The organism is Pseudomonas sp. NPDC089534 (genome assembly GCF_044749305.1).
GTDB lineage: Bacteria > Pseudomonadota > Gammaproteobacteria > Pseudomonadales > Pseudomonadaceae > Aquipseudomonas > Aquipseudomonas ekonensis.
Genome location: NZ_JBIVHR010000021.1, coordinates 1 through 57,424, shown reverse-complemented (window position 1 = coordinate 57,424; position 57,424 = coordinate 1). Strand labels below are relative to the sequence as shown.

Genomic DNA, 57,424 nt, shown 5'->3' with positions numbered 1-57,424 from the left:
AAATGCCGGGCAACAAAAAGGCCCCCATTCGGGAGCCTCGTTGTTCTGCGGTGCGGCTTACATGTTCGGGTAAGTCGGGCCGCCGGCGCCTTCCGGCGCCACCCAAGTGATGTTCTGCGCAGGATCCTTGATGTCGCAGGTCTTGCAGTGCACGCAGTTCTGGGCGTTGATCTGGAAGCGCTTCTCGCCGTCTTCCTTGGTGATCACTTCATACACGCCGGCCGGGCAGTAGCGCTGGGCCGGTTCGTCGTAGATCGGCAGGTTCTTGGTCAGCGGGATGCTCGGGTCGGTCAGCCGCAGGTGGCACGGCTGCTCTTCCTCATGGTTGGTGCCGGAGATGAACACCGAGCTGAGCTTGTCGAAGCTGATCTTGCCGTCGGGTTTCGGGTAGTCGATCTTCTTGCACTCGGCCGCCGGCTTGAGGCAGGCGTAGTCCGGCTTGGTGTCGTGCAGGGTGAACGGCAGCTTGCCGCCGAAGATGTTCTGGTCGAGCCAGTTGAAGCCGCCGCCGACGATGGCGCCGAACTTGTGGATCGCCGGGCCGAAGTTGCGGCTGGCGAACAGCTCTTCGTGCAGCCAGCTGTTCTTGAAGGCGTCGACGTAGGCGGTCAGCTCTTCGGTGCCGTCCTTGTCGGCGAACAGCGCATCGGCCACGGACTCGGCCGCGAGCATGCCGGACTTCATCGCGGTGTGGCTGCCCTTGATCTTGGCGAAGTTCAGGGTGCCCAGGTCGCAGCCGATCAGCGCGCCGCCCTTGAAGACCATCTTCGGCAGCGAGTTCAGGCCGCCCTTGCAGATGGCGCGGGCGCCGTAGCTGATGCGCTTGCCGCCTTCCAGGTATTGCTTGAGCACCGGGTGGTGCTTGAGGCGCTGGAACTCGTCGAACGGCGACAGGTAGGTGTTGCTGTAGGACAGATCGACGATCAGGCCGACCACCACCTGGTTGTTCTCCAGGTGATAGAGGAACGAGCCGCCGGTGTTCTCGGTGCCCATGATGTCCATCGGCCAACCGGCGGTGTGCACCACCAGGCCCGGCTGGTGCTTGGCCGGGTCGATTTCCCAGATTTCCTTCAGGCCGATGCCGTAGTGCTGGGCGTCGGCGTCGCTGTCGAGGTTGAAGCGCTTGATCAGTTGCTTGCCGATGTGGCCGCGGCAGCCTTCGGCGAACAAGGTGTACTTGCCGCGCAGTTCCATGCCGGGGGTGTACAGGCCGTCCTTCGGATGGCCTTCGCGGTCGACGCCCAGGTCACCGGTGATGATCCCGCGCACCACGCCGTTCTCGTCGAACAGCGCTTCCTGGGCGGCGAAGCCCGGGTAGATCTCCACGCCCAGGTTCTCGGCCTGCTGGGCCAGCCAGCGGCACAGGTTGCCGAGGGAGATAATGTAGTTGCCTTCGTTGTGCATGGTCTTGGGCACAAAGAAGTCCGGGATCTTCTGCGCGCTTTCGGCGTTTTTCAGCACGAAGATGTCGTCGCGGGTGACGGGGGTGTTCAGCGGAGCGCCGAGCGCTTTCCAGTCGGGGAACAGCTCGTTCAGGGCCCGTGGTTCGAATACCGCGCCGGACAGGATGTGCGCGCCGACTTCGGAGCCTTTTTCGACCACGCAGACGCTGATTTCCTTACCGGCTTCGGCGGCCTTCTGCTTCAGGCGGCAGGCGGCGGAAAGGCCAGCGGGGCCGGCACCGACGATGACCACGTCGAATTCCATGTATTCGCGTTCCACAGGCTATCTCCTACTCAAGGCTCAACAGTTTTTTTTCTAATTTGGAGGTTTGATGTCGCATTCGTTATTGCCTTTACGTTAACGTCAAAGGAAATAATGGATAAGCCACCTGTCTCTCTAGGGGGCGCATTATATCTACACCACTCCTAGCGTCCAATACAAACGTTTGTTTGAATCGGCCGCAGGCCAGAGAAATCAAAGAAGCGCGGCTTATGGACGACCATTTTGCCGTATTGACCGGAATAGGCGTTCCGGTCAAGATACGGGCGGTTTTGCGCTCGCCGTAGGCTGAATGGTGGTTTCAAGAGCACCTCTAAAGACAGGGCGTAGGCGGTACGGCGGTGATGCGCAGCGCAGGGCTGGCGCGCAGTTTACACACCGGAAAGATGAATGACCTGTCGGTCGCTCCTGACGAACGGTCATTCGTCCCATGAGAGACTCTCCGTGCTCGAGCCGGCGTTTTTAGAGGTGCCCTTGTGCCCGATGAGCAACAACCGCCAGGTTCGCCTAGGCGACTTTCTTTTCACCGGAGAGTAACGAGGAATCCATGAAGGTTCTTGTAGCTGTCAAACGCGTTGTGGATTACAACGTCAAGGTTCGCGTGAAGGCGGACAATTCCGGCGTAGACCTCGCCAACGTCAAGATGTCGATGAACCCGTTCTGCGAAATCGCAGTGGAAGAAGCCGTGCGCCTGAAAGAGAAGGGCGTCGCGAGCGAGATCGTCGTCGTCTCCATCGGCCCGTCCACCGCTCAGGAGCAACTGCGTACCGCACTGGCCCTGGGTGCCGACCGCGCCATCCTCGTCGAATCCGCTGAAGACCTGACCTCCCTGGCCGTGGCCAAGCTGCTCAAGGCTGTGGTCGACAAGGAACAGCCTCAGCTGGTGATCCTGGGCAAACAGGCCATCGACAGCGACAACAACCAGACCGGCCAGATGCTCGCCGCGCTGAGCGGCTACGGTCAGGGCACCTTCGCCTCGAAAGTCGAAGTCTCCGGCGACAGCGTTGCCGTGACCCGCGAAATCGACGGCGGCGCGCAGACCGTTTCCCTGAAGCTGCCGGCCATCGTCACCACCGACCTGCGTTTGAACGAGCCGCGCTACGCGTCCCTGCCGAACATCATGAAAGCCAAGAAGAAGCCTCTGGAGACCCTGACTCCGGACGCCTTGGGCGTTTCCACCGCCTCCACCAACAAGACCCTGAAGGTCGAAGCCCCGGCTGCGCGCAGCGCGGGCATCAAGGTCAAGTCGGTGGCTGAACTGGTCGAGAAACTGAAAAACGAAGCGAAGGTAATCTAAATGACTATCTTGGTTATTGCTGAACACGACAACAAAGTGCTGGCCCCGGCCACGCTGAACACCGTTGCTGCCGCTGCCAAGATCGGCGGCGACATCCACGTGCTGGTCGCAGGCCAGGGCGCCGGCGCCGTGGCCGAAGCCGCCGCGAAGATCGCAGGCGTGAGCAAGGTCCTGAACGCCGACAACGCCGCCTACGCCAACCAGCTGCCGGAAAACGTCGCGCCGCTGGTGGCCGAACTGGGCAAGGGCTACAGCCACATCCTGGCCGCCGCCACCTCCAACGGCAAGAACATCCTGCCGCGCGTCGCCGCCCAGCTGGACGTCGACCAGATCTCCGAGATCATCTCGGTTGAAAGCGCCGACACCTTCAAGCGTCCGATCTACGCCGGCAACGCCATCGCGACCGTGCAGTCGACCGCCGCGATCAAGGTGATCACCGTGCGCGCCACCGGTTTCGACCCGGTTGCCGCCGAGGGCGGTTCGGCCGCCGTCGAAGCGGTTGCCGCTGCCCACAACGCCGGCACGTCCAGCTTCGTCAGCGAAGAACTGGCCAAGTCCGACCGTCCGGAACTGACCGCTGCCAAGATCGTCGTTTCCGGCGGCCGCGGCATGCAGAACGGCGACAACTTCAAGCACCTGTACGCCCTGGCCGACAAGCTGGGCGCTGCCGTCGGCGCGTCCCGCGCAGCGGTCGACGCAGGTTTCGTGCCGAACGACATGCAGGTCGGCCAGACCGGCAAGATCGTCGCTCCGCAGCTGTACATCGCCGTCGGCATCTCCGGCGCGATCCAGCACCTGGCCGGCATGAAGGACTCCAAGGTGATCGTCGCGATCAACAAGGACGAAGAAGCGCCGATCTTCCAGGTGGCCGATTACGGCCTGGTGGCGGATCTGTTCGAAGCGGTGCCTGAGCTGGAGAAGCTGGTCTAATCCGGCGGCTTCACTTATAAAGAGCCCGGCCTGTTGGTCGGGCTTTTTTTTGTTCCGGATTTGAGCGGGAGCGTTTCGCCATGAATCTGCGTCGCCGGTTGGGTTTTTCATTGCTGCTGGGTCTGGCCACTTTGCCGGGGCTGTCGATGGCGGCGGGCAAGTGCGAGCGTCTGGTGGTCACCGGCAGTCCGGATGCGCCGCCGTACCTGTGGCAGGATCCGCAGAACCCCCAACGGCTGATCGGCGCCAGCGCTGACCTGTTGCAGCAGGTGGCGAAGGATCTGGGGATCAAGGTCGAGCTGCTGTACGCCGGCAAGCGTTCCCAGGCGCTGGACGAGGTGCGCAGCGGACGCATGGACATGCTGGCCGACGCGCCGCTGACCTTCAACGAGCTGGAGAACCTCGACTACATCCACCCGCCGTTGCTGGAGAACGACTATCTGGTGTGGACGAAGAAGGGGTCGACGCTGACCTACGGCGAAGCGCGGGATCTTCATGGACATTCTGGCGCTCTGTCGGAAAAGTCTCGGTTGACCCAGGCATTCAGCGCCTTCGCCGAGCAGCAATTGACCCTCACCCGCACGGCAAACCTCACCCAGGCCCTGCAGAAACTGCTGCTGGGCGAGGTGGAATATGTACTCGCCGGCCGCTACTCGGGCATGGCGGCCGCGCAGGCACTGGGGATGGCCGACGACCTGCTGGCCTTCGGGCAACCGGTCGACCGTCCGGGCCTGTACCTGGCGGTATCGCACAACTCGGCCTGCAACGATCCGTGGTTGCGCGGACAGTTGGCCAAAAAGATGACAGAATTGCCCGCGTCCGGACTGACGGAAGCCGCGCTGCAGCGCAACATCGAGCGCTGGAAGGCGCAGCAGCAACAGCCGCAGCAACCTGTCAGTGCCCCAAAACAGTAGGGATTCTTAGTGAGCAATCGACTTCTTTTCGCAGCGGTGGCCGTTCTGGCGTTGGCCGGCTGCGCCAATGATCCTGCCCCCAATGAACAGATGCGCCTGACCGGGCAAGCCCTGGAGCAGGCCAAGGCCGTGGGCGCCACCGCCGACGATGTGCCGGAAATGAAACTGGCCGAAGACAAGTACAGCCGCGCCAAGGGCAGCATGGCCGGCGAGTCCTACAAGAACGCGCGGATGCGGGCCGAGCAGGCCGAGCTGGATGCGCGTCTGGCGGAGGCCAAGGTGCTGACCCACAAGAGCGAAGAGCAGGTGAGTGCGCTCAACACCCGCATCGCCCGCCTGCGCAAGCAACTGGGGGATGCCCAATGAGCCTTACGTCCAGACTCCTCGGCGGCCTGGTCGTGGCCGGCTGCGTCGGTCTCTACGGCTGTGCCGGCCAGCAGAGCGAATCGGCGCTGCAACAGGCGGGTGCCGATTTCCAGAAGGTCAAGGAAGACTCCAACGTGCTGCGCATCGCGCCGAAGGACGTGATCCGCGCCGGCGAATCCCTGGCCCGCGCCGACCGTCTTTCTACGTACTGGGGCAGCGGCGGCGACGTGCAGCATTACGCCTACCTCAGCCAGCGCTACAGCGCGATCGCCCGCGAGCACACCAATCAGGTGCTCAACGAAGAGCGCGCCGCGAAACTGGAGCTTGAACGCCAGCGCCTGCAACTGGCCCTGCGCGAGTCCAAGCTGTCGAGCGTGCAGCAGCAAGGCAAATGGCTGGAAGAGCAGATCGTTGCCCTGGCCACCACCCAGACCGACCGCGGCCTGGTGATGACCCTGGGCGATGTGCTGTTCGACACCGGCGAAGCGGAGCTCAACAACTCGGCGAACCGCGTGGTGCTCAAGCTTGTGCAGTTCCTGCAGCTCAATCCGAAGCGGGTGGTGCGCATCGAGGGCTACACCGACAGCACCGGCGGCAAGCAGGAAAACCTCAAGCTGTCCCGCGACCGCGCCCAGTCGGTGGCCGATGTGCTGATGGATCTGGGCATCGACGACAAGCGCATTCAGGTCGAAGGCTACGGTGACGAATATCCGGTGGACGCCAACGCTTCCGAGCGCGGGCGTGCGCAGAACCGTCGGGTGGAAATCGTGTTCTCCGACGAAAAAGGCCAGCTCGGCGCCGCCCGCTGAGGCTGGCGTCACTGGAAAGCCCGGGCTGTCAGGCAGCGCCGGGCTTTTTTACGTCTGTCGAATAGCGCGCATATTTTCAGGGTCACGGCTGACACTGCACTGTACGGTCGAGTAATGTGGCAACTGTCCCAGTACACTTCTAAACTGTTCCGGTATTGTTTCGAACAAGAATAAAACGCCCCGTGAAATCGAGTGCTGCGTCATGACCAACCTCTTGCTCTACCAGCGTATTGCTCAACAACTGGCTGAAGACATCCGTCGCGGCGTCTATCAGCCGGGGGAACGCGTGCCGTCGGTGCGCAAGATGAGTTCGCAGCTCAACGTCAGCCATGCCACGGTGCTGCAGGCTTACGCCAACCTTGAGGACCAGGGGCTGATCCGGGCGCGGCCGCAGTCCGGCTACTACGTGCACCAGACACCCGCCCTGACGGCGCCGACGCCGGACATCGCACGGGTCGAGCGGCCTGGCCTGGTCACCCGCAGCAGCATCATTCAGCAAGTGTTGGTCGAATCCCGCCGCGAAGGCGTGTTCCCGCTGGGCGCCGCGGTGCCCAGCGTCGATTACCTGCCGGTCCGGGCGCTGCACCAGCAGTTGGCCAAGGTCACGCGGTTCCACAGCCCGCGGGCGTTCAGCTATATGTTCAGCCCGGGCTTCGAACCGCTGCGCCGGCAAGTGGCGATCCGCATGCGCGATGCGGGCGTGGTGGTCGACCCGTTCGAAGTGGTGATCACCCACGGCTGCGTCGATGCCCTGCAGATGTCCCTGCGGGTGCTGACCCAGCCCGGCGACCTGATCGCCGCCGAGTCCCCGACCTACTACGGCCTGTTGCAGCTGGCCGACCTGTTGGGCCTGAAGGTCATCGAGATCCCCAGCGACCCGGCCACCGGCATGAGCCTGGAGGCCCTGCAGCTGGCGGCCAACCAATGGTCGATCAAGGCCCTGGTGCTGACCACGCGCCTGAGCAACCCGCTGGGCGGCACCATGCCCGAAGAGCGGCAGAAGCAGTTGCTGCGCCTGGCCTCGGACTTCGACATCCAGATCGTCGAGGACGACATCTACGGCGAGCTGATGTTCGAGCAGGGCCGCACCAAGGCGCTCAAGGCCTACGACCGGCTCGACCGGGTGATCTACTGTTCGAGCTTCTCCAAGACGCTGTCGCCGGGCGTGCGCATCGGCTGGATGATCGCCGGGAAATACCAGCAGGAGATCCAGCGTCTGCAGACGTTCAGCACCCATTCGGCGTGCAGCGTCACGCAAATGGCGATTGCGGCGTACCTGGAGAATGGCGGCTATGACCGGCATTTGCGGTACATCCGCCAGGAATACCGGAAAAACCTCAGCGCCTTCCAACTGGCGGTCCAGCAGTATTTCCCTGAGGGCACCCAGATGACCCGGCCCACCGGCGGCTTCATTCTCTGGGTGAGCCTGCCGGGGCGGGTCAACACCCAGGAATTGCACGTGCGGGCCCTGCAGCAGGGCATCAGCATCGCGCCGGGCCTGATCTTCAGCAACACCGAGCAGTTCAACCACTGCATCCGGCTCAACTGCGGAATTTCCTGGAACCGCGAGGCGGAGCGGACGCTGATGACCCTCGGCCTGCTGGCGACCCAGCTCTGCCAGGAGACCGCCGGCGGCTTCTGAGTCGATGGCGGAGCTTGTCACGAGGCGTCCGACAGGCGAGCATATGGCCCTCTGCCGTTGCCTCCGTTGAATTCATGAAAGCGATTTTTCCTGTCGTCCGGGTTTTGCTCTGCCTGTTTGTGATCGGACATGGGCCAGGTGTCCTGGCGGCTTCCGTCCAGGAAAAGGCACCCGCGGCCGCCGCCACGAAAAAGCCGGCCGCCGCGGCGAAGGCGGCTCCGGCGAAGAAGGCGCCGCAGAAGAAGGCTGCGCCGGTCAAGAAACGCGCACCGATCGCCTCCAAGTCGAAAGCGGCCAGCGAAGTGGTCAAGACACCGTTGCCGCCCGCCCGGCTCGACCTGAGCCTGCCCAAGGACATGGTTCAGCAACTGAAGCCGGCCGGCGCCGTGCCGCTGCCCAAGCATGAGGCGGTCTTGCCGCAGATGTTTGGCGAAAAGAACAGCGGCTTCCAGCTCAACGGCCGTTTGCTCAGCAACGAAATGCAGTTGCAGCTGCGCAACGAGGAGCGGCGTGAAGTCGAAGGGGCCGCGCTGGACTTCGAATTCAAGCAGTGAAACCCGCCCATCGGTGACCCGCCGGCCAGACGTTTTGTCGGAGACTGACCGGTCATTTCCGTTTACCTGCAAAAACTCCGTTTCAGGGAATTTAAAACAGGCGTTTTAGCCGTTACTCTGTTCCCCGTCCTTTTCATGCATTGCCCGTCGCGAGGAATCCGTTGCCATGAACTGCCGTGAAGGTTGTGGCGCCTGCTGCATCGCCCCATCCATCAGTTCGCCGATTCCCGGCATGCCCCAGGGCAAGCCCGCCGGCGAACGTTGCGTGCAGCTCTCGGCCGAAAACCTGTGCAGCATTTTCGGCCGGCCGGAACGCCCGGCGGTCTGTTCGGGTTTCAAGGCCGACCCTGAAGTCTGCGGCGACAGCCGCGAAGAGGCGATCAGGCTGATCGGCTGGTGGGAGCAGATGACGGCGGCGTGATGTGTCAAACGAACGGAACTTCAACAATAAGGAACAAGACTATGGGTTCGCTGCACCGTATCGCTGTGTTGTGCGGTCTGACCGCCGTGCTGGCCACTTCGGCCGCCCAGGCGGAAGACTGGAAGGTCGCCAAGAACGAGGACGGGATCAAGGTGTCCCTGAGCGAAGTGCCGGGCTCGGACTACAAGTCCTATCAGGGCGTGACGCTGATGAAGACCACCGTCGCCAAGCTGCGCGCGCTGCAGGAAGACGTTTCCGGCGCCTGCGCCTGGATTCACGAGTGCGAGTCCCAGAAACTGCTCAAGCACGAAGGCGACCAGAGCTGGACCTACACCCGCTTCAACACGCCGTGGCCGGTCACTCCGCGTGATTCGGTGCTGCACATCACCACCGTCGAAGGCGCCGACGGCAGCCTGACCCGCAACCTGGAAGGCGTGCCGAAGTACGTTCCGGAAGAGAAAGGCTATGTGCGGGTCGCCCAGGTCAAGGGCTTCTGGAAGTTCGTGCCCAAGGGCGACCAGGTCGAAGTGACCTACCAGGTGCACACCGAGCCGGGCGGCAGCGTGCCGGCGATGGTCGCCAACAAGTTCGTGGTGGATGCGCCGTTCAACACGCTCAAGGCCCTCAAGGCGCGCGCCGAGAAGTAAGCGCCGCCTGAGTCGACGAAACGCCCTGACCCCTCGGGGCGTTTTGTTTTGTGGCAGTTTTGTATTTTTTTTGTGTTTCCGGATATGCGTTGAACGAAATTTTCACAAACGCTTCCAGACAATTCGCCCGCATCTTTGCACCCCTGCCGGGCCCGGATGAAAGTGTCCGGCGCCAGGGCAGTAATCAATGGCAATGCCGCCGTCGATCGTGCAACATTTGCGCACCGCGCAAGCCCCGGGGCCTGGGAATGGCCAACAGAGGGCAGGGCGCAGCTGTTTCTTGCAATTTCAACTTCCAATGGGTCCTAAAACGACATGGCAAACCCGGACGCCCTGAACCGGCAGCGATCTTCCAGTCGCCTGCTGCAACCGACCGTCAAATCGCATCTGGCCTACACGCTGCTGTGCGCGCTGGTCATGATGGTGATGTTGTCCGTGCTGCGCCTCGCGCTGCTGGTCTACAACCGCGAGATGATCCTCGACACCCCGGCTTCCACCTTCCTCGAAGCCTTCGCCAACGGCTTGCGTTTCGACCTGCGCCTGGTGGTCTACCTCTGCATTCCGCTGCTGCTGGCGCTGTTCAGCGTCCGGGCGATGGCCGCGCGCGGCTTCTTCCGCCTGTGGCTGACCGTGGTGTCGAGCATCGCGCTGTTCCTCGGCCTGATGGAGATGGACTTCTACCGCGAGTTCCACCAGCGCCTCAACGGGCTGGTGTTCCAGTACGTGAAGGAAGACCCGAAAACCGTCATGAGCATGCTCTGGTACGGTTTCCCGGTGGTGCGCTATCTGCTGGCCTGGGCTGTGGGCACCGTGATCCTGACGCTGGCGTTCAAGGGCGCCGACCGCGCCACCCGCCCGCGCGGCCCGTTCAGCGGCGGCAACGTCGGCACCCGTCAGGTGGCGCCGTGGTATGCGCGTCTTGCGGTGTTCGTGGTCTGCCTGGTGATCTGCGTGGTGGCCGCCCGCGGCACCCTGCGCCAGGGCCCGCCGCTGCGTTGGGGCGACGTGTACACCACCGAATCGAACTTCGCCAACCAGTTGGGCCTCAACGGCACGCTGTCGCTGATCGCGGCGGCCAAGGACCGGATGGGCGAAGACCGCAACAACATCTGGAAGGCCACGCTGCCGCAGCCTGAGGCGCAGAAGGTCGTGCGCGAGATGCTGCTGATGCCGGACGACAAGCTGGTCGATGCCGACATCGCCGCCGTGCGTCGCGACTACACCCCGCCGGCCGACAAGACCCTGCCGATCAAGAACGTCGTCGTGATCCTGATGGAAAGCATGGCCGGCCATTCGGTGGGCGCGCTGGGCGGCCCGGGCAACATCACGCCGTACCTGGACAAGCTGTCGAAGGAAGGCCTGCTGTTCGACCGGTTCTTCTCCAACGGCACCCACACCCACCAGGGCATGTTCGCCACCATGGCGTGCTTCCCGAACCTGCCGGGCTTCGAATACCTGATGCAGACGCCGGAAGGCAGCCACAAGCTGTCCGGCCTGCCGCAGCTGCTCAGCGCCCGCGACTTCGACGATGTCTACGTCTACAACGGCGACTTCGCCTGGGACAACCAGTCGGGCTTCTTCAGCAACCAGGGCATGACCAACTTCGTCGGCCGCAACGATTTCGTGAATCCGGTGTTCTCCGACCCGACGTGGGGCGTGTCCGACCAGGACATGTTCGACCGTGGCCTGGAAGAGCTGAAGGCCCGCGACGGCAAGGACAAGAAACCGTTCTATGCCTTGCTGCAGACCCTGTCCAACCACACCCCGTATGCGCTGCCGACGCCGTTGCCGGTGGAGCGCGTGACCGACCGCGGCACCCTGAACGAGCACCTGACCGCCATGCGTTACGCGGACTGGGCGCTGGGCCAGTTCTTCGAGAAGGCCCGCAAGGAGCCGTACTTCAAGGAGACCCTGTTCGTCATCGTCGGCGACCACGGCTTCGGCAACGAACGCCAGATCACCGAGATGGACCTGGGCCGCTTCAACGTGCCGATGCTGATGATCGCGCCGGGCATCCAGGAGAAGTTCGGCCAGCGTGACCACACCGTGGGCACCCAGATCGACATCGTGCCGACCATCATGGGCCGCCTGGGCGGCGAAGTGCGTCACCAGTGCTGGGGCCGCGACCTGCTCAACCTGCCGCAGGGCGACACCGGCTTCGGTGTGATCAAGCCGTCGGGCAGTGAGCAGACCACCGCCATCGTGACCGCCGACCAGATCCTGGTGCTGCCGAAGGACAAGGACATGGCGCCGAAGATCTACGCCTACGAGCTGGGCGCCAATCCTCACGCCGAGGTCATTCCCGATGCGCCGCGCACCGCCGAGCTCAAGCACAAGCTCGAAGCGTTCCTGCAGACGGCCACCAAGAGCCTGATCGACAACACCGCCGGTGTGGTCAACGGCAAGCCGGACTGACCGTCAGGCAAGCCAGGTTCCGCTCCATGAAAAGAGGCCCTTGAAGGGCCTCTTTTTTTGCCTGCGAAAAACGCTATATCCGGCCGAGCAGCAACAGCACCAACAGCACGACCAGCACCACGCCGATGATGCCGGAAGGGCCGTAGCCCCAGCTTCTGGAGTGCGGAAAGACCGGCAGACCACCGATCAGCAACAGGATCAGGATAATGATGAGGATTGTGCCCATGTCTGTTTCCTTGTCGAGAAGGTTTCGGAAAGTCTTGCAGTCCAAGGCCGGCTGGAAACGATCCGGATCCAGGCGTCTTACAAGTTCCGACTGGCGCGCCCGACAGAAAATTCAATGTTTTTTGGCGGTGCCCGCAACGCCCTGCGCTCACGCCCGACGCGACGGTTTGCCCCCGCCATTCAGCAATCTGATGGAGCGTGGGCGGCTGCGGATCCTTCGCTACACTCCGCGCATCTTCCAAAGAACAACAAGGCTGTCTCTATGCAAAATCGCATGATGATCACTGGTGCAGGCTCCGGCCTGGGTCGCGAAATCGCGTTGCGCTGGGCGCGCGAGGGCTGGCGGCTGGCCTTGTCGGACGTCAGCGAGCCGGGCCTGCAGGAAACCCTCAAACTCGTGCGCGAGGCCGGCGGCGACGGCTTCGTCCAGCGCTGCGACGTGCGCGACTACAGCCAGCTCACGGCGTTCGCCCAGGCCTGCGAAGTGAAGTTCGGGGGCATCGACATCATCGTCAACAATGCGGGCGTGGCCTCGGGCGGCTTCTTCAGCGAACTGTCGCTGGAAGACTGGGACTGGCAGATCGCGATCAACCTCATGGGCGTGGTCAAGGGCTGCAAGGCGTTCCTGCCGCTGCTGGAGCAGAGCAAGGGCAAGATCATCAACATCGCCTCCATGGCGGCGCTGATGCAGGGGCCGGCCATGAGCAACTACAACGTGGCCAAGGCCGGTGTGGTGGCGCTGTCGGAAAGCCTGCTGGTCGAACTGGCGCAGCAGGAAGTCAGTGTCCATGTGGTGTGCCCGTCGTTCTTCCAGACCAACCTGCTGGACTCGTTCCGAGGCCCGACGCCGGCCATGAAGGCCCAGGTCGGCAAATTGCTGGAAAGCTCGCCGATCACCGCCGCCGACATCGCCGACTACATCTTCAACCGGGTCGCCGCCGGCGAGTTCATGATCCTGCCCCACGAACAAGGGCGCATGGCCTGGGCGCTCAAGCAGAAGAATCCGCAACTGTTGTACGACGAAATGACCGCCATGGCCGACAAAATGCGCGCCAAGGCCCGGCAGAGCAACGGCTGAACTTGCTCCCGCAGTGCCTCATCGTTAGGGTGGCCGCAACAGTCACCCTGACGAGACGTCTTGCATGCTCAATTACCTGTGGTTCTTTCTTGCCGCGCTGTTCGAAATCGCCGGCTGCTTCGCCTTCTGGATGTGGCTGCGCCAGGGCAAAAGCGCGCTTTGGGTGATTCCCGCGCTGCTGAGCCTGACCCTGTTCGCGCTGCTGCTCACGCGCATCGAGGCGGCCTACGCCGGGCGTGCCTACGCCGCTTACGGCGGCATTTACATCATCGCTTCGATCGGCTGGCTGGCGGTGGTCGAGCGCATCCGACCCCTGGGCTCGGACTGGATCGGGGTCGCGCTGTGCGTGATCGGCGCCAGCGTGATCCTGTTCGGTCCGCGGTTTTCCGCTGCCTGAAACGGTGTAGGTTTTCACCGGTTTGCGGGAAACGTCCGAAGGGCGCCGCGCCGGTGACGTGTAGGGCATGACTGATTTGTCCGGCGCGCATTGTGAAGCACCGGTAAGCCGCGCATCTTCAAGGCTCGCTCACCTTGAAGGATCTATCCCATGCTTGTACTCAGCCGTGTCGTCGGCGAACAGATTTCCATCGGCCACAACATTTCCCTGCGCGTGCTGTCGGTCAACGGCTCCAGCGTCCGCTTCGGCGTCGAGGCGCCGCAGCAGGTCGAAGTGCACCGCGCCGAGGTCTACGAACGCATCCAGCGCAAGCAGGCGGGCGGCAAGGGGCGCTGAAGGTCAGTCGAACAGGTGCTTGGGCACGTCGTGCTTGAGCATCAGTTGGCACTGCTCGCTTTCCGGGTCGAACACGATCAGCGCCTGGCCTTTGCTCAGGGCCTGGCGGACCCGCAGCACGCGGGTCTCCAGCGGGGTGTCGTCGCCGTTGTCGGTGCCGTCGCGGGTGACGAAGTCCTCGATCAGACGGGTGAGGGTGTCGACTTCAAGCATGTCGTGGGGAATCAGCATGGGCGCCTCGGTTCGGTCAATGCCGTGATGCTACGGCGATTGGCGGTCGGCGGCCAGCGCGGGAGGAGCCGGTGGCCTGTTCGCCCCTTCGCCGGCAAGCCCGATCCCTGTGGGAGCCGGCCTGCCGGCGATGGCGCCGGCCAAGGCACCGCCGACCTAACGGTCGGACCTCTGTCCCACGAGGCTGTCCACCGACGGCACCCGCGTGTCGCTTTCCATCTGGGTGTCATGTTCGATCTGATGGCTGAAGCGCTCCAGGGACGCATCGGCCGGTTGCGCATCGCTGGCGAACACCGGCGCACTGAGCATGTACGCCCCCAGCAGACGGCTGAGCGCCGCCAGGCTGTCGAGGTGGGTGCGTTCATAGCCGTGGGTCGCGTCGCAGCCGAACGCGAGCAGGGCGGTGCGGATGTCGTGGCCGGCGGTCACCGCCGAATGGGCGTCGCTGAAGTAATAGCGGAACAGGTCGCGGCGCACCGGCAAATCGTGTTCGCCGGCCAGGCGCAGCAGGTGCCGTGACAGGTGATAGTCGTACGGCCCGCCGGAGTCCTGCATCGCGACGCTGACCGCGTGTTCGCTGGAGTGCTGGCCGGGCGCGACCGGCGCGATGTCGATGCCGACGAATTCGCTGACGTCCCAGGGCAGGGCAGCCGCCGCGCCGCTGCCGGTCTCCTCGGTGATGGTGAACAGCGGGTGGCAGTCGATCAGCGGTTCCCGGCCGCTGTCGACGATGGCCTTGAGCGCCGCCAGCAGGGCGGCCACACCGGCCTTGTCGTCGAGGTGGCGGGCGCTGATGTGGCCGCTTTCGGTGAACTCCGGCAGCGGGTCGAACGCCACCACGTCGCCGATGCCGATGCCCAGCGAGTCGCAGTCGGCCCGCGTGGCGCAGTAGGCGTCCAGGCGCAGCTCGACGTGATCCCAGCTGATCGGCAGCTCATCCACCGCCGTGTTGAACGCATGCCCGGAAGCCATCAGCGGCAGGACGCTGCCGCGGATCACGCCATTGTCGGTGAACAGGCTGACGCGGCTGCCTTCGGCGAAGCGGCTCGACCAACAGCCGACCGGGGCGAGCGTCAAGCGGCCGTTGTCCTTGATCGCACGCACGGCGGCGCCGATGGTGTCCAGGTGCGCCGACACCGCCCGGTCGGGGCTGTTCTTCTTGCCCTTGAGCGTGGCGCGGATCGTGCCGCGGCGGGTCATCTCGAAAGGGATGCCGAGTTCCTCCAGGCGTTCGGCGACATAGCGCACGATGGTGTCGGTGAACCCGGTGGGGCTGGGAATCGCGAGCATTTCCAGCAGGACTTTCTGCAGGTAGTTCAGGTCCGGTTCGGGAAGTTGATTGGCCATGGAATCTCCTGATGGGGGTGGCATGCGCTGGCTGTGACAGCGCCTTTGCGGGCAGCCGCATGTCCCTGCGGGAACGGGTTTGCCCGCGAAGGCGTCGGTTCGGCCGGCGCACAGTCAGAAGGCAGCGGCTCGGCTGTGCGGAAACAGCAGATCCACAAACCGTTCCGCCGTCGGCTGCGGTTCGTGGTTGGCCAGGCCGGCCCGTTCGTTGGCTTCGATGAACACATGTTCCGGCCGGTCGGCGGCGGTCACCATCAGGTCGAGGCCCACCACCGGAATGTCCAGCGCCCGCGCCGCGCGCACGGCCGCATCGGCCAGCGTCGGATGCAGGATGGCCGTGACGTCTTCCAGGGTGCCGCCGGTGTGCAGGTTCGCCGTGCGCCGGACGGACAGCGTCTCGCCCGCCGGCAAGACGCTTTCGCAGTCGTAGCCGGCCATGCGCAGGGTGCGCCGGGTCTCGTCGTCCAGCGGGATCTTGCTTTCCCCGCCGGTGGCCGCCTGCCGGCGCCGGCTCTGGGCCTCGATCAGTGCGCCGACCGTATGGCGGCCGTCGCCGATCACCTGCGCCGGACGGCGGATCGCCGCCGCCACGACCTCAAAGCCGATGACCAGGATCCGCAGGTCGAGCCCTTCGTGGAAACTCTCCAGCAACACCCGGCTGTCGAATGCCTTTGCCGCTTCGACGGCCCGCTGCACGTCCTCGATGCCCTGCAGGTCCACCGCCACGCCCTGGCCCTGTTCGCCGTCCAGGGGCTTGACCACTACCCGCAGGTGCTCGTCGAGAAACGCCAGGTTGTCGTCCGCGTTGCCCGCCAACCGCTGCGCCGGCAGGTTCAGCCCGGCGGCCTTGAGCGCCTTGTGGGTCAGGCTCTTGTCCTGGCACAGGGTCATGCTGACGGCGCTGGTCAGGTCGCTCAGGGATTCGCGGCAACGCACCCGGCGCCCGCCGTGGCTGAGGGTGAACAGGCCGGCTTCGGCATCGTCCACCTGCACATCGATGCCGCGCCGATGCGCCTCGTCGACGATGATCCGCGCGTAGGGATTGAACGGCGCCACCGGTCCCGGACCCAGGAACAGCGACTGGTTGATGCCGTTCTTGCGTTTGATGGCGAACGTCGGCAGGTTGCGCAAACCCAGTTTGGCGTAGAGGTTCTTCGCCTGCCGGTTATCGTGCAGCACCGACAGGTCGAGATGGCTCAGGCCCCGGCTCATGAAGTGTTCGATCAGGTGACGCACCAGCACTTCGCCGACCCCGGGGCGCGGGCACTGCGGATCGACCGCCAGGCACCACAGGCTGCTGCCGTTCTCCGGGTCGCGGTACGCCTTGCGGTGATTGAGCCCCATCACGCTGCCGATCACCGCGCCGCTGTCTTCGTCTTCGGCCAGCCAGTACACCGGCCCGCCCCGGTGATGCGGGGTGAGCCGGGCGGGATCGACCGGCAGCATGCCGCGGGCCTGATACAGCTGGTTGATGGCCTGCCAGTCCGCATCGCCCTGGGCGCGGCGGATGCGGAAGCCGCGGAAGATCCGGGTCGCCGGGCGGTAGTCGCTGAACCACAGGCGCAGGGTGTCGGAGGGGTCGAGAAACAGCTGTGCGGGTTCGAGCCCGAGCACCTGCTGCGGTGCGGCGACGTACAGCGCGATGTCGCGTTCGCCCGGCCGCTCCTTGAGCAGTTCCCCGGCGAGGCTCGCAGGATCGGCAAAGGTATGGCCGATCAGCAGGCGGCCCCAGCCGCAATGCACGGCGATCGGGACGCTGGCCGGTTGGCTGCCGTCTTCGGCCAGGCGCGCCTGCAAACGTTCGTAGGAGGGGGCCTGACCGCGCAGCAGGCGCTGGCCGAAGGCTGTGGCATGGGGTTTCATCGGTCAGATTCCTTGTTCGCTGAGCCACAGGTTCAGGGCTGCCAGTTGCCACAGCCGGGAGCCGCGCAGAGGCGTCAGGTGACGTTGGGGATCGGTCAGCAGGCGGTCGAGCGCCGCCGGCTCGAACAGGCCGCGGTTCTGGCTCGGGTCGAGCAGCAGATCGCGTACCCAGTCCAGCGTGTCACCCTGCAGATGCTTGAGGCCGGGCACCGGGAAATAGCCCTTCTTGCGGTCGATCACCTGCGCGGGAATGACCTGCCTCGCCGCTTCCTTGAGCACCTGCTTGCCGCCGTCGGGCAACTTGAAGCGTGCGGGAATCCGCGCCGACAGCTCGACCAGGCGATAGTCCAGGAACGGCGTCCGCGCCTCCAGGCCCCAGGCCATGGTCATGTTGTCGACCCGCTTGACCGGGTCGTCCACCAGCATCACCGTGCTGTCCAGGCGCAGGGCCTTGTCCACCGGATCGTCGGCGCCGGGCTGCGCGAAGTGTTCCTTCACGAAATCGCCCGCCGCGTCATTGGCCGTCAGCCATTTCGGTTGCACGGTGGCCTTGTAGTCCTCGTGGCTGCAGTCGAAGAACGCCTGGCGATAGGCCGCATACGGATCGGCGGCGCCGTCCACCTGCGGATACCAGTGATAGCCGGCGAACAGCTCGTCGGCGCCCTGGCCGCTCTGCACCACTTTGCAGTGCTTGGCCACTTCGCGGGACAGCAGGTAGAAGGCGATGCAGTCGTGGCTGACCATCGGCTCGCTCATGGCGCGGAACGCGGCGGGCAACTGTTCGATGATTTCCTTTTCGTCGATGCGCAACTGATGGTGGCGGGTGCCGTAATGCCTGGCGATCAGGTCCGAGTACCGGAACTCGTCGCCGCGCTCGCCGCCGGCATCCTGAAAGCCGATGGAGAAGGTCGACAGGTTGTCCGCACCGGCTTCACGCAACAGCCCGACCAGCAGGCTCGAATCGACGCCGCCGGACAGCAGCACGCCCACATCCACCGCCGCGCGCTGCCGGATGGCGACCGCCTTCCGGGTGCTGTCCAGCACGCGGTCGCGCCAGTCCTCGAGCGTCAGGCCTTTCTCGTCTTCGCGTGGGCCGTAGGGCAGCGTCCACCAGGTTTTGCGTTCGGTGAGCCCGTCCGCGCCGATGCGCATCCAGGTGGCGGGCGGCAGCTTTTCGACGCCGGCCAGCAAGGTGCGCGGCGCCGGGACGACGGCGTGGAAATTCAGGTAATGGTTGAGGGCGACCGGGTCGAGGACCGGGCTGATGTCGCCGCCCTTGAGCAGCGCCGGCAGGCTTGAGGCAAAGCGCAGGCGTTCGCCGGTGCGCGACAGGTAAAGGGGTTTCACGCCGAGCCTGTCGCGGGCGACGAACAGCCGCTGCGCATCGCGCTCCCAGATGGCCAGGGCAAACATGCCGTTGAGCCTGGGCAGCAGCGCTTCCCCCCAGGCGTGATAACCCTTGAGCAGCACTTCGGTGTCGCCGCCGGAATGGAAGGCATAGCCGAGGCCTTCGAGTTCGGCGCGCAGTTCCGGGAAGTTGTAGACCGCGCCGTTGAAGGCCAGGGACAGGCCCAGCGGGTTGTCGGTCATCGGCTGCGCCGAGCCTTCCGACAGGTCCATGACTTTCAGGCGACGGTGGCCCAGGGCGATCGGTCCCTGGGCATGGAAGCCCCAGGCGTCGGGGCCGCGGGGGGCCAGGTGATGGGTGATTCGTTCGATGGCTGCAAGGTCTGCAGGGTGATGGTCAAAACGTAACTCGCCAGCTAATCCGCACATAGGTTCCTTACCGGTTTTTCCGTTGGGGAGGTCAAGCCGCACCGTGCCCGAATGGCCGGTACTGAAAAACTGACCCGCGCAGGAAGCGGTAGTTTTAGAACGATCGGTTATAAAACGTCCCGGGCGAGCGGCGGCCCATAGCAGATCCGCGAGCGTTTCGTGCGTTAGCGGGTAATGGGAAACATGGGAATTCCTGCTGATCCGGTACGGCAACCGCACAGGATTTCGCGTTATCAATCACCCCCTCAGGGCCGATAAGGTGACGGTCTGACCCCGCAATTAAGGACGATTGCCGATGCAAAGCCCGGACACCCCACTGACCCCTGCCACGCTGACGAACGAACAGGTGCTCGCCATTCTGCTGGACGCCACCGGTGACCTGGACACCGCCGAGGTGCTGCAGGAACGCATCCCTTCGTGGCTGCTCAAGGCCACCGCCCAAAGGATCACGGCACTGGTGCAGGCAGCCCGTGAACTTCGGGTCAGCCAGGTGAAGGCGGAAACCGGACTGAGCCGCCTGCAGCCGCTGAAGGCCTTTTGCGCATCCGGGCTGACCCACGCCTTGCAGCTGCGCTGGCCGGTGGCTTTCGAGGTCGAGAGCGACTGCTTGACGCTCAAGGGCGTCGAACGCGGCGAGCGCACCTTGCTGGACGCGGCCATGCAGAACTTCACCGAGGAGGAGGCGGGCACCGCCGGCTTGCCCAAAGGCAGTGAGGTCCGGCTCAAGAACCAGCCGAAAGGGGTTGCCGGCCTGACGCCGTCGGCCTTCGCCGGTCTTTGCCGCAGCCTGGACCTGGGGCGGCGCTATCAGGATCACTTCACGCAGGTGTTCGGCCTGCAGGAGCGGGCCGGACAGACCGAGGTGGCGGGCGCCCTGGGCCAAGACATCGTCGAGCTGAAAAAGCGGCTGCTGGCGTTCGACATGCACCTGGCCCTGATGAAAGGGGATATCACCCTGCCGGGATTTCAGATGCTGCAACGGCTGGTCGGCGCCGACGGTGTTGCGGACGCAGGCGCCCTGCGTTACGAAGGGCGTCCCGTGCGCATGCAGGGGCTCGGGCTGCGGGACACCTGCATCTGGGGCGTGGTGGTGTTTTCGCAACGCCCGGTCGAGGAGCATCCGGGCGAGTGGTGCCTGGTCTACATGCCCGGCGAACCCTACCGGCCGCTGTTCGAATACCCCGACTTCAACACGTTCAAGGTGTACCTGACGCTGAAGCTGGGCCTGCGCAGCTACGCGGCGCCTTTTTCCCGCTACCTGGACGAAGACAGCAAGGCAGACTTCTTCAAGGCCTTTGCCCGCACACGGAATCTGGGAAAGGTCGAGGCGCGGCCGATCGCACGGACGTTGTTCGATTTCATGCTGCACAGCCATGTCGGCAAGCTGCGGATCGACGCCCAGGTGCTTGCGGTGCCCACCGCCGACGTTGACGCCGAGGCATCGCGCGAACGCTGGTTAGGCTATCTGGACACCGGCGTGACCATTGCCGGCCTGGCGGGTTTTTTCTTGCCGGTGGTGGGGGAACTGATGATGGGGGTGGCGGTCGGTCAGTTGCTGGCGGAGGCCTACGAGGGCATCGAGGACTGGGGCAGCGGCGACCGGCACGATGCCCTGGCGCACATGCTCGGGGTGGCGGAGAACGTTGCCCTGATGGCGGCGACCGCAGGCGCAGCGAAATCATTGGGGACCGTGGTGCGCCAGTCGTTTGCCCGGCATCCGGAATTCTTCGGGCGTTTCGGTGCGGTGTTCGATCGGACGGGCAGGTCTCGATTGTGGATGCAGTCATTGCAGGGGTATGAGCAACCGGCGGCAACGGAGACGCCGACGCCGGTCGGTTCTTCAGGGGTGTATCAGGCCGGTGACCGGACGTTCCTGCGGATCGGGGACAAGCACTATGCCGTGGCGCTCGATCCCGATTCAAAGACCTGGCGGATCCGGCATCCGACGCGCAAGGCGGCCTTTGCGCCCGAGCCCCTGCCCAACGGCGAAGGGGGTTGGCTGTGTCCCGGCGAGCAGGTCGAGCAATGGCGTGATCCGGCCTATGTGCTCAAGCGCATGGATCCGCGCCTGTCCGGCATCGATGACAGGCAACTGGGGATGATCCGGAAGCTGACCGATACTCCGCTCGATGAACTGCATCGGTTGGCGCAGGACAGTGCGCCGCTGCCGCTGCGACTGCAGGACATGGCCAAGCGCTTCGAGCTCGACGGCAAGCTGCGCCGTTTCATTGCCGACATGGAGCAGGGCATTGCGGGCGACCCGCTGCATGCGCAGGCGCAGTTGCATGCGCTGCCCCTGCTCAAGGGGTGGCCCCAGGGACGCTACATCGAAGTGCTGGATGGCGAGGCGAACGTCATGGTGACGTACCCGCCGACTGCGGTGAGCGACCCCGACCTCTGCGTCCACGTGACCGAGACTCAGCTGGCCGCCGGGCAATTGCTGCAGGCGATCCTCGGGGGACTCTACCCCGAGGAGGTGCAGACGCTGATCGGCGCTCCCGCCGTCGGCGAAGGGCAGGACGCGCAACTGGCGAAGCGACTGGGCGCCGAGGTCAAGGCCGGGCGGAGGCCCCTCTTCGAGCGGCTTTACCGGCAATACGATTCAGACGGGGCGAGCGACGTGAACAAGGCATGCGAACAGTTTCCCGGCACGCCCGGGCGCTGTGCCCGGCAGCTCATCGATGAGGCCCCCAGCGTCGAGCGCCAGCACTTGCGCGCCACCGGACGGCTGCCGTTGGGCCTGGCGCAAAGGATGCACCAGATCCGCGACGCCGTGCGGATGGACAGGGCGCTGGCGGGGTTTCATCTGCCCGAGCTGGCCGAAGACGATACGCACAGGCTGGGCATACGGCTGTTGCCGCGCCTGGACGGCTGGCAGGCGGACTGGCGGCTGGAGCTGCGCGACCAGACGTTCCACGGCCCGTTGCTGGAGGGCATCGGCAAACAGGGTGCCGCACCTGCCGAGACCTGCACGATCGTCAAGTCGTCTGCCGGGTATTCGGTGCACAAGGGGGAACAATCCCTGGGCCGGGTGCTGCCCGGGCCTGAAAGCCTGTATGCCGCCGTACTGAAAGGCATGCCGCAGACGCTGCGCTCCGCGACAGGGTTTGCCGAATCCGGGCCGGGCGATGCCGCACGCCTGCGCGGCCGGTTGCTGGAGGTTGCGCTGGACGGCCGGCTCGATGCCGAACGGGCGCTGATCAACGATCTGCCGCTGCCGGTGCGCAAGGGCGTGGCGTGCGTGCAGGGCGACAGTCCCGTCGGTTCGCCGAAACACGCCGATGCTCTGCGGCGCAAGGTCAAGCGACTCTATCCGTTGTTTTCCGATGCGCAGGCCAATGCGCTTCTCGACGGCCTGGGCCCGGATCACCTGACCCGGGCCCGGGCGGTCAGGCAACTGCAGCAGACGTTGAAGGATCTGACGGCGAGCCTCGGGCGCTGGAGCGAGGACGACGAGGCGCTCAAAGCCATGGGCGGAGAACTGGGCCAGGCCCGCCAGAGCCGGCGACAGGCGGCCCGGCTGATCGTGGAGGCCTGGCGGCGCAAGACAAGGATGGCCGACGGGCATTGCAGCCTCAGGCTCGACGACATGCGCATCGGAACACTGCCGCACTTGCCTGCCCATGCCTCGTTCGATCATGTGAGGCAAGTGTCCTTGAAGAACATGCAGCTGAATGATGACGGGGTCTATTTTCTCAAGGTCTTTCAGAAGGCCGAGTCCCTTGACCTGGACGGCAACCGGCTGACCCGGTTGCCGGAGGTGATTTCGCACATGCCTGCGCTCACGCGCCTGAGCCTTTCGGACAATCGCGTGCAACTGACCGAGCAGACGCTGGCGAAACTGTCCGGGCTGCGCTCGCTGCATTCGCTGAACCTGAGCGGCAATGCGTTGGGGGCGACCCCGGATGTGGGCAAGATGTTCGATCTGCGCTTCCTGTCCCTGCGAAACACCCGGGCGACCGAACTGCCCAAAGGCTTGTCCCGTCTGCCGAACCTCGACCGGGTCGACCTGCGCGACAACGACATCCGGCAACTGCCGGACTGGTTGTTCCAGATGCCGAGGCGCATGAGCGAGACGGTCAACCTGCGGCACAACCCGCTGCAGGATCCAAGCCGCACCCAGTTGCTGGCGTACCGGGACCGGGTCGGGGTCGGGATGGGCTTCATCGAAGACGACATCACCCGTCTCAGCGAGCAACAGGCCAAGGCACTGTGGTTCAAGGATCAGGCCGGGCAGATGTTCGAGCAACGAAACCGGGTCTGGGTGGCCTTCAAGGAAGATTCGCGGGCCGACGGTCTGTTTCGCCTGCTCTCGGAACTGGGGGGCACCGCCGACTCCGAATACGCTCACCAGGACATGGCGCGCCGGGTCTGGCGTGTGCTGCGGGCCGCCGAGGCCGATGCGACGCTTTGCGAACAGATTCTGGATCTGGCGGCCAACCCGATCCACTGCATGGACTCGGCCGCGCTGAACTTCAGTCACCTGGAAGTGGCTGTGGAGGTGCATCAGGTCACCCACCGTCAGACGGATGCCGAGGCGAGCGCCGCAGATCTGCTGAGGCTGGGGCGCAGGCTGTTTCGCCTCGACCGGGTGGACAAGCTCGCCCAGGCCCACATCGCCAGCCACCCGAGGGTCGATCCGCTGGAGGTCGGTCTGGCCTATCGCACGGGGCTGGCCGAGGGCCTGGACTTGCCCGGCCAACCCAGGCACATGCGCTTCGAGTTCTTGAGCGGCGTCACCCGGGAGGACCTGGAGGCGGCGCTGATCAAGGTCAGGAATGCCGAGCTGTCGACCGAGTTTCCGGCGTTTCTGGCGCAGCAGCCGTTCTGGTGCGATCTCATGATGCAGCAGCATCCCCGTCAGTTCGGCACGGCGCAAGCGATCTACCCGCCCAGGCTGCAAGCTCTGTTCGAGAAGGCCGACACCCTGACGGATGCTGACTATCTCGAACAGGTCAATGCGATTTCGCTTGAGCGGCAAGCCGCCGAAACGAATCTGATGAAGCGCTTGACCGACGACGTCATCAAGCGCATCGAACTGGGCGTCTGCGCCCTGTCCGACTTTTGAATGCCTGCGGATCCGGCTTCATTTGCCGCGGATCAGCCGGCGCAGGGCGAACCGGTTGGGATGGCAGGCCTCGGCAACGGCTTTGGGCAAGGGCAGCGGCTCGTCGTCCAGCCATGCCGCCAGCAACTCGCCGCACAGCGGAGCGGTGATCAGGCCGCGCGAGCCGTGCCCGCTGTTGACGTACAGGCCGTCGAGCCATGGACAAGGCACCTGCGGCACTTGCCGGGCGTCCCTGGCCAGTGCGGCATAGGTCTGGGCAAAGGCTTCGCGGTCGGCGAGGGGGCCGACGATGGGCAGGTAATCGGGGCTGGTGCAGCGAAAGGCCGCACGCCCCTGAAGGTGGCCGACGTCCTGCCCTTGGAGGTTCAGGCGTGCCGTCAGGTCGGTGGAAATCTCGTCGAGCATCGCCAGGTTGCCCTGGTGTTCGGCGACGGTCGGGGTCAGGTCGTCGCTGTTGAAGTCGAAACTGGCGCCCAGCGTGTGTTCGCCCAAGCGGGCAGGGGCGACGTAGCCTTCGGCGCACACCACGGTCTTCAGCGCCTGGCTCTGTGGCGTTTGAGCCAGGCGGGTGATCTGCCCGCGAATGCGCTTGAGCGGCAGTTCGGCGCTTTGCGCAAAGCGCCGCACGTCGGCGGCGCCGGCCAGCACCACGACCGGTGCGCCGGCGATCAGGCGATCACCGTCGAAGGCCTGCCACTGGCCGTCGACCTTGCGCAGCTCCAGCACCTCGTGGTGGCGCAGCAGTTCGATGTTCGGTTGCGCAGCCTGAGCCTGACACAGCGCCGGCGGGTGAACCCAGCCGCCCTCCGGGTAGAACAGGCCGCCGTGGGCCAGGCCGATCCCGGCACGGTCTTGCGCCTGGGGTTGGTCGAGCCATTGCAGCAGATCCGGCGGGAACGCGGCGGCCAGTTGTGCGTGACGCTCGGCTTCCTTGTCGTTGAACGCCAGTTGCAGCACACCGCAGCCGTCCCAGTCGGTGCCGCGCTGCAGGCTTTCCAGCAGGCGGCGGGTGTAGCCGAAACCGCTGACGATCAGCTGCGACAGGGCCGTGCCATGGGCCGACAGCTTCAGGTACAGCACGCCTTGGGGGTTGCCCGACGCTTCCTGCGCCACCGCGCCGTGACGCTCCAGCAGGCTGACCTGCCAACCCCGGGCCGCGAGGCTGGCGGCGCTGGCGCAGCCGGCCAGCCCGGCGCCGATCACCAGCGCCCGGCGCTTGCCGGGCACGGGGGCCGGGCGGGCGAACCAGGGTTTGTCCGGTGCGGGGGCGGGCACCTCCGCCGGCCAGCCGAGGAATTCGCCGCGCAGGATCTCCCACTTGTGGCCGATGCCCGGCGTGCGCTTCATCTTGAAGCCCGCCGCATTGAGCAGGCGCCGCACCCAGCCGGTGCTGGTGAAGGTGCTGATGGTTGCGCCGGGCGCCGCCAGCCGGGCCAGTTCGGCGAACAGTTCGGCGGTCCACATGTCCGGGTTCTTCGCCGGCGCGAAACCGTCGAGGAACCAGGCGTCGATCCGCGCGTCCAGTTGCGGCAACTGTTCCAGCGCATCGCCGATCAGCAGCGTCAGGGTCACCCGCCCGTTGTCCAGCACGATGCGCTGGAACCCTTGATGGATCGCCACATAGCGCCGCAGCAACCGGTCCGCGAACACTGCAAGTTCCGGCCACAGCGCCAGTGCGCGCTCAAGGTCCGCAGGGCTCAGCGGGTACTTTTCGACGCTGACGAAATGCAGCCGCGCACCGGCCGGGGCGTGCTCTTCGAACAACTGCCAGGCGCAGAGAAAGTTCAGGCCGGTGCCGAAGCCGGTCTCGCCGATCACCAGACGTCCGCCCGCCGGCAATGCGGCGAAGCGCTCGGCCAGGCGGTTCTGTTCGAGGAACACGTAGCGGGTCTCTTCCAGCCCGGACTGGTCGGAGAAGTACACATCGTCAAAGGCCCGCGAGCGCGGGCGTCCCTGGTCGTCCCAGTCGAGCTGGGCGTGGGGCAGTTCAGGTTTCATGGCAGGCTCGGCAACGGCAAGGCGGCCATTCTAGCCGATTGCGCAGGCCTGGCTTGATCCATGGCAAGCCGTGCGCACGCAGGCTCGCGGACAATCCGCCACCCACCGGAATTTCCGTGCCGCGCCAGCGCCCGATCCGCTAGTCTTGCTGAACCCTGGAAGGAGCCGTCCCATGTTCGAATCCGCTGAAATCGGTCACGCCATCGACAAAGACACTTACGAAGCCGCCGTGCCGGCCCTGCGCGAAGCGCTGCTCGAAGCCCAGTTCGAACTGCAGCAGCAGCGGCGCTTTCCGGTGATCGTCCTGATCAACGGGATCGAAGGGGCCGGCAAGGGCGAAACGGTCAAGCTGCTCAACGAATGGATGGACCCGCGCCTGATCGAAGTGCGCACCTTCGATCAGCAGACCGACGAGGAACTGGCCCGGCCGCCGGCCTGGCGCTACTGGCGGATGCTGCCGGCCAAGGGGCGGATGGGCATCTTCTTCGGCAACTGGTACAGCCAGATGCTCCAGGGACGGGTGCACGGGCTGTTCAAGGATCCGCGGCTGGACCAGGCGATCAACGCCGCCGAGCGCCTGGAAAAAATGCTTTGCGATGAAGGCGCGTTGATCTTCAAGTTCTGGTTCCACCTGTCCAAGAAGCAGATGAAGGCGCGGCTCAAGGCCCTGGCCGACGACCCGCTGCACAGCTGGCGGATCAGCCCGCTGGACTGGCAGCAGTCGCAGACCTACGACAAGTTCGTCAAATACGGGGAACGCGTGCTGCGCCGCACCAGCCGCGACTACGCGCCCTGGCACGTGATCGAAGGGATGGACGCCCATTACCGCAGCCTGGCGGTGGGCAAGATCCTGCTGGAGGGGCTGCAGAACGCGCTCAAACGCCCGGATGTTCACCCGCATGAGGTCAATGCCGCGCCGTTGGGCACGCCGGTCGATCAGATGAACCTGCTCGACAGCCTCGACCTGACCCAGTCCCTGGACAAGAAGGACTACGAAGAGCAACTGATCACCGAACAGGCCCGGCTGTCCGGGCTGATGCGCGACAAGCGCATGCGCCGCCACGCGCTGGTGGCGGTGTTCGAAGGCAACGACGCGGCCGGCAAGGGCGGGGCGATCCGGCGGGTGGCGGCGGCGCTCGATCCGCGTCAGTACGGCATCGTGCCGATTGCCGCACCGACCGAAGAGGAACGTGCGCAGCCGTACCTGTGGCGCTTCTGGCGGCACATTCCGGCCCGGGGCAAGTTCACCGTGTTCGACCGCTCCTGGTACGGTCGGGTGCTGGTGGAACGGGTCGAGGGCTTTTGCAGCAAGGCCGACTGGCTGCGGGCCTACGGCGAGATCAACGACTTCGAGGAACAGCTCGCCGACGCCGGGGTGATCGTGGTCAAGTTCTGGCTGGCCATCGACAAGGACACCCAGATGGAGCGCTTCCAGGCCCGGGAGGAAATCCCGTTCAAGCGCTTCAAGATCACCGAGGATGACTGGCGCAACCGCGACAAGTGGGATGCCTACCGCGCGGCGGTGGGCGACATGGTCGACCGCACCAGCACCGAGGTCTCGCCGTGGACGCTGGTCGAGGCCAACGACAAGCGCTGGGCCCGGGTCAAGGTGCTGCGCACGATCAGCCGGGCGCTGGAAGAGGCCTTCGAAAGGTCCGACCGCCGGGAGAAAAAGCGCAAGAGCTGAACCGATGGGCACGCATACGCCGGGTGAATGATCGTCGCGGCCGGTCCAGGGGTGGACTTATGCTCGGAGCCACTCCCAACCGACTACTGCAATGAGGTGTGCGATGCGTGAAGTGGTGATCGTCGACAGCGTCCGGACCGGCCTGGCCAAATCCTTTCGCGGCAAGTTCAACATGACCCGTCCCGATGACATGGCGGCCCACTGCGTCAATGCCTTGCTCACCCGCAACGACATCGACCCGGCCAGCGTCGAGGACTGCATCGTCGGCGCCGGCTCCAACGAAGGCGCCCAGGGCTACAACATCGGCCGCAACGTGGCGGTGCTCTCGCACCTGGGCACCGGCACGGCGGGCATGACCCTCAACCGTTTCTGCTCGTCCGGCCTGCAGGCGATCGCGATCGCCGCCAACCAGATCGCATCCGGCTGCAGCGACATCATCGTGGCCGGCGGCGTCGAGTCGATCAGCCTGACCCTCAAGAGCGTCAACACCGACCACCTGATCAATCCGCTGCTCAAGCAGCAGGTGCCGGGCATCTACCACACCATGGGCCAGACCGCCGAAACGGTGGCGCGGCGTTACGGCGTCAGCCGCGAGGCCCAGGACCGGTACTCGCTGCAAAGCCAGCTGCGCACCGCCCAGGCCCAGGCGGCGGGGCTGTTCGACGATGAGATCGTGCCGATGGCGGTGAAGTACCGGGTCGAGGACAAGGGCACCGGCGCCGAGCAGATCCTCGACGGCATCGTCGACCGCGACGACTGCAACCGCCCCGACACCACCTACGAAAGCCTGGCCGGCCTCAAGCCGGTGTTCGCCGAAGACGGTTCGGTGACCGCCGGCAACTCGTCGCAACTGTCCGACGGCGCATCGATGACCCTGGTGATGAGCCTGGAGAAGGCCTTGCAGTTGGGTCTCAAGCCCAAGGCGTTTTTCCGCGGTTTCACCGTGGCCGGCTGCGAGCCGGACGAAATGGGCATCGGTCCGGTGTTTTCGGTGCCGAAACTGCTCAAGGCCAAGGGACTGCAGGTGGCGGACATCGATCTGTGGGAACTCAACGAGGCGTTCGCCTCACAGTGCCTGTACAGCCGCGACCGGCTGGAGATCGACAACGAACGGTACAACGTCAACGGCGGTTCGATTTCCATCGGCCATCCGTTCGGCATGACCGGATCGCGTCAGGTCGGGCACCTGGTGCGCGAGCTGCAGCGGCGCAACCTGCGTTACGGGATCGTCACCATGTGCGTGGGGGGCGGGATGGGCGCGACCGGGTTGTTCGAGGCGGTGCGTTGAGCCCTGAGGCAGCCATGTCGCCTGCTTGACCGCCATCGCGAGCAGGCTCGCGCCCACAGGGAACAGGTTCTTGCTCTATCTGCCAGCATCCAGCAGTTGCATCCGCGCAATGTAGGCGCGGATCTCCTGCTCGGCTTTCTCCTGGCTGTCGAACGGCCCTTCGAGGGTGTTCTCCCGGGTGCTGAAGAACAGTTCGCCGTTCACCCGGCACAGCCGGTCGCTGCGAAAGTGCATGGCGGGTGCCGGATCCTGGGCGCGCATGCCGTACATGGTCCGTCTCCTTGAGGGGGCGCTGGAAAGTGTCCAATGAGCTTATGCCTGAAGCACTTGGCGCGCCCGCCCAGCCGATCAACGGGCGTGCGTCAACGTTCCGCTGCGACCTGCACCGTTCCGTTTGCGGCCTGACCCCAACTGTCCCTGTGTCGCGCCGGCCGCCGCGCCTAGAATGGGCGCACTCGTCAGTCGATTTCGGGGTACTCATGCACATTTCTTCGGGCCGCTGGGTGTACGGCATGTTCCTGGCCTTGCTGACCGCGTTTCTGTGGGGAATCCTGCCGATCAAGCTCAAGCAGGTGCTGGTGGCGATGGATCCGATCACCGTGACGTGGTTCCGCCTGCTGGTCTCCGGCGGTTGCCTGTTCGTCTACCTGGCGGCCACCCGGCGCCTGCCCAGCCGCAAGGCGCTCGGGCCCAAGGGCGGCTGGCTGGTGCTGATGGCGGTGCTGGGGTTGGTCGGCAATTACGTGCTGTACCTGATGGGCCTGAACCTGCTGAGTCCGGGCACGGCGCAGCTGGTGGTGCAGATGGGGCCGATCATGCTGCTGATCGCCAGCCTCTTTGTGTTCAAGGAACGCTTCAGCATCGGCCAGGGCATCGGCCTGGCGGTGCTGCTGATCGGCTTCGCGCTGTTTTTCAACCAGCGCCTGGCGGAGCTGCTGACGTCATTGTCCGACTACACCGCCGGCGTCCTGCTGGTGCTGCTGGCCTCGACCGTGTGGACGTTCTATGCGCTGGGCCAGAAGCAGTTGCTGACCGTGTGGAACTCGCTGCAGGTGATGATGGTGATCTACCTGTTCTGCGCCTTGCTGCTCACGCCCTGGGTGCACCCGCTGGAGGCGCTCGCGCTCAGCCCGTTGCAGGGCTGGCTGCTGCTGGCGTGCTGCATGAACACCCTGGTCGCCTACGGCGCGTTCGCCGAGGCGTTGGCGCACTGGGAAGCGTCGCGGGTCAGCGCGACGTTGGCGATCACGCCGCTGGTGACGTTCGGGGCGGTGGCGGTGGCGGCCTGGTGGTGGCCTGACTACGTGCACGCCGAGCAGATCAACCTGCTGGCGTACGGCGGGGCGGTGCTGGTGGTGCTGGGGTCGGCGCTGGTGGCCCTGGGGCCTTCGCTGATCGCCGGGCTCAAGGCGCGGCGGGCCAAGGCCGTGCCGGGCTGAGCGGGGCCCTTGCCGAGGCCATCGCCAGCAGGCTGGCTCCCACAGAGGACTTGGGTGAATGCAGCCTCTGTGTTCACCGCAGAACCCTGTGGGCGCCAGCCTGCTGGCGATGGCGCCCGCGAAGGCGCCGCAGGGATCAGCCCTTGGCCCCGGCCTCCAGCATGTTCTCCGGCCGTACCCAGGCATCGAACTCTTCGTCGGTCAGGTAACCCAGCTGCAACGCCGCCTCACGCAAGGTCAGGCCTTCGCTGTAGGCCTTCTTGGCGATTTCCGCCGACTTGTCGTAGCCGATGTGCGGGTTCAGCGCCGTCACCAGCATCAGGCCGCGCTCCAGGTGCTCGGCCATTTTCTCCGTATCCGGCTCCAGCCCGGCGATGCAGTGCTGCTGGAAGTTGCTGCAGCCGTCGCCCAGCAGGCGGATCGATTGCAGCAGGTTGTGGATGATCACCGGCTTGAACACGTTCAGTTGCAGGTGGCCTTGGCTCGCGGCGAAACCGATCGCCACGTCGTTGCCCAGCACCTGGCAGGCGAGCATCGACAGCGCCTCGCACTGGGTCGGGTTGACCTTGCCGGGCATGATCGAACTGCCCGGTTCGTTGGCCGGCAGCTTCACTTCGGCGAAGCCTGCGCGGGGGCCTGAGCCGAGCAGGCGCAGGTCGTTGGCGATCTTCATCAGCGCCACGGCGAGGGTCTTCAGGGCGCCGGACAAGGCGGTCAGCGGCTCGTGGCCGGCGAGGGCGGCGAACTTGTTCGGCGCGGTGACGAACGGCAGCCCGGACAGCGCCGCCAGCTCGGCTGCGATGGCTTCGGCAAAGCCGTGGGGCGAGTTGAGGCCGGTGCCGACCGCCGTGCCGCCCTGGGCCAGCTCGCACACCGCCGGCAACGCGGCGCGGATCGCCCGCTCGGCGTAGTCCAGCTGCGCGATGAAGCCGGACAGTTCCTGGCCGAAGGTGATCGGGGTGGCGTCCATCATGTGGGTGCGGCCGGTCTTGACCAGTCTCATGTGCCGCGCCGACAGCTCGGCCAGGCCGCCGGACAGCTCGGCGATGGCCGGCAGCAGTTGGCCCTGCACCGCCTGGACGGTGGCGATGTGCATGGCGGTGGGGAAGCAGTCGTTGGAGCTCTGGGAGCGGTTGACGTGATCGTTCGGGTGCACCGGCAGCTTGCCGCCGCGCGGGTTGCCGGCCAGTTCGTTGGCGCGGCCGGCGATGACTTCGTTGACGTTCATGTTGCTTTGGGTGCCGCTGCCGGTCTGCCAGACCACCAGCGGGAACTGGTCGTCGTGCTGGCCGTCGAGCACTTCGTCGGCGGCCTGCTCGATCAGGCGGGCGATGTCGGCGGGCAGGTCGCCGTTGCGGTCGTTGACCCGTGCGGCGGCCTTCTTGATCAAGGCCAGGGCATGGAGCACCGGCAACGGCATGCGCTCCTGGCCGATGGCGAAGTTGATCAGCGAGCGTTGCGTCTGAGCGCCCCAGTAAGCGTCGTCCGGGACTTCGATCTGGCCCAGGCTGTCGGTTTCGATACGGCTCATCGTGCACACTCCTGTCGGTCTGATTTGCGCTGTTTAGGCCGGCTTCGGCCGGGGTGGTTCCATCGGATCGATTGTTGACCGGTCACGCCCGCCAGGCAAGCGCGGCAAGGCCCGGGGGTTGAGCCTCGATGTTAATCAGGCGCAGAATGGTCGCCCTTGGGGTTTTACCTCGCCTGCTAGAAAAGGAAACTCGATGACTCGTCTTCGTGCCATCTGCACCGCGGTTGCCCTGGTCTGCGCCAGCGGCCAGGTGCTTGCCGATACCGCCAGCCACAACGCCAGTGCCGAAGCTTTCCTGACCCTGGCGCACGCTGACAAGCTGGGCACTCCGGTGTACATGCAAGTGCAGCAGATGTTCGCCCAGCGCTTTGAACAGACCAAGGCGCCGGAATCCAAGAAAGCCGTGCTGGAAACCTACCAGGCCAAGGCCAACGCCGCCCTGGACCAGGCCATCGGCTGGAACAAGCTGAAGCCGGACATGGTCAAGCTCTACACCAGCAACTTCAGCGAATCGGAGCTCAAGGACCTGGTGGCGTTCTACCAGTCGCCGCTGGGCAAGAAAGTCCTGGAGAAAATGCCGCAACTGACCCAGCAATCGGCGCAGATGACCCAGGCCAAGCTGGAAAGCGCCGTGCCGGTGGTCAACAAGCTGCTGGACGACATGACCAACGAGCTGGCCCCGAAAGGCGCCGCTCCGGCCAAGAAAAAGCCGTAAGCGGAGTCCGTGATGACCATGCAGCAACGCATCGAATCGACGCTGGCCCTGCTTCAGCCTGAACACCTGCAGGTGCTGGACGAAAGCCACATGCACAGCCGCGGCCTGCAGACCCACTTCAAGGCCGTGGTGGTCAGTGCCCAGTTCGAGGGCCTGAACCGGGTCAAGCGCCACCAGAAGGTCTACGGCACGCTCGGCGAACTGATGGGCGAGTTCCATGCGTTGGCGCTGCACACCTACACCCCGCAGGAATGGGCAGAGGTCGGGGCCGCCCCGGCGTCGCCGACCTGTGCAGGCGGCAGCAAGCATTGACCCTTGGTTTTTTGCTAGAATCCGCAACGCGCCGCTGACCCGGCGCGTTTTTTTTCGCATCCGGTTCACCCTTTGCGAGGGTAGCCACCTGGAGAGACACCCATGACACAACCGATTGTCGTGGCGGCACTGTATAAGTTCGTCACCCTCGAAAATTACGTCGACCTGCGCGAGCCGCTGCTCAAGGCGATGGTCGACAACGGCATCAAGGGCACCCTGCTGATCGCCGAGGAAGGCATCAACGGCACCGTGTCCGGCAGCCGCGAAGGCATCGACGGGCTGCTGGCCTGGCTGCGCGACGACCCGCGCATGATCGACATCGACCACAAAGAGTCGTACTGCGACGAGCAGCCGTTCTACCGCACCAAGGTCAAGCTCAAGAAAGAGATCGTGACCCTGGGCGTCCCGGGCGTCGACCCGAACAAGAAGGTCGGCACCTACGTCGAGCCGCAGGACTGGAACGCGCTGATCAGCGACCCCGAGGTGCTGCTGATCGACACCCGCAACGACTACGAAGTGTCGATCGGCACCTTCGAGGGCGCCATCGATCCGAAGACCACGACCTTCCGTGAGTTCCCGGACTACATCAAGGCCCATTTCGACCCGGCCGTGCACAAGAAGGTCGCGATGTTCTGCACCGGCGGCATCCGCTGCGAAAAGGCGTCGAGCTACATGCTGGGCGAAGGCTTCGAAGAGGTCTACCACCTCAAGGGCGGCATCCTGAAGTACCTTGAAGAGGTGCCGCAGGAGGAGACCAAATGGCAGGGCGACTGCTTCGTGTTCGACAACCGCGTGACCGTGCGCCATGACCTGAGCGAAGGCGACTACGACCAGTGCCACGCCTGCCGCACCCCGGTGAGCGTCGAGGACCGCGCCTCCGAGCACTACGTGGCCGGCATCAGCTGCCCGCACTGCTGGGACACCCTCAGCGAGAAGACCCGCCGCAGCGCCATCGACCGGCAAAAGCAGATCGAACTGGCCAAGTCGCGCAACCTGCCGCACCCGATCGGCTACAACTATAAGCAAGCATCCACCGAGGCCTGAACCATGTCAGCGCGCCTGCTCTATGTGATGGATCCGATGTGTTCCTGGTGCTGGGGGTTCGCCCCGGTGGCCAAGGCACTGGTCGAGCAGGCGCAGGCCGCCGGGGTCGAGCTGCACCTGGTGGTCGGCGGATTGCGCACCGGCAGCGGTGCGGCGCTGGAGCCGACCACCCGGCGCTACATCCTCGAACACTGGCACGCGGTCGCCGAGGCCACGGGCCAGCCGTTCCGCTTCGAGGGTGCGTTGCCCGACGGTTTCGTCTACGACACCGAGCCGGCCTGTCGCGCCATCGTCACCGCACGCAGCCTGGCGCCGGACTGCGCCTGGAAGCTCCTGGGCCTGATCCAGCACGCGTTCTACGCCGAAGGCCGCGACGTCACCCACGCCAGCGTGCTGGTGGAGCTGGCGGAGCGGGCCGGCGTGCCGCGCATCGAGTTCGCCGAAGCCTTCGACCGCGCCGAGCAGCATGCGGCCACCGCCGCCGATTTCAGCTGGGTGCAGGATCTGGGCATCGCCGGATTCCCGACCCTGTTGGCCGAACGCAACGGCCAGTTGGCGCTGCTGACCAACGGATATCAGCCGCTTGGCGAACTGTCGCCGTTGCTCGGCCGATGGCTGGAGCGCGCCGCCTGTGTCTGACCCGGCCGATGACACGCCAGCCGTCAAGCGTGTCGACCGGCTGAGCTGGGCGGAAGTCCGGCGACTGGCGCTGCATCACAAGAAATCCCTGTGGATCGCCAACGGCGTGGCCGTGCTGGCGACGCTGTGCAGCGTGCCGATCCCGTTGCTGTTGCCGCTGCTGGTGGACGAAGTCCTGCTCGGTCACGGCGACGCTGCGCTCAAGGCCATGAACCATGTGCTGCCGTCGATGTGGCAGCAAGCGGCCGGTTACATCGGCCTGATGCTGCTGGTGACCCTCACGTTGCGCTGCAGCGCCCTGTGCTTCGGCGTGCTGCAGGCCCGGCTGTTCGCCCGGCTGGCCAAGGACATTGTCTACCGCATCCGGGTGCGGCTGATCGAGCGCCTCAAGCGCATCTCCCTCGGTGAGTACGAAAGCCTGGGCAGCGGCACGGTGACCACGCACCTGGTCACCGACCTGGACACCCTCGACAAGTTCGTCGGCGAAACCCTCAGCCGTTTCCTGGTGGCGATGCTGACCCTGGTGGGCACCGCCAGCATCCTGGTGTGGATGCACTGGAAGCTCGCGTTGCTGATCCTGCTGTTCAACCCGCTGGTGATCTACGCCACGGTGCAGTTGGGCAAGCGGGTCAAGCACCTGAAGAAACTGGAGAACGACAGCACCTCGCGCTTCACCCAGGCGCTGAGCGAAACCCTCGACGCGATCCAGGAAGTGCGGGCCGGCAACCGCCAGGGCTTCTTCCTCGGTCGCCTCGGCCTGCGGGCCCAGGAAGTGCGCAACTATGCGGTCAACTCGCAGTGGAAGACCGACGCCTCCAACCGGGCCAGCGGCCTGCTGTTCCAGTTCGGCATCGACATCTTCCGCGCGGCGGCGATGCTCACGGTGCTGTTCTCCGACCTGTCCATCGGCCAGATGCTCGCGGTGTTCAGCTACCTGTGGTTCATGATCGGCCCGGTGGAGCAGTTGCTGAACCTGCAATACGCCTACTACGCGGCGGGCGGCGCGCTGGCGCGGATCAACGAACTGCTGGCCCGCGCCGACGAGCCGCAGTACCCCGGCGGCATCGACCCGTTCAGGGGCCGCGAGACGGTCGGCATCCAGGTGCAGGGCCTGAGCTTCGGCTACGGCGACGAACTGGTGCTGGACCGGTTGGACCTGTCCATCGCCCCCGGCGAGAAGGTGGCCATCGTCGGCGCCAGCGGCGGCGGCAAGAGCACCCTGGTGCAACTGTTGCTGGGGCTGTACACGCCGCAGGCCGGCACCATCCGTTTCGGCGGCTCGACCCAGCAGGACATCGGCCTGGAGACGGTACGGGAAAACGTCGCGGTGGTGCTGCAGCATCCGGCGCTGTTCAACGACACGGTGCGGGCCAACCTGACCATGGGCCGCACCCGCAGCGACGAGGCCTGCTGGCAGGCGCTGGAGATCGCCCAGCTCGAACCCGCCATCCGTGCGCTGCCCGATGGCCTGGACAGCATCGTCGGCCGCTCCGGCGTGCGCCTGTCCGGCGGCCAGCGCCAGCGCCTGGCGATTGCGCGGATGATCCTGGCCGAGCCGAAAGTGGTGATCCTCGACGAAGCCACCTCGGCCCTCGACGCCGCCACCGAGTACAACCTGCACCAGGCCCTGGCGCGGTTCCTCAATGGTCGCACCACCCTGATCATTGCCCATCGCCTGTCGGCGGTGAAGCAGGCCGACAGGGTGCTGGTGTTCGACGGCGGGCAGGTGGCCGAAGACGGCGACCACCAGCAGCTGATCGCCGACGGCGGGCTGTACGCCAAGCTCTACGGTCACCTGCAGCGGATGTAGGTCAGCCCCACAGGATCTTCAGAGCGTCCGCCGAACCGTCGTGCCCGAACTCCTTGATGACGACCGAGCAGCTGTTGCAGGGCGGCATGGTCGTGGCCACGTCCACCGATCTGAGCATGCTTTTGTCCGGATACCGTTCCCTGAGGAGGGCGATCAGCTTGGCTTCGCTGTCCAGCGAGGTCGGGCGGCTGGTCATTGTCGGCGTGTAGGTTTCCACGTCGCGGATCGTAAGGGGAATGGCGTACACCTTTCCTTCGCCGGAGACGCTCAACGACGTTCTGGCAACGTCCTGACCGAAGTCAGCGTTGATGTAGGCGGTGCCGTCGATGACGACCTTCTCTTGGGCCGACGCCGACTTGAACAGCGGCAGTTCCCCCGTCAGTCCTTGTCCGCCGGAAACGCTTACGTAAACTTCGCGCACTCCGGTTGATGTCTCGACATCGGCATATGCGATGTTGCGCGCATTCGTCGCCCTCTGTTCCGCAGGCAGCAGGTTCTGAAACTTGCTCATCGCCTTGTTGATTTTCAGGTCACTGTTCGGTTTGACGGCGATGGTCTTTTCCCCGAACAACGTATCGAATATCTCGGCGGCCCGACGGCGGAAGGATTCGTCGGCGATCTTGCTGCGTGACCAGGAGGCGGTTCCGGCCGGGAGCCGGCTGACCATCATGCGTGTGGAATGGTCAAACAGCAGCGCTTCTCCCGGACTGGTATCGACCTTGAGCCATTTCAGCGTTTGGGGAGGGTTGGCATGGCCGCCGATCGGAATGGCGATCTCTTCCATGGTTTTCAACGCGCGCTCCACCAGCGCCTGTCCGTGGATCCTGACCATGTTGTTGGCGTTGAGCGAGCCTGTGTAGACCGTCTTCAGCTCCTCGGCCAGGTCGGAGGGCAAGGTTTGCGCCTTGCGCAGGGTCTGCGAGGGGAAAATGCTTTGGCCTGGCGAGAGTTCGGCGACGTAGAAGTCGCCTGCATCGAGTCGGGTGAACAGGTAACGCTTCGATTCGTCCTTCGATGGAACCAGGATGGCGCCGGCCTTGAACTCGTCGAACAGGTTCCGTCTGCCATAGGAAACTCTTGCTTTGATCCGTGCATAGATTCCTTTCTGGAAATGCGCTGTGGCCTTGAATGTTTCGAGGGCCTTGAGGGTTTTGAGCGCTGTCGGCTGGCCGGCGACGGCCGGTGAGTAAAAGGTGTCGCCGAACCAGGGTGCCCAGCCCTTGCTTTCGTCCTGGCTGCCGAGGGGGGGCGTCGGTGCCGGTTCTCGGGTGACATGCACCGTTTGGCAGACTTCATTTTCCGGCGAGCGTTTTGCCCGGCACGGCAACGATTTGTACAGCGCCCGATCGTCGATCAGATCGGCGCGACGCAGTTGGCCGCTGTCCAGCCGATAGGGAACGTCATCGATCAGCAATGTGGTGCGGCCGTTTGTTTCGAGCAGTTCACGGACGTGCGCCTTTTCGGGAAGCAATGCCAGGGCATGGGTCGCGGTCGGCGGCAGCATCGGGAACGTCGACAGTCCTTGCGTGAAGTCCTTGGGATAAATGGACAGGCGCGGGCCGTAGGGCAACGACGTCAGCGGATCGACGAGGTGGAAGCGCGCCGGATCGGAGGCGCTGGTGTTGCGTACCCACACGTCATCCGTTCCTTTGACCGTCGCCAGTCGGTCGCCGTCGGCCAGGGGCTTCCGGCGCGCGGTATCGATGGCCCGGGAAACGTCGTGGTTCTTTGCCGTCAGGTGCCTCAGTGCGCGCGAGCCTGCCAGGCGGATGCCGCTGGCCATTGATTTGAACAGCGCCGGAAGGCCGTCCAGCGGATTCAGGTTGTTCAGTGAACTGACCAGGAGTTTGCGCGACAGCGTCGAAAAGGAGGGCAAGCTGGCCTTGACCGCCATCTGGGAGGTCTTGGCGCCGATCCTGGCCAGGTGCACCGAGCCGGAGATGAACTTGCCGACAGGGAAAAGAAAGGACGCCAGATCCAGAAAGAGACCGATGCCGCCCATGACCCGGTCGGTGGCCTTGTCGGATTGGAGGTCTTCGCTGCTGCCCCAGAAGGGCACCCATCCCTTGACGAGCGCCAGAAGCGTCTCCCACTTCCGTTCCTCTCTGGCCCTCTGCTCGTCGAAGACAGTCACGCCACGGGCTTGGGTGCGCAGGCGCTCTCCATCGACAAACAGCAACCCGTCGGCTATGGATTGCCCCAACGCCAAGAGTCCGGGGGATTCCCAGGCGATGCCTCCTTCGTCGAGGGTGTCCGGCCCGGGTGGCTGCCCAGCGGACAGGCGAGCGACCTCATCGATGTAAGCCGTGCCATAGGCAACGTCTTTGGGGGCGGTGCCGTTAAGGTGAGCGGTCCAGTCGAGCAGCAGGTCATGTTGCGCTGCGGGATCAAAGGGCTTCCCGGGGATCGGGGCGCGCAACGGGTACTCGGTGTAGTTCCCCTTGGAGAAGACATACCGCAAGGCTGTCCGTCGACGAACGACCCCCGCGCTCGGAATGACCTCGTAATAGTGGGCGTCACCCTCGAGGATCGCCTCCAGGATGAATCCCTTTCTGGCCTGGACATCCTGGAGCGGTTGGCTTGCCGGGGTTTTCTTGCGCAGGCACAGAACCCGGATCTCGGCCTTTTCCAGCAGGCGGCGGTCGCCCGGCGGCAGCGAGGCCAGCAGACCGACGATCAGGGTCCGATAGGCCGTCCTTGCGGTCGAGAGGTAGGCATTGAACCGTTCTTCGAACAAGGCATTGATGTCAGGCAACGCCTTGCCGTTCGGATTGGGCCTTCCCAGGAGCAGGGCCGGAGCCGTTTGTCCGCGTTTGGCGTCCCAGCTCTCCCAGTGGAGAATTCGCTCGCCGTCGATCCTGATCCATTGGCCGCTGTGTGTCTTGCCGTCGGAGCGGGTGACATGCCACTTCCTCCCGTTTTCGAATTGTCCGTCGGCCAGGACATCGACGAACTCGCGGCCCCGCAGCGTCAAGGTCGGTGTGAGCCCGTGCCCGTAACGGTCGGAAGGCCCATCCGGCAGAAGGGTGCGGCCGTCGGATCCGAACGTATCGACGCCGAACAGTTGATCCTGGATCCGTTTGGCCATCTTCATTCTTTCCGGCGGCGGTGCGTCCAGTGTCAGCACGGCATCGGTCAGGTTTTTGCTGTGGCGCTCCAGGGCGTCCAGCGCCCTACCGGCATCGGCCTGGTCATAATCGCCGGCGGGGCGCGAGCGAACGACCCCGTTGCAGACCGCCCACTCCAGCGCCGGCGCCAGTCTCAGCCGTGCGATCGTCGCCAGTTCTTCCGGTGAGGCAGCCATGCTGCGCTCCATGGGCAGGTCGACGAGCTGCTGGAAAGACAACGGTTGCGCACCGTCCAGGTTCAGTTCCTCTGCCAGCAGCACCCCATGCATGAAGTTCACCCACACCACCGAACTCTTGTAGCGGAGGTCGGAAGGGATATCGGGCACCGTGAAGTCCCTGGACAGCCGGGTCTGGAGGACATGGGCCAGCAACACGGCTTCCTTGGTGTTGACCGCACGTCCCGTCAGCCGCAGGTGCTGTTCGAATTCCCTGCGCAGCGTCTGATAGCTCTTGCCCCAGCGGGCCGGATCCTGCCACCGGAAACCGGCCAGCACCTGCGGATCGTCGCCCGATGATCCGGATGAGTAGAGGGCGATGGCCCTGCACAGCAGTTGATGGCGCAACGATTCCGGTGTCTGTTCGCCGGAGACTGCGCCATACCACCTGAGTGCCTTGAGCAGGCGACTGGCCAGGTCCCGGGCCGGAGCCGAACCCAGTATCCGCAGAAGGAATGCCGAAGGCGTAGCGCGCAGCGCTCCTTCGGATGCGAGTCGCAGCTCTTCGGCGCCCAGGTGCCTGATCAGCGCCGGCTTGCCGGCCATGAAATCTTTTACCGTGGTGACGATCAGTGCGTCGCGGCTTCTGGCGGAGAGGTCTTCGAGCGTCAATGCCCGCAGGGTGACGGGATGGCTGCGCTGCAGCGAACGGAACAGCTTTCGGTCCTTGGCGTTGGGCTGGCGGATCAGCCGCTCCACGTTCAGGGTGTCATCGAAGCCGAGCGCTTGCCGGGCGCGCAACTCCTCAGCGGTGTCCGTATCGGTTGCCGGTTCGGATGTCTGTGTCATGTCGCACTCCTTGGCGAGGTCCCCGACCGGGATGTCGGGAATCCGGAGTGCCCAGTAAAACGGTGCCCGCGCCGGGGTTGGCGGTACATATGCAGGGTGGACGATTGTGCCGAAGGGTGGCCGATCAGACGCTTGCCGTAACCTTGAACGCCTCCTAGTCTTGGGGGGACGGTCTGATAGAGACGGACGATCAAGCAGTGTCCATGCAAGGAACCCCATGACTCGAACGCGTACTCTCGGAACGCCACGGTTGCTGGGCATCGTCTGGCCATTCATCGCCGTTGTGCTGTTTCAGGCTTTACTGGGGGGCGTGAGTCTTTACGTCCTGTCGGCCGTCCGCGGCTATGTCGCGGGCGAAAGCCTCTGGTCCAAGGGCCAGAAGGACGCCATCTATTACCTCAACCTCTACGCCGACAGCCGCGACGAGGCGATCTACCTCAAGTACCAGAACGCGATCGCCGTGCCCCAGGGCGGGCATCAGTTGCGTCTGGCCCTGGATCGGCGTCCGCCCGACCTGCAAGCGGCGCGGGAGGGCATCCTAAAGGGCGGCAACCATCCCGACGATGTCTCCAGCCTGATCTGGCTGTACCTCAACTTCCGGCACTTCAGTTATCTGGAGACCGCCATCGACCGCTGGACCCTGGGTGACGCCTATCTGGTGGAGCTCGACGGCGTGGCCCGGGAGATGCACGAGAAAATCAGCGCAAATGCGGCCGACGATGCCGACATACGACGCTGGAAGGCGCGCATCTTTGCTATCAACGACGGCGTGACGCCGGCGGCCAAGGCGTTCAGCGATGCCTTGGGCGAAGGTTCGCGGGTGATTCTGCGCCTGCTGCTGTTCACCAACCTGGCCACGGCGCTGGGGCTGATCGTGCTGGCCCTGTGGCGCACCCGCAAGCTGCTCAAGCAGCGGCACGCGTTCGCCGAGGCCCTGCAACTGGAAAAGGACCGCGCCCACATCACCCTGCATTCGATCGGCGACGGGGTGATCACCACCGACGTCAACGGTGCGATCGACTACATGAACCCCGCCGCCGAAGCCTTGAGCCACTGGAAGGCGGAGCAGGCCGCGGGCCTGCCGCTGGCGGCGCTGTTCAACCTGCTGGATGACAACGCCCAGTCCGACGGCCCGACGCTGATCGAGCGCATCCTGAGCGGCCAGCTCACCGGCGGCAGCGAGCACTCCAGGCTCATCCAGCGCCTGGACGGCAGCACCGTGTCGGTGACCCTGGTCGGGGCGCCGATCCGCAACGCCGGCAAGGTCAGCGGCACGGTGCTGGTGCTGCACGACATGACCCAGGAACGCCAGTACATCGCCAACCTGTCGTGGCAGGCCACCCACGATGCCTTGACCGGGCTGGCCAACCGCCGCGAATTCGAATACCGCCTGGAGCAGGCGCTGCACAACATCTCCCGGCAGGCGGGGCGTCATGCGCTGATGTTCCTCGACCTGGACCAGTTCAAGCTGGTCAACGACACCTGCGGCCACGCGGCGGGGGACGAGTTGCTGCGGCACATCTGTGCGCTGCTGCAGTCGGGCCTGCGCGAGGGCGATACCCTGGCTCGGCTGGGCGGCGACGAGTTCGGCATCCTGCTGGAGAACTGCGCGCCCGAGGCTGCGGAAAAAATCGCCGAGGGATTGCGCCAGACCGTGCAGAACCTGCATTTCGTCTGGAAGGGCAGACCGTTCCTGACCACCGTGAGCATCGGCCTGGTGCATATCGCCCAGGCCCCGACCACCCTCGAAGCGTCGCTGCGCGCCGCCGACATGGCCTGTTACATGGCCAAGGAAAAGGGCCGCAACCGGGTTCAGGTCTATCACGCCGACGATTCGGAACTGTCGCTGCGCTTCGGCGAAATGGCCTGGGTGCAGCGCCTGCACATGGCGTTGGAGGAAAACCGCTTCTGCCTCTATGCCCAGGAGATTGCCCCGCTGGAGCCCGTCGAAGGCGCACGGGGACACATCGAGATCCTGTTGCGCCTGCATGACGAGGCCGGGCGGATGATTCTCCCGGACAGTTTCATTCCGGCAGCCGAGCGCTACGGATTGATGACGTCGCTGGACCGTTGGGTGGTGCAGAACGTATTCAAGGTCATTGGCCAATGCATTGAAGACGAGTGCCCGGGACCATTGGCGATGTGTGCGATTAATCTTTCAGGCATAACTATCGGAGATGACGCGTTCTTGCACTTCTTGCGTGAACAGTTTGTTAATTACAATGTTCCACCTGAAATGATTTGTTTTGAAATCACTGAAACCAGTGCCATCGCAAATCTGGGCAGCGCCATTCGATTTATTAACGAACTCAAAGGTTTAGGCTGTTATTTTTCACTCGACGATTTTTGCGCCGGAATGTCTTCATTCGCTTATCTCAAACATTTGCCTGTAGACTTCCTGAAGATCGACGGGAGTTTCGTAAAGGATATGCTGGACGACCCGATTAACCGCGCAATGGTCGAAGTGATCAATCACATCGGGCATGTCATGGGTAAGCGGACAATTGCCGAGTTTGCCGAAACGCCGCAGATCGAGCAGGCATTGCTTGAAATCGGTGTGGATTACGCTCAGGGTTATGTCATTGATCGCCCGCAGTTGTTTACCTGTGACAGTTTGCAAAGTCGGCCCGCCAGGCCGCAGCCGCTGTTGTTCAAGGCGCCTGGCACGTTCCGTTGAAGACTCTCGCCGATCCTTACAATCACAAATCAAAAGGAGCCGAACAGTGATCGACACATTCAACCGAACCGGACCACTCATGGAAGCCGCAAGTTATCCCGCCTGGGCGCAACAGCTGATCCAGGATTGCAGCGAGAGCAAACGCCGGGTTGTCGAACATGAACTGTATCTGCGCATGCGGGACAACAAACTCAGCGCCAAGACCATGCGTCAGTACCTGATCGGGGGCTGGCCGGTGGTCGAGCAGTTTGCGTTGTACATGGCGCAGAACCTCACCAAGACCAAGTTTGCCCGTCACCCTGGCGAAGACATGGCGCGGCGATGGCTGATGCGCAACATCCGTGTCGAACTCAACCATGCCGACTACTGGCTGAACTGGAGCCGGGCCCATGGGGTGAGCCTGGAAGACCTGCAGGCCCAGCAAGTGCCGCCGGAACTGCATGCCTTGAGCCACTGGTGCTGGCACACAAGCTCGGCGGACTCGCTGATCGTCGCCATCGCCGCCACCAACTACGCCATCGAGGGCGCGACCGGGGAGTGGTCGGCGCTGGTCTGCTCCACCGGCGTCTATGCGGCCGCCTTCCCCGAGGAAGACCGCAAGCGGGCCATGAAGTGGCTGAAGATGCATGCCCAGTACGACGATGCGCATCCATGGGAAGCGCTGGAGATCATCTGCACGCTGGCGGGCCTGAACCCGAGCAAGGCGCTGCAGGTCGAGCTGCGCCAGGCCATCTGCAAGAGCTACGACTACATGTACCTGTTCCTGGAACGGTGCATGCAGCTGGAGCTGGCGGAGCGGGTGATGGCCGGGCGCGAGCGGCGGGCGCTGGTCGAAAGCTGATCGGGCCGCTCCCACAGTGCGCGGCACGGAGCCTGTGGGAGCCAGCCTGCTGGCGATGGCGCCGGCAGGCGCGCCGCCTGGCGGAACGAAGACGGGCCGTCAGCCCGCCATGGTGAGGCGGTTGCGCCCCTCGCGCTTGGCCACGTACAGCGCGCTGTCCGCCCGGCGCAGCAGGCTGTCGACCGATTCGCCCGGCAGCAGGGTCGAGCAGCCGATGCTGACCGTCAGCTCGATCAACTGATTGTTGGCGTAGTAGTCCTGGGCCTGGGCGGCCTGGCGCAGGCGTTCGCCGACCATCGCCGCCGCTTCGCGGCCGGTGTTCGACAGCAGGATCAGAAACTCTTCCCCGCCGTAGCGGAACACCATGTCGACGTTGCGCAGCTGGCTCTTGATCGAGGCCGCCACGGCCCTCAGCACGTCGTCGCCGGCGGTGTGCCCGTGGATGTCATTGACCCGTTTGAAGTGATCGATGTCCAGCATCAGCAGCGACAACGGCTGTTGGTGCCGGCGCGCCATCTCGATTTCCCGCTGCAGGGTCTGCTCCATGGCGATGCGGTTGCCGGTGCCGGTCAGCGGATCGCGCAGTGCGCTTTGGGTCGCGGCCCGATAGAGCAGGGCGTTGCGCATCGGATACAGCAGCGCCGACAGCAACGATTCGAGATGGCCCTGATCCTGTTCGCTGAACCGCTCGTTGCGGCGGAACACCAGTTCGCCCATGTGCTCGCCTTCGTGGCTGAGGCTGTAGCTGACCGAATGGCGGCCGCGTGTGCCGAACTCCAGGCGCAGGTCGCTGCTCTGGTGCTGATAGCTCAGGGCGTCGAGGGGCACCAGACGCTGAACTTCGCGGAAGAACAGGCCGAGGATGCGTTGCGGCTCAAGACTGGTTTGCAGCTGCAGGCCCAGTTGCTGGCGCAATTGAGCGACAGAGACCGGCCGTTCCAGAAGCGGAGGCTGTTGACCGAAGCCCAGGCGTTGCAATTTTGCGCTGTCAAAATCAATTGCAGTGGTCTGGGAGGGTGATTTCATATGGCGTGAGCCCCTAAGCAGTAAGTCTGTCTTACAGGCTGGGTGAAGCGGCTATGGGCTGCGCGTCATACTGATCCATCAGTCCCGTAGGACATTTGGCGCAAGTTTAGTCTGCCTGATGTCGATTAGTCAGCTATCGAATCAGGCCCCGCCCGACTGCCTTCACACGGCGTGCTTTGAGGGAATTTAGAGCGAAAGTCGTGCCATTCAGTTCGCAATTTTTTAAATCGTTACGAATCAATGGGTTGTGCTTGGAAGGGAAAATGCGGCGCTGGTTTATTGACTGATAAGGCCACGGATAAGCGGTAAAAACATGCCGCGACGGGAAACCGCCGCGGCAACAAAAGCGACGTATGGCATCACTGGGCGTTGAATGCCTGCCCGTTGATGCCTGCGCTGTCCGGGCCCATGAGGTACAGATAGACCGGCATGATCTCCTCGGGCGTCGGGTTGTTCAGCGGGTTTTCCCCCGGGTACGCCTGGGCGCGCATGCTGGTGCGGGTCGCCCCCGGATTGATGCTGTTGGCGCGAACCGGCGCCACGGTGTCGACTTCGTCGGCCAGGGTCTGCATCAGGCCTTCGGTGGCGAACTTGGAGACGCCGTAGGCGCCCCAGTAGGCGCGGCCCTTGCGTCCGACGCTGCTGGAGGTGAACACCACCGAGGCGTCCTGCGACAGCTTGAGCAGCGGCAGCAGGGTGCTGGTCAGCATGAACATGGCGTTGACGTTGACCTGCATGACGCGCATGAAGTTTTCGCCGGAGAGCTGTTCGATCGGGGTGCGCGGACCGATGATCGACGCGTTGTGCAGCAGGCCGTCGAGGTGGCCGAACTCGGTCTCGATCATCGCCGCCAGCTCATCGTACTGATGGGGCAGGGCGGTCTCGAGGTTGAACGGGATCACCGCCGGCTGCGGATGGCCGGCCGCTTCGATTTCGTCGTAGACCTGGGTCAGGTTGGCTTCGGTCTTGCCCAGCAGCAGCACGGTGGCGCCGTGGGCGGCGTAGGTCTTCGCGGCGGCCGCGCCGATGCCGCGGCCGGCGCCGGTGACCAGGATGACGCGGTCCTTGAGCAGTTCGGGGCGAGCGGAGTAGTCAAACATAAAAAACCTCACAAAAATCCATTTGCACGACATGCGCTGTGTGAAGCGGGAGCAAGCTCCCTCGGCACCTTCAGCAGCGGCACAGCGCGTTGTCGATCACCTTGCGCAGCTCCAGCGGATGGTCCACCACCACATCCGCACCCCAGTGACGCGGGTTGTCGTCCGGGTGAATGTAGCCGTAGGTCACGGCGGCGGTCTTGGTGCCGGCGTCGCGCCCGGACTCGATGTCGCGCAGGTCGTCGCCGACGAACAGCACGCTGGCCGGATCCAGGTCGAGCATCTTGCAGGCCAGGATCAGCGGTTCCGGATCGGGTTTGCTGTTCTTCACGTGATCCGGGCAGATCAGCAGCGCCGAGCGCTCGGCGAGCCCCAACTGCTGCATGATCGGTTCGGCGAAGCGCACCGGTTTGTTGGTGACCACGCCCCAGGTCAGGTTGGCCTTCTCGATGTCCGCCAGCAGCTCGCCCATGCCGTCGAACAGCTTGCTGTGCACGGCGCAGCCGGCCAGGTAACGCTCCAGGAACTCCTGGCGCAGTTCCTCGAAGCCCGGCGATTCTGGATCCATGGAGAACGTCACCGCCACCATGGCCCGGGCGCCGCCGGAGATTTCGTCGCGGATGTGCTTGTCGTTCATCGGCGCCAAGCCGCGGTCCGCGCGCATCGCCTGGCAGATGGCGATGAAGTCCGGCGCGGTGTCGAGCAGGGTGCCGTCCATGTCGAAGAGGACTGCTCTGATGGTCATCGGCTCACTCCTCGCGCAGGGTCTGGATCATGTAGTTGACGTCGACGTCCGCCGCCAGCTTGTAGTGCTTGGTCAGCGGGTTGTAGGTCAGGCCGATGATGTCCTTGACGGTGAGGCCGGCGGCGCGGCTCCAGGCGCCCAGTTCGGACGGGCGGATGAATTTCTTGAAGTCGTGGGTGCCGCGCGGCAGCAGCTTCATGATGTATTCGGCGCCGATGATGGCGAACAGGTACGCCTTCGGGTTGCGGTTGATGGTGGAGAAGAACACCTGGCCGCCGGGCTTGACCATGCGCATGCAGGCGCGGATCACCGAGGACGGGTCCGGCACGTGCTCGAGCATCTCAAGGCAGGTGACCACGTCGAACTGCTCGGGCATTTCCTCGGCCAGGGCTTCGGCGGTGATCTGCCGGTATTCGACGTTCACGCCGGACTCCAGCTGATGCAGCTGCGCGACCGCCAGCGGCGCTTCGCCCATGTCGATGCCCATGACCGTGGCGCCGCGCTGGGCCATGGCTTCGCTGAGGATGCCGCCGCCGCAACCGACGTCGAGGACTTTCTTGCCGGCAAGGCCGACCCGCTCGTCGATCCAGTTGACCCGCAGCGGGTTGATGTCGTGCAGCGGTTTGAACTCGCTTTCGCGGTCCCACCAGCGATGGGCCAGGGCCTCGAACTTGGCGATTTCGGCGTGGTCGACGTTGCTCATCATTGAATCCTCGAAAAACTGAAAGAAGGCTGTAGCCCCGGAGTCTGCCCCGGGGTGTTTACGATTCGGTGCGGCCGCTGATGCGCAGGCCCCAGGCCCGGGCGGTTTCGCCCAACTGCTGTTCGTCCATGCGCGTCAGACGCCGGTCGTCGAGCAGTGGCTTGCCGGCGACCCAAAGGTGTTTCACGCAATCGCGTCCGGTGGCATAAATCAGTTGCGAGACCGGGTCGTAGACCGGCTGCTGCGCAAGGCCCGACAGGTCGAAGGCGACGATGTCCGCGGCCTTGCCGATTTCCAGCGAGCCGGTTTGCGCGTCGATGCCCAGTGCCCGTGCGCCGTTGAGGGTGGCCATGCGCAGCGCCCGGTGGGCGTCCAGCGCGGTGGCCGAGCCGGCGACGGCCTTGGCCAGCAGCGCGGCGGTGCGGGTCTCGCCCAACAGGTCCAGGTCGTTGTTGCTGGCTGCGCCGTCGGTGCCGACCGCCACGTTGACGCCGGCCTGCCAGAGCCGCTCCACCGGGCAGAAGCCGCTGGCCAGCTTCAGGTTCGATTCCGGGCAATGGATCACGCTGGTGTTGCTTTCTACCAGCAACGCCAGGTCGTCATCGCTGATCTGGGTCATGTGCACGGCCTGGAAGCGCGGGCCGAGCAGGCCGAGGCGGCCGAGGCGGGCCAGCGGGCGCTCGCCGCGCTGTTCGGTGGCCTGCTGCACCTCGAACGCGGTCTCATGGACGTGCATGTGGATGGAGGCATCGAGCTCTTCGGCGATCACCCGGATCTTTTCCAGGTTCTCGTCGCCCACGGTGTACGGGGCGTGGGGGCCGAAGGTGACCTTGATGCGCTCGTGGTGCTTGAGGTCGCCGAACAGCTCGACGCCCTGACGGATGGCTTCGTCGGCGTTCGCGGCGCCCGGAATCGGGAAATCCAGGATCGGAATCGCGATCTGTGCGCGGATTCCGCTGTTGTGCACGCGCTCGCAGGCAACCTTCGGGAAGAAATACATGTCCGAGAAACAGGTGATGCCGCCTTTTATCTGTTCGGCGATGGCCAGGTCCGTGCCGTCGCGCACGAACGCTTCGTCGACCCATTTGGCTTCGGCGGGCCAGATATGGTTTTCCAGCCAGGTCATCAGCGGCAGGTCGTCGGCCAGGCCGCGGAACAGGGTCATCGCGGCATGGCCGTGGGCGTTGACCAGGCCGGGGCTGAGCAGGGTGTCCGGCAGTTCGCGGGTTTCGGCGGCGTTGCACTTGAGCGCTTCGGCGCGCGGGCCGATGAACGCGATGCGGCCGTCGCGGATGCCCAGGCCGTGGTCCTTGAGCACCACGCCTGCAGGTTCGACAGGTACCAGCCAGGTCGGCAGCAGGAGTAAGTCGAGCGCAATCGCAGGTTTCGGCATCGAGGATCGGTTCCAGGGCTTTTGTGAAGGATGGCGAAGTATACCCGAGCGTCTTCGCGGGGGGATCGCTATAATCGGCCGCTTTTGTTCATGAGTGCGGGGTGAGGGATGCGCGATCGTCTGTTGGCTGCAGAGAAAGTGAAGGCCATCGATTGGCGTGATGGCGCGCTTTACCTGCTGGATCAGCGTATTTTGCCGTTCGAGGAAACCTGGCTCGCCTACACCGGCGCCGCCGGCGTGGCCGAAGCGATACGCTCGATGGTGGTGCGCGGTGCGCCGGCCATCGGCATCGCCGCCGCCTACGGCGTGGTGCTGGCTGCCCGTGCCCGGTTCGCGGCCGGCGGCGACTGGCAGGCGGCATTGGAGGAAGATTTCGCGCTGCTGGCGCAATCCCGTCCGACGGCCGTCAACCTGTTCTGGGCGCTGGGCCGCATGCGCGAACGCCTGGAGCGCCTTAAAGAGCAGGCCGATCCGCTGGCGGCGCTGGAGGCCGAAGCCATCGCCATTCATGAGAGCGACCGCGAGGCCAACCTGACCATGGCCCAGCTGGGCGTCGACCTGATCCGCAAGCACCAGGGCAACGCCCAGGCGCTGCTCACCCACTGCAACACCGGCGCCCTGGCCACCGGTGGCTTCGGCACCGCGCTGGGCGTGATCCGCGCCGCGTTCATCGAAGGCATGGTCGAGCATGTGTATGCGGACGAGACCCGTCCCTGGCTGCAGGGCTCGCGCCTGACCGCGTGGGAGCTGGCCAACGAAGGCGTTCCCGTCACGCTCAATGCCGACTCCGCCGCCGCGCACATCATGAAGACCAAGGGCGTCACCTGGGTGATCGTCGGCGCCGACCGGATCACCGCCAACGGCGACGTGGCGAACAAGATCGGCACCTATCAGCTGGCGGTCAACGCCATGCACCACGGCGTGCGCTTCATGGTGGTGGCGCCGAGCTCGACCATCGACATGAACCTGGCCAGCGGCGACGACATCCCGATCGAGGAGCGTGACGGCGCCGAGTTGCTGGAAGTCGGCGGCAAGCGCGTCGGGGCGGATGTCCAGGCCTTCAATCCGGTGTTCGACGTGACGCCGGCAGACCTGATCGATGCGATCGTGACCGAGAAGGGCGTGGTCGAGCGTCCGGACGCCGCGAAGATGGCCCAGCTGATGTGCCGCAAGCGCCTGCATTGAGGCCGGTGCATCGCCATCGCCGGCGGGCTTGTTACCGCATGAGCGGCGCCGGCCGCCAAACCTGAGGGGGGCGACTGGCTGGCGATCGGGGCCTTAAGGTCAGCAAACATCTGTAATTCGGGCCCGATTTTTGCGCCCGATGAGCCTCTGAGCCCCTCACGTCCCCTTTAAGGCTGTCATCGGTCATCTAACTATGCTCCATGCGCATCTGGGGGATAGGTGCGTGGCGGCTGTTGTGATAACATCCGGCGTTTTCCGAGACCGCTCCGCGGAGTTGTCTTCACTGCGCAAATCCGCGCCGCAATGCGTCGATTTGTCGTAAGTCGTGGCATGGCACTCGGCCTGCCTAGACGAGCTTCGTTGGTCCCATATGGATATGACGAAGTTTCACCAGAAAAAGGAATCAGGCTTCTCATGGGCGAACTGGCCAAAGAAATCCTCCCGGTCAATATCGAAGACGAGCTGAAACAGTCCTATCTCGACTACGCGATGAGCGTGATCGTCGGCCGTGCACTGCCGGATGCGCGCGATGGCTTGAAGCCCGTGCACCGTCGCGTGCTGTTCGCGATGAGCGAACTGGGCAACGACTACAACAAGCCGTACAAGAAATCCGCCCGTGTGGTCGGTGACGTGATCGGTAAGTATCACCCGCACGGTGATACCGCGGTGTACGACACCATCGTGCGCATGGCCCAGCCTTTTTCCCTGCGCTACCTGCTGGTCGACGGCCAGGGCAACTTCGGTTCGGTGGACGGCGACAACGCGGCGGCCATGCGATACACCGAAGTGCGCATGACCAAGCTGGCGCACGAGCTGCTGGCCGACCTGCACAAGGAAACCGTGGACTGGGTGCCGAACTACGACGGCACCGAACTGATCCCGGCGGTCATGCCGACCAAGATCCCGAACCTGCTGGTCAACGGCTCCAGCGGCATCGCCGTGGGCATGGCGACCAACATCCCGCCGCACAACCTCGGCGAGGTCATCGACGGTTGCCTGGCCCTCATCGACAACCCCGAGCTGACCGTCGATGAGCTGATGCAGCACATTCCGGGCCCCGACTTCCCGACCGCCGCCGTGATCAACGGCCGCGCCGGCATCATCGAGGCCTACCGCACCGGCCGCGGCCGCATCTACATGCGCGCCCGCTCGATCATCGAAGACATCGACAAGGTCGGCGGCCGTCAGCAGATCGTCGTCACCGAGCTGCCGTACCAACTGAACAAGGCGCGTCTGATCGAGAAGATCGCCGAGCTGGTGAAAGAGAAGAAACTCGAAGGCATCACCGAGCTGCGCGACGAATCCGACAAGGACGGCATGCGCATCGTGATCGAGCTGCGCCGCGGCGAAGTGCCTGAGGTGGTGCTCAACAACCTCTACGCCCAGACCCAGCTGCAGAGCGTGTTCGGCATCAACATCGTGGCACTGATCGACGGCCGTCCGCGGATCCTCAACCTCAAGGACCTGCTGGAAGCCTTCGTGCGCCACCGTCGCGAAGTCGTCACCCGCCGCACCGTGTTCGAGCTGCGCAAGGCCCGCGAGCGCGGCCACATCCTCGAAGGCCAGGCCGTCGCCCTGTCGAACATCGACCCGGTGATCGCCCTGATCAAGGCGTCGCCGACGCCGTCCGAGGCCAAGGAAGCGCTGGTCAGCACCCCATGGGAATCCACCGCCGTGATGGCGATGGTCGAGCGCGCCGGCGCCGATTCGTGCCGTCCGGAGAACCTCGATCCACAGTACGGCCTGCGTGAAGGCAAGTACTTCCTGTCGCCGGAGCAGGCCCAGGCCATCCTCGAGCTGCGCCTGCACCGCCTGACCGGCCTGGAGCACGAGAAGCTGCTGGCCGAGTACCAGGAGATCCTCAACCAGATCGGCGAGCTGATCCGCATCCTCAACAGCTCCGCGCGCCTGATGGAAGTCATCCGCGAAGAGCTGGAAGTGATCCGTGCCGAATACGGCGACGTGCGCCGCACCGAAATCCTCGATGCGCGCCTGGACCTGACCTTGGGCGACATGATCCCGGAAGAGGAACGTGTCGTGACCATTTCCCACGGTGGCTACGCCAAGACCCAGCCGCTGGCCGCCTATCAGGCCCAGCGTCGCGGCGGCAAGGGCAAGTCGGCCACCGGCGTCAAGGACGAGGACTACATCGCTCACCTGCTGGTCGCCAACAGCCACACCACGCTGCTGCTGTTCTCCAGCAAGGGCAAGGTGTACTGGCTCAAGACCTACGAGATCCCGGAGGCCTCCCGCGCCGCCCGCGGCCGTCCGCTGGTCAACCTGCTGCCGCTGGACGACGGTGAGTACATCACCACCATGCTGCCGGTCGAGGAATACACCGAAGGCCACTACATCTTCATGGCGACCGCCAACGGCACCGTGAAGAAGACCCCGCTGGAATCCTTCAGCCGTCAGCGCAGCGTCGGCCTGATCGCGCTGGAGCTGGACGAAGGCGACGTGCTGATCTCCGCGGCCATCACCGACGGCGAGCGTGAAGTGATGCTGTTCTCCGACGGCGGCAAGGTCACCCGCTTCAAGGAATCCGACGTTCGTGCCATGGGCCGTACCGCCCGCGGCGTGCGCGGCATGCGCCTGCCGGAAGGCCAGAAGCTGATTTCCATGCTGATCCCGGAAGAAGGCAGCCAGATCCTCACCGCTTCCGAGCGCGGCTACGGCAAGCGCACCGCGATCACCGAGTTCCCTGAATACAAGCGCGGCGGCCAGGGCGTGATCGCCATGGTCAGCAACGAACGCAACGGCCGTCTGGTCGGTGCGGTCCAGGTGCTCGACGGCGAGGAGATCATGCTGATCTCCGACCAGGGCACGCTGGTGCGCACCCGTGTCGACGAAGTCTCCAGCCTGGGCCGCAACACCCAGGGCGTGACCCTGATCAAGCTGGCCAAGGACGAAACCCTGGTGGGCCTTGAGCGGGTGCAGGAGCCTTCGGAAATCGAGGGTGACGAGCTTGAAGGTGAAGAGGGTGTCGAGCTGGAGGACGGCGTGATCGGCGCCGAACCGGACGACGCAGGCGATAACCTGCAGGCGGACGCCGCAGACGAAGAAGAGTCGCAAGACTAACCCAATCGTAGCAGGGCAGAGTGTTTGCTCTGTCCGCTACCGTGATTGCATAGCGAGAGTGGATGTGAGCAAACGAGCCTATAACTTCTGCGCAGGTCCCGCTGCGCTGCCTGAAGCTGTCCTGTTGCGTGCCCAGTCCGAGCTGCTCGACTGGCACGGCAAGGGTCTTTCGGTCATGGAGATGAGCCATCGCAGCGATGAGTTCGTCTCCATCGCCACCCAGGCCGAGCAGGATCTGCGTGACCTGCTGAATATCCCCTCGAACTATAAAGTGCTGTTCCTGCAGGGCGGTGCGAGCCAGCAGTTCGCGCAGATCCCGCTGAACCTGCTGCCCGAAGGCGGCAGCGCCGACTACATCGACACCGGCATCTGGTCGCACAAGGCCATCGAAGAGGCGTCCCGCTACGGCCGCGTCAACGTCGCCGCCAGCGCCAAGCCCTACGACTATTTCGCCATTCCCGGCCAGGACGAATGGAAGCTGTCGAAAGACGCGGCCTACGTGCACTACGCGCCGAACGAAACCATCGGCGGCCTGGAATTCCAGTGGATCCCGGAAACCGGCGACGTTCCGCTGGTGGCCGACATGTCGTCCGACATCCTGTCGCGCCCGGTGGACATCTCCCGCTTCGGCATGATCTACGCCGGCGCCCAGAAGAACATCGGCCCGAGCGGCATCGTCGTCAACATCGTCCGCGAAGACCTGCTGGGCAAGGCCCGCGCACTGTGCCCGACCATGCTCGACTACAAGGTCGCGGCCGACAACGGCTCGATGTACAACACCCCGCCGACCCTGGCCTGGTACCTGTCCGGCCTGGTGTTCCAGTGGCTGAAGGAGCAGGGCGGCGTCGAGGCGATCGCCAAGCTCAACGACGCGAAGCAGCGCACGCTGTATGACTTCATCGACGCCAGCGGCCTCTACAACAACCCGATCAAGAAATCGGACCGTTCCTGGATGAACGTGCCGTTCCGCCTGGCCGACGACCGTCTGGACAAGCCGTTCCTGGCCGGTGCCGACGAGCGCGGCCTGCTGAACCTCAAGGGCCACCGCTCCGTGGGCGGCATGCGCGCCTCCATCTACAACGCTGTCGACATCAACGCGGTCAACGCGCTGGTGGCGTACATGGCGGAGTTCGAGAAGGAACACGGCTGATGTCCGAACAAGAACTCAAGGCACTGCGCCTGCGCATCGATGCCCTGGACGAAAAGGTCCTGGACCTGATCAGCGAGCGTGCGCGCTGCGCCCAGGAAGTCGCGCGGGTGAAGATGGCGTCGCTGGCCGAAGGCGAGGTGCCGGTGTTCTACCGGCCCGAGCGTGAGGCTCAGGTGCTCAAGCGGGTGATGGAGCGCAACCAGGGGCCGCTGGGCAACGAAGAGATGGCGCGGCTGTTCCGCGAAATCATGTCCTCGTGCCTGGCGCTGGAGCAGCCGCTGAAAGTGGCCTACCTCGGCCCGGAAGGCACCTTCACCCAAGCGGCGGCCATGAAGCACTTCGGCCATGCCGTGATCAGCAAGCCGATGGCGGCCATCGACGAGGTGTTCCGCGAAGTGGCCGCCGGTGCGGTGAACTTCGGCGTGGTGCCGGTGGAGAACTCCACCGAGGGTGCGGTCAACCACACCCTCGACAGTTTCCTCGAGCACGACATGGTGATCTGCGGCGAAGTCGAGCTGCGCATCCACCATCACTTGCTGGTGGGCGAAAACACCAAGACCGACAGCATCACCCGCATCTATTCCCACGCCCAGTCGCTGGCCCAGTGCCGCAAATGGCTGGACGCCCATTACCCGAACGTCGAGCGCGTGGCGGTGCCGAGCAACGCCGAAGCGGCCAAGCGGGTCAAGGGCGAGTGGAACTCGGCGGCGATCGCCGGCGACATGGCGGCCGGGCTGTACGGCCTGACCCGTCTGGCCGAGAAGATCGAAGACCGTCCGGACAACTCCACGCGGTTCCTGATGATCGGCAACCAGGAAGTGCCGCCGACCGGTGACGACAAGACCTCGATCATCGTGTCCATGAGCAACAAGCCCGGCGCGCTCCACGAGCTGCTGGTGCCGTTCCATGACAACGGCATCGACCTGACCCGCATCGAGACCCGTCCGTCGCGCAGCGGCAAGTGGACCTACGTGTTCTTCATCGACTTCGTCGGCCATCACCGCGACCCGCTGGTCAAGGGTGTGCTGGAGAAGATCAGTCAGGAAGCGGTGGCACTCAAGGTGCTGGGTTCCTACCCGAAAGCAGTTCTTTAAGGGGTATCAGCCTAATGAGCGGTAACTTCCTCGACCTGGCGCAGCCGGGCGTGCAGCAACTTTCGCCCTACGTTCCGGGCAAGCCAGTGGATGAGCTGGCGCGTGAGCTGGATCTGGATCCGGCCAGCATCGTCAAGCTGGCCAGCAACGAGAACCCGCTGGGCGCCAGTCCGAAGGCGTTGGCGGCCATCCGCGAGGAACTGGCTGAACTGACCCGCTACCCGGACGGCAACGGTTTTGCGCTCAAGTCGCTGCTGGCCGAGCAATGCCGCGTCGAACTGAATCAGGTGACGCTGGGCAACGGCTCCAACGACATTCTTGAGCTGGTGGCGCGGGCCTACCTGGCGCCGGGCCTGAACGCGGTGTTCAGCGAGCACGCCTTTGCGGTGTACCCGATCGCGACCCAGGCCGTCGGCGCGCAGGCCAAGGTCGTGCCGGCCAAGGATTGGGGGCATGACCTGCCGGCGATGCTGGCGGCCATCGACGCCAATACCCGTGTCGTGTTCATCGCCAACCCGAACAACCCGACCGGCACCTGGTTCGATGCCGAGGCGCTGGACGAATTCCTGCAGGACGTGCCGGAGCATGTGCTGGTGGTGCTGGACGAGGCGTACATCGAGTACGCCGAAGGCTCCGACCTGCCGGACGGCCTGGACTTCCTGGCGGCGTACCCGAACCTGCTGGTGTCGCGAACGTTCTCCAAGGCCTATGGGCTGGCGGCCCTGCGCGTCGGCTACGGTCTCTCCACGCCGGTGGTGGCGGATGTGCTGAACCGCGTGCGGCAGCCGTTCAACGTCAACAGCCTGGCCCTGGCGGCGGCTTGCGCCGCGCTGAAGGATGAGGACTACCTGGCGCAAAGCCGTCAGCTCAACGAGTCCGGCATGCAGCAGCTCGAGGCGGGTTTCCGCGATCTGGGGCTGAGCTGGATCCCGTCCAAGGGCAACTTCATTTGCGTCGACCTCGGCCGGGTGGCGGCTCCGGTGTTCCAGGGCCTGCTGCGCGAGGGCGTGATCGTGCGTCCGGTGGCCAACTACGGCATGCCGAACCATCTGCGGGTGACCATCGGTCTGCCGGCGGAAAACCGTCGCTTCCTCGAGGCGTTGAGCAAGGTTTTGGCCCGTGGGTGATGTCACTGAGCTGCAACCTGCTGCACCTATGATCGGTCGCCTGGTGGTGGTCGGTCTGGGGTTGATCGGCGGCTCGTTCGCCAAGGGCTTGCGTGAAAGCGGCCTGTGCCGCGAAGTGGTCGGAGTCGACCTTGATCCTCAGTCGCGCAAGCTTGCCGTCGAGCTGGGGGTGGTGGATCGCTGCGAGGAGGATCTGCTCGTCGCCTGTCGGGGTGCGGATGTGATCCAGCTCGCCGTGCCGATCCTGGCCATGGAAAAGGTGCTGGCCCGTCTGGCCGGCATGGAGCTCGGGCAGGCGATCCTGACCGACGTCGGCAGCGCCAAGGGCAACGTGGTGCGCGCGGCCACCGAGGTGTTCGGCGGCATGCCGCCGCGCTTCGTGCCCGGTCATCCGATCGCGGGTTCCGAGCAGAGCGGTGTGGAAGCCTCCAATGCCGAGCTGTTCCGTCGCCACAAGGTGATCCTGACGCCGCTGGAGCAGACCGACCCGCAGGCGCTGGCGGTCGTTGACCGTTTGTGGCGCGCGCTGGGTGCCGATGTCGAGCACATGCAGGTCGAGCGTCACGACGAGGTGCTGGCCGCGACCAGCCACCTTCCGCACCTGTTGGCCTTCGGTCTCGTCGATTCGCTGGCGGCCTTTTCCTTGGGCACCAGGCTGGTGGCGATGGTCGAGCC

The 57,424-nt window shown here is 64.8% G+C and carries 45 protein-coding genes; 30 read left to right on the top strand and 15 right to left on the bottom strand.

Going from position 1 to position 57,424, the window contains the following annotated elements; all coding sequences use genetic code 11:
• Positions 1 to 57 precede the first annotated feature (57 nt).
• On the bottom strand, positions 58 to 1,722 hold the full coding sequence (locus ACIP0B_RS09180) for an electron transfer flavoprotein-ubiquinone oxidoreductase (protein WP_400831356.1): 1,665 nt from the start codon (positions 1,720 to 1,722) through the stop codon (positions 58 to 60).
• A 547-nt stretch (positions 1,723 to 2,269) separates the two neighbouring features.
• On the opposite strand from ACIP0B_RS09180, the gene ACIP0B_RS09175 reads away from it, so the two are divergent.
• The 10 genes from ACIP0B_RS09175 to ACIP0B_RS09130 all read left to right on the top strand — a co-directional run bounded on the left by ACIP0B_RS09175 (position 2,270) and on the right by ACIP0B_RS09130 (position 11,717).
• Complete coding sequence (locus tag ACIP0B_RS09175) at positions 2,270 to 3,019, top strand: electron transfer flavoprotein subunit beta/FixA family protein (protein ID WP_085578087.1); 750 nt, start codon at positions 2,270 to 2,272, stop codon at positions 3,017 to 3,019.
• Positions 3,020 to 3,949, top strand: coding sequence for an electron transfer flavoprotein subunit alpha/FixB family protein (locus ACIP0B_RS09170; RefSeq protein ID WP_400831354.1), 930 nt, complete (start codon positions 3,020 to 3,022; stop codon positions 3,947 to 3,949).
• Positions 3,950 to 4,029: 80 nt separating this feature from the next.
• Positions 4,030 to 4,863 (top strand): substrate-binding periplasmic protein, encoded by an 834-nt coding sequence (locus tag ACIP0B_RS09165; RefSeq protein ID WP_400831352.1) that lies wholly within the window; start codon positions 4,030 to 4,032, stop codon positions 4,861 to 4,863.
• Between the two features lie 9 nt (positions 4,864 to 4,872).
• Positions 4,873 to 5,229, top strand: coding sequence for a DUF4398 domain-containing protein (locus ACIP0B_RS09160; RefSeq protein WP_400831351.1), 357 nt, complete (start codon positions 4,873 to 4,875; stop codon positions 5,227 to 5,229).
• Entirely contained in the window at positions 5,226 to 6,038 is an 813-nt protein-coding gene (locus tag ACIP0B_RS09155; protein WP_400831350.1) for an OmpA family protein, read from the top strand. Before ACIP0B_RS09160 ends, ACIP0B_RS09155 begins: the two co-directional genes overlap by 4 nt.
• 202 nt (positions 6,039 to 6,240) lie before the next feature.
• A complete protein-coding gene (locus ACIP0B_RS09150; RefSeq protein WP_400831348.1) occupies positions 6,241 to 7,680 on the top strand; it encodes a PLP-dependent aminotransferase family protein in 1,440 nt (479 codons plus the stop codon).
• 74 nt (positions 7,681 to 7,754) lie between these two features.
• On the top strand, positions 7,755 to 8,234 hold the full coding sequence (locus ACIP0B_RS09145; protein WP_400831389.1) for a translation initiation factor 2: 480 nt from the start codon (positions 7,755 to 7,757) through the stop codon (positions 8,232 to 8,234).
• Positions 8,235 to 8,400: 166 nt separating this feature from the next.
• Positions 8,401 to 8,655 carry a YkgJ family cysteine cluster protein gene (locus ACIP0B_RS09140; RefSeq protein ID WP_400831347.1) on the top strand — a complete coding sequence of 85 codons (255 nt, stop codon included), beginning with the start codon at positions 8,401 to 8,403 and terminating at the stop codon, positions 8,653 to 8,655.
• A 41-nt stretch (positions 8,656 to 8,696) separates the two neighbouring features.
• Positions 8,697 to 9,302, top strand: a complete 606-nt coding sequence (locus ACIP0B_RS09135) for an START domain-containing protein (RefSeq protein WP_400831345.1) — start codon at positions 8,697 to 8,699, stop codon at positions 9,300 to 9,302.
• Positions 9,303 to 9,617: 315 nt separating this feature from the next.
• The gene (locus ACIP0B_RS09130) at positions 9,618 to 11,717 is read left to right on the top strand and encodes an LTA synthase family protein (protein ID WP_400831344.1); all 2,100 of its coding nucleotides are present in this window, start codon (positions 9,618 to 9,620) and stop codon (positions 11,715 to 11,717) included.
• Between the two features lie 73 nt (positions 11,718 to 11,790).
• On the opposite strand, the gene ACIP0B_RS09125 is transcribed toward ACIP0B_RS09130, so the two are convergent.
• Positions 11,791 to 11,943, bottom strand: coding sequence for a DUF3309 family protein (locus ACIP0B_RS09125; protein WP_003226960.1), 153 nt, complete (start codon positions 11,941 to 11,943; stop codon positions 11,791 to 11,793).
• 261 nt (positions 11,944 to 12,204) lie between these two features.
• Between ACIP0B_RS09125 and ACIP0B_RS09120 the strand changes: the two genes are divergently transcribed.
• From ACIP0B_RS09120 to csrA, 3 genes are all read left to right on the top strand, one after another.
• Positions 12,205 to 13,020 (top strand): SDR family oxidoreductase, encoded by an 816-nt coding sequence (locus ACIP0B_RS09120; protein WP_400831342.1) that lies wholly within the window; start codon positions 12,205 to 12,207, stop codon positions 13,018 to 13,020.
• Positions 13,021 to 13,084: 64 nt separating this feature from the next.
• Positions 13,085 to 13,417 carry a YnfA family protein gene (locus ACIP0B_RS09115; RefSeq protein ID WP_400831340.1) on the top strand — a complete coding sequence of 111 codons (333 nt, stop codon included), beginning with the start codon at positions 13,085 to 13,087 and terminating at the stop codon, positions 13,415 to 13,417.
• A gap of 150 nt (positions 13,418 to 13,567) precedes the next feature.
• Complete coding sequence (gene csrA, locus ACIP0B_RS09110) at positions 13,568 to 13,753, top strand: carbon storage regulator CsrA (RefSeq protein WP_400831339.1); 186 nt, start codon at positions 13,568 to 13,570, stop codon at positions 13,751 to 13,753.
• A gap of 3 nt (positions 13,754 to 13,756) precedes the next feature.
• Here the strand turns inward: csrA and ACIP0B_RS09105 are convergent, their stop codons facing one another.
• The 4 genes from ACIP0B_RS09105 to ACIP0B_RS09090 all read right to left on the bottom strand — a co-directional run bounded on the left by ACIP0B_RS09105 (position 13,757) and on the right by ACIP0B_RS09090 (position 18,970).
• Positions 13,757 to 13,984, bottom strand: coding sequence for a YheU family protein (locus ACIP0B_RS09105; protein ID WP_085629731.1), 228 nt, complete (start codon positions 13,982 to 13,984; stop codon positions 13,757 to 13,759).
• Positions 13,985 to 14,140: 156 nt separating this feature from the next.
• A complete protein-coding gene (locus ACIP0B_RS09100; RefSeq protein ID WP_400831338.1) occupies positions 14,141 to 15,331 on the bottom strand; it encodes an osmoprotectant NAGGN system M42 family peptidase in 1,191 nt (396 codons plus the stop codon).
• Positions 15,332 to 15,445: 114 nt separating this feature from the next.
• The gene (ngg, locus tag ACIP0B_RS09095) at positions 15,446 to 17,194 is read right to left on the bottom strand and encodes an N-acetylglutaminylglutamine synthetase (RefSeq protein ID WP_400831336.1); all 1,749 of its coding nucleotides are present in this window, start codon (positions 17,192 to 17,194) and stop codon (positions 15,446 to 15,448) included.
• A gap of 3 nt (positions 17,195 to 17,197) precedes the next feature.
• Positions 17,198 to 18,970 carry an N-acetylglutaminylglutamine amidotransferase gene (locus ACIP0B_RS09090; protein ID WP_400831335.1) on the bottom strand — a complete coding sequence of 591 codons (1,773 nt, stop codon included), beginning with the start codon at positions 18,968 to 18,970 and terminating at the stop codon, positions 17,198 to 17,200.
• A gap of 295 nt (positions 18,971 to 19,265) precedes the next feature.
• On the opposite strand from ACIP0B_RS09090, the gene ACIP0B_RS09085 reads away from it, so the two are divergent.
• Entirely contained in the window at positions 19,266 to 24,038 is a 4,773-nt protein-coding gene (locus ACIP0B_RS09085; RefSeq protein ID WP_400831333.1) for an NEL-type E3 ubiquitin ligase domain-containing protein, read from the top strand.
• 18 nt (positions 24,039 to 24,056) lie between these two features.
• Here the strand turns inward: ACIP0B_RS09085 and mnmC are convergent, their stop codons facing one another.
• Positions 24,057 to 26,036, bottom strand: coding sequence for a bifunctional tRNA (5-methylaminomethyl-2-thiouridine)(34)-methyltransferase MnmD/FAD-dependent 5-carboxymethylaminomethyl-2-thiouridine(34) oxidoreductase MnmC (mnmC, locus tag ACIP0B_RS09080; RefSeq protein WP_400831332.1), 1,980 nt, complete (start codon positions 26,034 to 26,036; stop codon positions 24,057 to 24,059).
• 172 nt (positions 26,037 to 26,208) lie between these two features.
• On the opposite strand from mnmC, the gene pap reads away from it, so the two are divergent.
• Positions 26,209 to 27,723, top strand: coding sequence for a polyphosphate:AMP phosphotransferase (gene pap / locus ACIP0B_RS09075; RefSeq protein ID WP_400831330.1), 1,515 nt, complete (start codon positions 26,209 to 26,211; stop codon positions 27,721 to 27,723).
• Between the two features lie 103 nt (positions 27,724 to 27,826).
• Complete coding sequence (locus ACIP0B_RS09070) at positions 27,827 to 29,011, top strand: thiolase family protein (protein ID WP_400831329.1); 1,185 nt, start codon at positions 27,827 to 27,829, stop codon at positions 29,009 to 29,011.
• Between the two features lie 75 nt (positions 29,012 to 29,086).
• On the opposite strand, the gene ACIP0B_RS09065 is transcribed toward ACIP0B_RS09070, so the two are convergent.
• Positions 29,087 to 29,281 carry a DUF6316 family protein gene (locus ACIP0B_RS09065; RefSeq protein ID WP_400831328.1) on the bottom strand — a complete coding sequence of 65 codons (195 nt, stop codon included), beginning with the start codon at positions 29,279 to 29,281 and terminating at the stop codon, positions 29,087 to 29,089.
• 209 nt (positions 29,282 to 29,490) lie between these two features.
• On the opposite strand from ACIP0B_RS09065, the gene ACIP0B_RS09060 reads away from it, so the two are divergent.
• Positions 29,491 to 30,450 (top strand): DMT family transporter, encoded by a 960-nt coding sequence (locus ACIP0B_RS09060; protein ID WP_400831327.1) that lies wholly within the window; start codon positions 29,491 to 29,493, stop codon positions 30,448 to 30,450.
• 136 nt (positions 30,451 to 30,586) lie between these two features.
• Here the strand turns inward: ACIP0B_RS09060 and ACIP0B_RS09055 are convergent, their stop codons facing one another.
• Positions 30,587 to 31,981, bottom strand: a complete 1,395-nt coding sequence (locus ACIP0B_RS09055) for a class II fumarate hydratase (RefSeq protein ID WP_400831325.1) — start codon at positions 31,979 to 31,981, stop codon at positions 30,587 to 30,589.
• A 193-nt stretch (positions 31,982 to 32,174) separates the two neighbouring features.
• On the opposite strand from ACIP0B_RS09055, the gene ACIP0B_RS09050 reads away from it, so the two are divergent.
• The 5 genes from ACIP0B_RS09050 (at position 32,175) to ACIP0B_RS09030 (ending at position 36,501) form a co-directional block, all read left to right on the top strand.
• Positions 32,175 to 32,696, top strand: coding sequence for a DUF2059 domain-containing protein (locus ACIP0B_RS09050; RefSeq protein WP_085578063.1), 522 nt, complete (start codon positions 32,175 to 32,177; stop codon positions 32,694 to 32,696).
• A gap of 12 nt (positions 32,697 to 32,708) precedes the next feature.
• Complete coding sequence (locus ACIP0B_RS09045) at positions 32,709 to 33,008, top strand: BolA family transcriptional regulator (RefSeq protein ID WP_065257175.1); 300 nt, start codon at positions 32,709 to 32,711, stop codon at positions 33,006 to 33,008.
• 102 nt (positions 33,009 to 33,110) lie between these two features.
• Complete coding sequence (locus ACIP0B_RS09040) at positions 33,111 to 34,052, top strand: rhodanese-related sulfurtransferase (protein WP_400831323.1); 942 nt, start codon at positions 33,111 to 33,113, stop codon at positions 34,050 to 34,052.
• Between the two features lie 36 nt (positions 34,053 to 34,088).
• Positions 34,089 to 34,691 carry a DsbA family protein gene (locus ACIP0B_RS09035; RefSeq protein ID WP_170930268.1) on the top strand — a complete coding sequence of 201 codons (603 nt, stop codon included), beginning with the start codon at positions 34,089 to 34,091 and terminating at the stop codon, positions 34,689 to 34,691.
• Positions 34,684 to 36,501: an ABC transporter ATP-binding protein gene (locus ACIP0B_RS09030; RefSeq protein ID WP_400831322.1), complete on the top strand. Its 1,818-nt coding sequence runs from the start codon at positions 34,684 to 34,686 to the stop codon at positions 36,499 to 36,501. Before ACIP0B_RS09035 ends, ACIP0B_RS09030 begins: the two co-directional genes overlap by 8 nt.
• A gap of 1 nt (position 36,502) precedes the next feature.
• Here ACIP0B_RS09030 and ACIP0B_RS09025 read toward each other — a convergent pair whose 3' ends face one another.
• Positions 36,503 to 40,633, bottom strand: coding sequence for a deaminase domain-containing protein (locus ACIP0B_RS09025; RefSeq protein WP_400831320.1), 4,131 nt, complete (start codon positions 40,631 to 40,633; stop codon positions 36,503 to 36,505).
• A gap of 217 nt (positions 40,634 to 40,850) precedes the next feature.
• Here ACIP0B_RS09025 and ACIP0B_RS09020 point away from each other — a divergent pair, with 217 nt between their 5' ends.
• Together ACIP0B_RS09020 and ACIP0B_RS09015 are read left to right on the top strand one after the other, a co-directional pair.
• A complete protein-coding gene (locus ACIP0B_RS09020; protein ID WP_400831387.1) occupies positions 40,851 to 43,310 on the top strand; it encodes an EAL domain-containing protein in 2,460 nt (819 codons plus the stop codon).
• 79 nt (positions 43,311 to 43,389) lie between these two features.
• Entirely contained in the window at positions 43,390 to 44,151 is a 762-nt protein-coding gene (locus tag ACIP0B_RS09015; RefSeq protein WP_400831318.1) for a TenA family transcriptional regulator, read from the top strand.
• Positions 44,152 to 44,250: 99 nt separating this feature from the next.
• Here ACIP0B_RS09015 and ACIP0B_RS09010 read toward each other — a convergent pair whose 3' ends face one another.
• The 5 genes from ACIP0B_RS09010 to ACIP0B_RS08990 form a co-directional block, all read right to left on the bottom strand.
• A complete protein-coding gene (locus tag ACIP0B_RS09010; RefSeq protein ID WP_400831316.1) occupies positions 44,251 to 45,177 on the bottom strand; it encodes a GGDEF domain-containing protein in 927 nt (308 codons plus the stop codon).
• Positions 45,178 to 45,536: 359 nt separating this feature from the next.
• Complete coding sequence (locus ACIP0B_RS09005; protein WP_400831315.1) at positions 45,537 to 46,277, bottom strand: YciK family oxidoreductase; 741 nt, start codon at positions 46,275 to 46,277, stop codon at positions 45,537 to 45,539.
• A gap of 70 nt (positions 46,278 to 46,347) precedes the next feature.
• On the bottom strand, positions 46,348 to 47,019 hold the full coding sequence (gene mupP, locus ACIP0B_RS09000) for an N-acetylmuramic acid 6-phosphate phosphatase MupP (protein ID WP_400831313.1): 672 nt from the start codon (positions 47,017 to 47,019) through the stop codon (positions 46,348 to 46,350).
• Positions 47,020 to 47,023: 4 nt separating this feature from the next.
• Complete coding sequence (gene ubiG, locus ACIP0B_RS08995) at positions 47,024 to 47,722, bottom strand: bifunctional 2-polyprenyl-6-hydroxyphenol methylase/3-demethylubiquinol 3-O-methyltransferase UbiG (protein WP_400831311.1); 699 nt, start codon at positions 47,720 to 47,722, stop codon at positions 47,024 to 47,026.
• Between the two features lie 58 nt (positions 47,723 to 47,780).
• Positions 47,781 to 49,115, bottom strand: a complete 1,335-nt coding sequence (locus ACIP0B_RS08990) for a TRZ/ATZ family hydrolase (protein ID WP_400831309.1) — start codon at positions 49,113 to 49,115, stop codon at positions 47,781 to 47,783.
• Positions 49,116 to 49,223: 108 nt separating this feature from the next.
• On the opposite strand from ACIP0B_RS08990, the gene mtnA reads away from it, so the two are divergent.
• The 6 genes from mtnA to ACIP0B_RS08960 all read left to right on the top strand — a co-directional run.
• On the top strand, positions 49,224 to 50,300 hold the full coding sequence (gene mtnA, locus ACIP0B_RS08985) for an S-methyl-5-thioribose-1-phosphate isomerase (protein WP_400831307.1): 1,077 nt from the start codon (positions 49,224 to 49,226) through the stop codon (positions 50,298 to 50,300).
• 414 nt (positions 50,301 to 50,714) lie between these two features.
• Positions 50,715 to 53,378, top strand: a complete 2,664-nt coding sequence (gene gyrA / locus ACIP0B_RS08980) for a DNA gyrase subunit A (protein WP_400831306.1) — start codon at positions 50,715 to 50,717, stop codon at positions 53,376 to 53,378.
• Between the two features lie 64 nt (positions 53,379 to 53,442).
• The gene (serC, locus tag ACIP0B_RS08975) at positions 53,443 to 54,528 is read left to right on the top strand and encodes a 3-phosphoserine/phosphohydroxythreonine transaminase (protein ID WP_400831304.1); all 1,086 of its coding nucleotides are present in this window, start codon (positions 53,443 to 53,445) and stop codon (positions 54,526 to 54,528) included.
• Positions 54,528 to 55,622 carry a prephenate dehydratase gene (gene pheA, locus ACIP0B_RS08970; RefSeq protein WP_085578049.1) on the top strand — a complete coding sequence of 365 codons (1,095 nt, stop codon included), beginning with the start codon at positions 54,528 to 54,530 and terminating at the stop codon, positions 55,620 to 55,622. Before serC ends, pheA begins: the two co-directional genes overlap by 1 nt.
• A gap of 14 nt (positions 55,623 to 55,636) precedes the next feature.
• Complete coding sequence (gene hisC, locus ACIP0B_RS08965) at positions 55,637 to 56,749, top strand: histidinol-phosphate transaminase (RefSeq protein WP_400831303.1); 1,113 nt, start codon at positions 55,637 to 55,639, stop codon at positions 56,747 to 56,749.
• Positions 56,750 to 56,777: 28 nt separating this feature from the next.
• On the top strand, positions 56,778 to 57,424 hold a 647-nt coding region (locus ACIP0B_RS08960), incomplete at its 3' end, for a prephenate dehydrogenase/arogenate dehydrogenase family protein (RefSeq protein ID WP_400831386.1).

Coding starts and splice junctions, on each gene's coding strand:
- mnmC (WP_400831332.1), bottom strand. CDS start 26,036: ATGAAACCTGAACTGCCCCACGCCCAGCTCGACTGGGACGACCAGGGA.
- ACIP0B_RS09065 (WP_400831328.1), bottom strand. CDS start 29,281: ATGTACGGCATGCGCGCCCAGGATCCGGCACCCGCCATGCACTTTCGC.
- ACIP0B_RS09100 (WP_400831338.1), bottom strand. CDS start 15,331: ATGGCCAATCAACTTCCCGAACCGGACCTGAACTACCTGCAGAAAGTC.
- mtnA (WP_400831307.1), top strand. CDS start 49,224: ATGCGCGATCGTCTGTTGGCTGCAGAGAAAGTGAAGGCCATCGATTGG.
- ACIP0B_RS09170 (WP_400831354.1), top strand. CDS start 3,020: ATGACTATCTTGGTTATTGCTGAACACGACAACAAAGTGCTGGCCCCG.
- ACIP0B_RS09055 (WP_400831325.1), bottom strand. CDS start 31,981: ATGAGCCGTATCGAAACCGACAGCCTGGGCCAGATCGAAGTCCCGGAC.
- ACIP0B_RS09020 (WP_400831387.1), top strand. CDS start 40,851: ATGACTCGAACGCGTACTCTCGGAACGCCACGGTTGCTGGGCATCGTC.
- ubiG (WP_400831311.1), bottom strand. CDS start 47,722: ATGAGCAACGTCGACCACGCCGAAATCGCCAAGTTCGAGGCCCTGGCC.
- ACIP0B_RS09045 (WP_065257175.1), top strand. CDS start 32,709: ATGACCATGCAGCAACGCATCGAATCGACGCTGGCCCTGCTTCAGCCT.
- ACIP0B_RS09165 (WP_400831352.1), top strand. CDS start 4,030: ATGAATCTGCGTCGCCGGTTGGGTTTTTCATTGCTGCTGGGTCTGGCC.
- gyrA (WP_400831306.1), top strand. CDS start 50,715: ATGGGCGAACTGGCCAAAGAAATCCTCCCGGTCAATATCGAAGACGAG.
- ACIP0B_RS09090 (WP_400831335.1), bottom strand. CDS start 18,970: ATGTGCGGATTAGCTGGCGAGTTACGTTTTGACCATCACCCTGCAGAC.
- ACIP0B_RS09130 (WP_400831344.1), top strand. CDS start 9,618: ATGGCAAACCCGGACGCCCTGAACCGGCAGCGATCTTCCAGTCGCCTG.
- ACIP0B_RS08990 (WP_400831309.1), bottom strand. CDS start 49,115: ATGCCGAAACCTGCGATTGCGCTCGACTTACTCCTGCTGCCGACCTGG.
- ACIP0B_RS09140 (WP_400831347.1), top strand. CDS start 8,401: ATGAACTGCCGTGAAGGTTGTGGCGCCTGCTGCATCGCCCCATCCATC.
- ACIP0B_RS09035 (WP_170930268.1), top strand. CDS start 34,089: ATGTGTTCCTGGTGCTGGGGGTTCGCCCCGGTGGCCAAGGCACTGGTC.
- ACIP0B_RS09135 (WP_400831345.1), top strand. CDS start 8,697: ATGGGTTCGCTGCACCGTATCGCTGTGTTGTGCGGTCTGACCGCCGTG.
- ACIP0B_RS09115 (WP_400831340.1), top strand. CDS start 13,085: ATGCTCAATTACCTGTGGTTCTTTCTTGCCGCGCTGTTCGAAATCGCC.
- ACIP0B_RS09060 (WP_400831327.1), top strand. CDS start 29,491: ATGCACATTTCTTCGGGCCGCTGGGTGTACGGCATGTTCCTGGCCTTG.
- hisC (WP_400831303.1), top strand. CDS start 55,637: ATGAGCGGTAACTTCCTCGACCTGGCGCAGCCGGGCGTGCAGCAACTT.
- mupP (WP_400831313.1), bottom strand. CDS start 47,019: ATGACCATCAGAGCAGTCCTCTTCGACATGGACGGCACCCTGCTCGAC.
- ACIP0B_RS09050 (WP_085578063.1), top strand. CDS start 32,175: ATGACTCGTCTTCGTGCCATCTGCACCGCGGTTGCCCTGGTCTGCGCC.
- ACIP0B_RS09015 (WP_400831318.1), top strand. CDS start 43,390: ATGGAAGCCGCAAGTTATCCCGCCTGGGCGCAACAGCTGATCCAGGAT.
- ACIP0B_RS09145 (WP_400831389.1), top strand. CDS start 7,755: ATGAAAGCGATTTTTCCTGTCGTCCGGGTTTTGCTCTGCCTGTTTGTG.
- pheA (WP_085578049.1), top strand. CDS start 54,528: ATGTCCGAACAAGAACTCAAGGCACTGCGCCTGCGCATCGATGCCCTG.
- ACIP0B_RS09105 (WP_085629731.1), bottom strand. CDS start 13,984: ATGCTGATTCCCCACGACATGCTTGAAGTCGACACCCTCACCCGTCTG.
- ACIP0B_RS09120 (WP_400831342.1), top strand. CDS start 12,205: ATGCAAAATCGCATGATGATCACTGGTGCAGGCTCCGGCCTGGGTCGC.
- ACIP0B_RS09010 (WP_400831316.1), bottom strand. CDS start 45,177: ATGAAATCACCCTCCCAGACCACTGCAATTGATTTTGACAGCGCAAAA.
- ACIP0B_RS09005 (WP_400831315.1), bottom strand. CDS start 46,277: ATGTTTGACTACTCCGCTCGCCCCGAACTGCTCAAGGACCGCGTCATC.
- ACIP0B_RS09085 (WP_400831333.1), top strand. CDS start 19,266: ATGCAAAGCCCGGACACCCCACTGACCCCTGCCACGCTGACGAACGAA.
- ACIP0B_RS09150 (WP_400831348.1), top strand. CDS start 6,241: ATGACCAACCTCTTGCTCTACCAGCGTATTGCTCAACAACTGGCTGAA.
- ngg (WP_400831336.1), bottom strand. CDS start 17,194: ATGAAACCCCATGCCACAGCCTTCGGCCAGCGCCTGCTGCGCGGTCAG.
- ACIP0B_RS09040 (WP_400831323.1), top strand. CDS start 33,111: ATGACACAACCGATTGTCGTGGCGGCACTGTATAAGTTCGTCACCCTC.
- ACIP0B_RS09175 (WP_085578087.1), top strand. CDS start 2,270: ATGAAGGTTCTTGTAGCTGTCAAACGCGTTGTGGATTACAACGTCAAG.
- csrA (WP_400831339.1), top strand. CDS start 13,568: ATGCTTGTACTCAGCCGTGTCGTCGGCGAACAGATTTCCATCGGCCAC.
- ACIP0B_RS09025 (WP_400831320.1), bottom strand. CDS start 40,633: ATGACACAGACATCCGAACCGGCAACCGATACGGACACCGCTGAGGAG.
- ACIP0B_RS09155 (WP_400831350.1), top strand. CDS start 5,226: ATGAGCCTTACGTCCAGACTCCTCGGCGGCCTGGTCGTGGCCGGCTGC.
- ACIP0B_RS09125 (WP_003226960.1), bottom strand. CDS start 11,943: ATGGGCACAATCCTCATCATTATCCTGATCCTGTTGCTGATCGGTGGT.
- ACIP0B_RS09070 (WP_400831329.1), top strand. CDS start 27,827: ATGCGTGAAGTGGTGATCGTCGACAGCGTCCGGACCGGCCTGGCCAAA.
- pap (WP_400831330.1), top strand. CDS start 26,209: ATGTTCGAATCCGCTGAAATCGGTCACGCCATCGACAAAGACACTTAC.